The organism is Nocardioides albus (assembly GCF_014648255.1).
GTDB lineage: Bacteria > Actinomycetota > Actinomycetes > Propionibacteriales > Nocardioidaceae > Nocardioides > Nocardioides albus.
Genome location: NZ_BMQT01000012.1, coordinates 111,871 through 163,250, shown reverse-complemented (window position 1 = coordinate 163,250; position 51,380 = coordinate 111,871). Strand labels below are relative to the sequence as shown.

General features: G+C 69.1%; 50 protein-coding genes, 3 tRNA genes and 1 rRNA gene (1 of these 54 running past the window's edge). 39 read left to right on the top strand and 15 right to left on the bottom strand.

Going from position 1 to position 51,380, the window contains the following annotated elements; translation table 11 throughout:
• The first annotated feature begins 158 nt into the window (after positions 1-158).
• A 5S ribosomal RNA gene (gene rrf, locus IEY84_RS23170) occupies positions 159-275 on the top strand.
• Between the two features lie 308 nt (positions 276-583).
• Here rrf and IEY84_RS23165 read toward each other — a convergent pair.
• On the bottom strand, positions 584-1,876 hold the full coding sequence (locus tag IEY84_RS23165) for an MFS transporter (RefSeq protein WP_183549569.1): 1,293 nt from the start codon (positions 1,874-1,876) through the stop codon (positions 584-586).
• Positions 1,877-1,995: 119 nt separating this feature from the next.
• On the opposite strand from IEY84_RS23165, the gene IEY84_RS23160 reads away from it, so the two are divergent.
• Complete coding sequence (locus IEY84_RS23160; protein WP_183549572.1) at positions 1,996-2,796, top strand: siderophore-interacting protein; 801 nt, start codon at positions 1,996-1,998, stop codon at positions 2,794-2,796.
• A 71-nt stretch (positions 2,797-2,867) separates the two neighbouring features.
• Here IEY84_RS23160 and IEY84_RS23155 read toward each other — a convergent pair whose 3' ends face one another.
• From IEY84_RS23155 to IEY84_RS23145, 3 genes are read right to left on the bottom strand one after another with little or no spacing between them, the layout of a single operon-like run.
• A complete protein-coding gene (locus IEY84_RS23155) occupies positions 2,868-4,133 on the bottom strand; it encodes an Nramp family divalent metal transporter (RefSeq protein ID WP_183549575.1) in 1,266 nt (421 codons plus the stop codon).
• A gap of 21 nt (positions 4,134-4,154) precedes the next feature.
• A complete protein-coding gene (locus tag IEY84_RS23150; RefSeq protein ID WP_183549578.1) occupies positions 4,155-5,384 on the bottom strand; it encodes an RNA polymerase sigma factor in 1,230 nt (409 codons plus the stop codon).
• A 27-nt stretch (positions 5,385-5,411) separates the two neighbouring features.
• The gene (locus tag IEY84_RS23145) at positions 5,412-5,840 is read right to left on the bottom strand and encodes a YciI family protein (RefSeq protein ID WP_183549581.1); all 429 of its coding nucleotides are present in this window, start codon (positions 5,838-5,840) and stop codon (positions 5,412-5,414) included.
• Positions 5,841-5,972: 132 nt separating this feature from the next.
• Here IEY84_RS23145 and IEY84_RS23140 point away from each other — a divergent pair, with 132 nt between their 5' ends.
• A complete protein-coding gene (locus tag IEY84_RS23140; protein ID WP_183549584.1) occupies positions 5,973-6,857 on the top strand; it encodes an LLM class flavin-dependent oxidoreductase in 885 nt (294 codons plus the stop codon).
• Between the two features lie 151 nt (positions 6,858-7,008).
• Here IEY84_RS23140 and IEY84_RS23135 read toward each other — a convergent pair whose 3' ends face one another.
• Positions 7,009-7,830, bottom strand: coding sequence for a nicotianamine synthase family protein (locus IEY84_RS23135; RefSeq protein ID WP_183549587.1), 822 nt, complete (start codon positions 7,828-7,830; stop codon positions 7,009-7,011).
• Between the two features lie 165 nt (positions 7,831-7,995).
• Between IEY84_RS23135 and IEY84_RS23130 the strand changes: the two genes are divergently transcribed.
• From IEY84_RS23130 to IEY84_RS23085, 10 genes are all read left to right on the top strand, one after another.
• On the top strand, positions 7,996-8,373 hold the full coding sequence (locus tag IEY84_RS23130; RefSeq protein ID WP_183549589.1) for a YciI family protein: 378 nt from the start codon (positions 7,996-7,998) through the stop codon (positions 8,371-8,373).
• 1 nt (position 8,374) lies between these two features.
• The gene (locus tag IEY84_RS23125; protein WP_183549591.1) at positions 8,375-9,607 is read left to right on the top strand and encodes an RNA polymerase sigma factor; all 1,233 of its coding nucleotides are present in this window, start codon (positions 8,375-8,377) and stop codon (positions 9,605-9,607) included.
• A 76-nt stretch (positions 9,608-9,683) separates the two neighbouring features.
• Complete coding sequence (locus IEY84_RS23120) at positions 9,684-10,466, top strand: HAD family hydrolase (RefSeq protein WP_183549593.1); 783 nt, start codon at positions 9,684-9,686, stop codon at positions 10,464-10,466.
• A 467-nt stretch (positions 10,467-10,933) separates the two neighbouring features.
• Positions 10,934-11,788 carry an urea amidolyase associated protein UAAP1 gene (locus tag IEY84_RS23115; protein ID WP_229788945.1) on the top strand — a complete coding sequence of 285 codons (855 nt, stop codon included), beginning with the start codon at positions 10,934-10,936 and terminating at the stop codon, positions 11,786-11,788.
• Positions 11,785-12,582 (top strand): urea amidolyase associated protein UAAP2, encoded by a 798-nt coding sequence (locus tag IEY84_RS23110; protein WP_229788943.1) that lies wholly within the window; start codon positions 11,785-11,787, stop codon positions 12,580-12,582. The genes IEY84_RS23115 and IEY84_RS23110 overlap by 4 nt, the downstream gene beginning before the upstream one ends.
• Complete coding sequence (gene uca, locus IEY84_RS23105; RefSeq protein WP_183549597.1) at positions 12,579-16,277, top strand: urea carboxylase; 3,699 nt, start codon at positions 12,579-12,581, stop codon at positions 16,275-16,277. The genes IEY84_RS23110 and uca overlap by 4 nt, the downstream gene beginning before the upstream one ends.
• Entirely contained in the window at positions 16,274-17,956 is a 1,683-nt protein-coding gene (gene atzF, locus IEY84_RS23100; RefSeq protein WP_183549599.1) for an allophanate hydrolase, read from the top strand. Before uca ends, atzF begins: the two co-directional genes overlap by 4 nt.
• Before the next feature lie 218 nt (positions 17,957-18,174).
• Positions 18,175-18,897: a TetR/AcrR family transcriptional regulator gene (locus tag IEY84_RS23095; RefSeq protein WP_183549603.1), complete on the top strand. Its 723-nt coding sequence runs from the start codon at positions 18,175-18,177 to the stop codon at positions 18,895-18,897.
• Positions 18,898-19,056: 159 nt separating this feature from the next.
• Positions 19,057-20,304, top strand: coding sequence for a hypothetical protein (locus IEY84_RS23090; RefSeq protein ID WP_183549606.1), 1,248 nt, complete (start codon positions 19,057-19,059; stop codon positions 20,302-20,304).
• 96 nt (positions 20,305-20,400) lie between these two features.
• Entirely contained in the window at positions 20,401-21,819 is a 1,419-nt protein-coding gene (locus IEY84_RS23085) for a cytochrome P450 (RefSeq protein ID WP_183549609.1), read from the top strand.
• A gap of 95 nt (positions 21,820-21,914) precedes the next feature.
• Here IEY84_RS23085 and IEY84_RS23080 read toward each other — a convergent pair whose 3' ends face one another.
• On the bottom strand, positions 21,915-22,865 hold the full coding sequence (locus IEY84_RS23080) for a helix-turn-helix transcriptional regulator (protein ID WP_183549613.1): 951 nt from the start codon (positions 22,863-22,865) through the stop codon (positions 21,915-21,917).
• A gap of 129 nt (positions 22,866-22,994) precedes the next feature.
• Between IEY84_RS23080 and IEY84_RS23075 the strand changes: the two genes are divergently transcribed.
• The 3 genes from IEY84_RS23075 to IEY84_RS23065 are packed head-to-tail and all read left to right on the top strand — an operon-like array spanning position 22,995 to position 24,569.
• On the top strand, positions 22,995-23,630 hold the full coding sequence (locus IEY84_RS23075) for a histidine phosphatase family protein (protein WP_183549616.1): 636 nt from the start codon (positions 22,995-22,997) through the stop codon (positions 23,628-23,630).
• On the top strand, positions 23,627-23,956 hold the full coding sequence (locus tag IEY84_RS23070) for a YnfA family protein (protein ID WP_183549619.1): 330 nt from the start codon (positions 23,627-23,629) through the stop codon (positions 23,954-23,956). The genes IEY84_RS23075 and IEY84_RS23070 overlap by 4 nt, the downstream gene beginning before the upstream one ends.
• A gap of 25 nt (positions 23,957-23,981) precedes the next feature.
• Entirely contained in the window at positions 23,982-24,569 is a 588-nt protein-coding gene (locus IEY84_RS23065) for an NUDIX hydrolase (protein ID WP_183549622.1), read from the top strand.
• A gap of 280 nt (positions 24,570-24,849) precedes the next feature.
• On the opposite strand, the gene IEY84_RS23060 is transcribed toward IEY84_RS23065, so the two are convergent.
• Positions 24,850-25,065 carry a hypothetical protein gene (locus tag IEY84_RS23060; protein ID WP_183549625.1) on the bottom strand — a complete coding sequence of 72 codons (216 nt, stop codon included), beginning with the start codon at positions 25,063-25,065 and terminating at the stop codon, positions 24,850-24,852.
• Between the two features lie 164 nt (positions 25,066-25,229).
• On the opposite strand from IEY84_RS23060, the gene chrA reads away from it, so the two are divergent.
• Positions 25,230-26,366, top strand: coding sequence for a chromate efflux transporter (chrA, locus tag IEY84_RS23055; RefSeq protein ID WP_183549628.1), 1,137 nt, complete (start codon positions 25,230-25,232; stop codon positions 26,364-26,366).
• Positions 26,367-26,468: 102 nt separating this feature from the next.
• Here the strand turns inward: chrA and IEY84_RS23050 are convergent, their stop codons facing one another.
• The 3 genes from IEY84_RS23050 to mobA form a co-directional block, all read right to left on the bottom strand.
• Positions 26,469-27,062 (bottom strand): bacterial proteasome activator family protein, encoded by a 594-nt coding sequence (locus IEY84_RS23050; protein WP_183549631.1) that lies wholly within the window; start codon positions 27,060-27,062, stop codon positions 26,469-26,471.
• Between the two features lie 14 nt (positions 27,063-27,076).
• Positions 27,077-28,051, bottom strand: coding sequence for an NAD(P)H-quinone oxidoreductase (locus IEY84_RS23045; RefSeq protein ID WP_183549634.1), 975 nt, complete (start codon positions 28,049-28,051; stop codon positions 27,077-27,079).
• A 160-nt stretch (positions 28,052-28,211) separates the two neighbouring features.
• On the bottom strand, positions 28,212-28,781 hold the full coding sequence (gene mobA, locus IEY84_RS23040; RefSeq protein ID WP_183549637.1) for a molybdenum cofactor guanylyltransferase: 570 nt from the start codon (positions 28,779-28,781) through the stop codon (positions 28,212-28,214).
• 106 nt (positions 28,782-28,887) lie between these two features.
• Here mobA and IEY84_RS23035 point away from each other — a divergent pair, with 106 nt between their 5' ends.
• From IEY84_RS23035 to IEY84_RS23020, 4 genes are all read left to right on the top strand, one after another.
• Positions 28,888-29,664, top strand: coding sequence for a carbon-nitrogen hydrolase family protein (locus tag IEY84_RS23035; RefSeq protein ID WP_183549640.1), 777 nt, complete (start codon positions 28,888-28,890; stop codon positions 29,662-29,664).
• An 85-nt stretch (positions 29,665-29,749) separates the two neighbouring features.
• On the top strand, positions 29,750-31,471 hold the full coding sequence (locus IEY84_RS26835) for a hypothetical protein (RefSeq protein WP_229788942.1): 1,722 nt from the start codon (positions 29,750-29,752) through the stop codon (positions 31,469-31,471).
• Between the two features lie 49 nt (positions 31,472-31,520).
• The gene (locus tag IEY84_RS23025) at positions 31,521-31,751 is read left to right on the top strand and encodes a biotin/lipoyl-binding carrier protein (protein ID WP_183549643.1); all 231 of its coding nucleotides are present in this window, start codon (positions 31,521-31,523) and stop codon (positions 31,749-31,751) included.
• A gap of 43 nt (positions 31,752-31,794) precedes the next feature.
• A tRNA-Ser gene (locus tag IEY84_RS23020) sits at positions 31,795-31,882 on the top strand.
• A gap of 14 nt (positions 31,883-31,896) precedes the next feature.
• Here IEY84_RS23020 and IEY84_RS23015 read toward each other — a convergent pair.
• Positions 31,897-32,202: a hypothetical protein gene (locus tag IEY84_RS23015; protein WP_229788940.1), complete on the bottom strand. Its 306-nt coding sequence runs from the start codon at positions 32,200-32,202 to the stop codon at positions 31,897-31,899.
• Between the two features lie 98 nt (positions 32,203-32,300).
• On the opposite strand from IEY84_RS23015, the gene IEY84_RS23010 reads away from it, so the two are divergent.
• From IEY84_RS23010 to IEY84_RS23000, 3 genes are all read left to right on the top strand, one after another.
• Entirely contained in the window at positions 32,301-32,786 is a 486-nt protein-coding gene (locus IEY84_RS23010; RefSeq protein WP_183549649.1) for a hypothetical protein, read from the top strand.
• 44 nt (positions 32,787-32,830) lie between these two features.
• Positions 32,831-32,924, top strand: a tRNA-Ser gene (locus IEY84_RS23005).
• 179 nt (positions 32,925-33,103) lie between these two features.
• Positions 33,104-33,286: a hypothetical protein gene (locus IEY84_RS23000; RefSeq protein ID WP_183549652.1), complete on the top strand. Its 183-nt coding sequence runs from the start codon at positions 33,104-33,106 to the stop codon at positions 33,284-33,286.
• Between the two features lie 12 nt (positions 33,287-33,298).
• On the opposite strand, the gene IEY84_RS22995 is transcribed toward IEY84_RS23000, so the two are convergent.
• Positions 33,299-34,345, bottom strand: coding sequence for a TrmB family transcriptional regulator (locus IEY84_RS22995; RefSeq protein WP_229788939.1), 1,047 nt, complete (start codon positions 34,343-34,345; stop codon positions 33,299-33,301).
• A gap of 107 nt (positions 34,346-34,452) precedes the next feature.
• Here IEY84_RS22995 and IEY84_RS22990 point away from each other — a divergent pair.
• Positions 34,453-34,525, top strand: a tRNA-Arg gene (locus IEY84_RS22990).
• 61 nt (positions 34,526-34,586) lie between these two features.
• On the opposite strand, the gene IEY84_RS22985 is transcribed toward IEY84_RS22990, so the two are convergent.
• Complete coding sequence (locus IEY84_RS22985; protein WP_183549655.1) at positions 34,587-34,955, bottom strand: hypothetical protein; 369 nt, start codon at positions 34,953-34,955, stop codon at positions 34,587-34,589.
• 70 nt (positions 34,956-35,025) lie between these two features.
• On the opposite strand from IEY84_RS22985, the gene IEY84_RS22980 reads away from it, so the two are divergent.
• Positions 35,026-36,387 carry a serine/threonine-protein kinase gene (locus IEY84_RS22980; RefSeq protein ID WP_183549658.1) on the top strand — a complete coding sequence of 454 codons (1,362 nt, stop codon included), beginning with the start codon at positions 35,026-35,028 and terminating at the stop codon, positions 36,385-36,387.
• On the opposite strand, the gene IEY84_RS22975 is transcribed toward IEY84_RS22980, so the two are convergent.
• Together IEY84_RS22975 and IEY84_RS22970 are read right to left on the bottom strand one after the other, a co-directional pair.
• Positions 36,384-36,821 (bottom strand): anthrone oxygenase family protein, encoded by a 438-nt coding sequence (locus tag IEY84_RS22975; RefSeq protein WP_183549661.1) that lies wholly within the window; start codon positions 36,819-36,821, stop codon positions 36,384-36,386. The two genes, IEY84_RS22980 and IEY84_RS22975, sit on opposite strands and share 4 nt — an antisense overlap.
• Complete coding sequence (locus IEY84_RS22970) at positions 36,821-37,606, bottom strand: NAD(P)H-binding protein (RefSeq protein WP_183549665.1); 786 nt, start codon at positions 37,604-37,606, stop codon at positions 36,821-36,823. Before IEY84_RS22970 ends, IEY84_RS22975 begins: the two co-directional genes overlap by 1 nt.
• Positions 37,607-37,679: 73 nt before the next feature.
• Here IEY84_RS22970 and IEY84_RS22965 point away from each other — a divergent pair, with 73 nt between their 5' ends.
• The 13 genes from IEY84_RS22965 to IEY84_RS22905 form a co-directional block, all read left to right on the top strand.
• Entirely contained in the window at positions 37,680-38,591 is a 912-nt protein-coding gene (locus IEY84_RS22965) for an AraC family transcriptional regulator (protein WP_183549668.1), read from the top strand.
• 156 nt (positions 38,592-38,747) lie between these two features.
• Positions 38,748-40,388, top strand: coding sequence for a sigma-70 family RNA polymerase sigma factor (locus tag IEY84_RS22960; protein WP_308424462.1), 1,641 nt, complete (start codon positions 38,748-38,750; stop codon positions 40,386-40,388).
• Between the two features lie 146 nt (positions 40,389-40,534).
• On the top strand, positions 40,535-41,884 hold the full coding sequence (locus IEY84_RS22955) for an O-antigen ligase family protein (protein ID WP_183549674.1): 1,350 nt from the start codon (positions 40,535-40,537) through the stop codon (positions 41,882-41,884).
• Positions 41,881-43,461 (top strand): lipopolysaccharide biosynthesis protein, encoded by a 1,581-nt coding sequence (locus IEY84_RS22950; protein ID WP_183549677.1) that lies wholly within the window; start codon positions 41,881-41,883, stop codon positions 43,459-43,461. The genes IEY84_RS22955 and IEY84_RS22950 overlap by 4 nt, the downstream gene beginning before the upstream one ends.
• 205 nt (positions 43,462-43,666) lie before the next feature.
• Positions 43,667-44,866, top strand: coding sequence for a Wzz/FepE/Etk N-terminal domain-containing protein (locus IEY84_RS22945; RefSeq protein ID WP_183549680.1), 1,200 nt, complete (start codon positions 43,667-43,669; stop codon positions 44,864-44,866).
• Positions 44,866-45,315, top strand: a complete 450-nt coding sequence (pssD, locus tag IEY84_RS22940) for a PssD/Cps14F family polysaccharide biosynthesis glycosyltransferase (RefSeq protein ID WP_183549683.1) — start codon at positions 44,866-44,868, stop codon at positions 45,313-45,315. Before IEY84_RS22945 ends, pssD begins: the two co-directional genes overlap by 1 nt.
• Before the next feature lie 41 nt (positions 45,316-45,356).
• Entirely contained in the window at positions 45,357-45,935 is a 579-nt protein-coding gene (locus IEY84_RS22935; protein WP_183549686.1) for a glycosyltransferase, read from the top strand.
• Between the two features lie 41 nt (positions 45,936-45,976).
• A complete protein-coding gene (locus tag IEY84_RS22930; protein WP_183549689.1) occupies positions 45,977-46,399 on the top strand; it encodes an FAD synthase family protein in 423 nt (140 codons plus the stop codon).
• Positions 46,396-47,103, top strand: a complete 708-nt coding sequence (locus tag IEY84_RS22925; protein ID WP_183549692.1) for a sugar transferase — start codon at positions 46,396-46,398, stop codon at positions 47,101-47,103. The genes IEY84_RS22930 and IEY84_RS22925 overlap by 4 nt, the downstream gene beginning before the upstream one ends.
• On the top strand, positions 47,103-47,921 hold the full coding sequence (locus tag IEY84_RS22920; protein WP_183549695.1) for a CDP-alcohol phosphatidyltransferase family protein: 819 nt from the start codon (positions 47,103-47,105) through the stop codon (positions 47,919-47,921). Before IEY84_RS22925 ends, IEY84_RS22920 begins: the two co-directional genes overlap by 1 nt.
• Positions 47,918-48,835 carry a glycosyltransferase family 2 protein gene (locus IEY84_RS22915; protein ID WP_183549698.1) on the top strand — a complete coding sequence of 306 codons (918 nt, stop codon included), beginning with the start codon at positions 47,918-47,920 and terminating at the stop codon, positions 48,833-48,835. Before IEY84_RS22920 ends, IEY84_RS22915 begins: the two co-directional genes overlap by 4 nt.
• A gap of 3 nt (positions 48,836-48,838) precedes the next feature.
• Complete coding sequence (locus IEY84_RS22910) at positions 48,839-49,513, top strand: hypothetical protein (protein ID WP_183549700.1); 675 nt, start codon at positions 48,839-48,841, stop codon at positions 49,511-49,513.
• 71 nt (positions 49,514-49,584) lie between these two features.
• Positions 49,585-51,380, top strand: the 5' portion of a protein-coding gene (locus tag IEY84_RS22905; protein ID WP_183549704.1) for a fibrinogen-like YCDxxxxGGGW domain-containing protein. It continues 1,051 nt past the right edge of the window; 1,796 of the gene's 2,847 nt are visible here — the first part of the coding sequence; the start codon lies at positions 49,585-49,587; the stop codon falls past the right edge of the window.

Here is a 51,380-nt window from a genome sequence, read left to right as displayed (position 1 = left end):
GCCCAGCCGACCGGTACTAATAGGCCGAGGGCTTATCTTTCATAAACCCTCAACAAAAACAACAAACGAAGACCGTCAAGTCTCGCGTCCACAACCAACTGTTGTAACACAGGTTTGGTCATCTCCCCTAGAAGTAGGGTGAGCGTGATCTCAAGAGTTACGGCGGCCATAGCGAAGGGGAAATACCCGGTCCCATCCCGAACCCGGAAGTCAAGCCCTTCAGCGCCGATGGTACTGCAACCGAGAGGCTGTGGGAGAGTAGGACGCCGCCGGACATAACTTTGCGCAGGGCCACCTCTTCGGAGGTGGCCCTGCTGCTATTTGTAGCGATGTTTTCGAGCTGTCGAGGTGATTCTCGTGGACTCCTCGCGCCACGCCCGGTTGACGTGGGTATCGATGCAGGGTTCCAATGTCATAGTTGGAGTCCGTATCAACATCGTCGAACTAGGAGTCACCCATGGTCAAGAAGCTGATCATCGCCGCCGTCGTCGCCGCGGGTCTCGGTGTGGCCATCAAGCTGGTTGCCAGCCGCTGATCGCGAGCTTCGTCAGCTGCCCGGTGCCCTCGAGGTGCCGGGCAGCTGCTATTTGACGCTCTGCGGTGCGTGCTCGTCCGGGGTTCCCCCGGCTGGAGGTTCGGGGAGCTCCTTCGGAAGATCGACGGCGGCCAGAGAGCGGCGCGCGCCGGGGATGGCCAGGATGCCGGCCACCACGACGAAGAGCATCACGCCGGCGAGGACGAGCAGAGACTCGACCGAGAACTGATCGGCGAGCGGTCCGAAGACGACCATCGACAGCGGCATCGCAACCGACATGACGATGCCGACGATGCCGAAGACACGTCCCTGCATCTCGGGCTCGACGCGCTCCTGGAGGATCGTCATCGCAGGCGCGCTCAAGAACGAGAAGAGCACGCCGATCAGCAGGCCACAGGCGAAGAAGATCCACATGTTCGTCGAGACACCGAGCCCGACGACCAGCAGCCCGATGAGGATGACGGACCCGACCATCAGCCGGATTCTGTGAACGATCTTGGGCCCGAAGGTGGCCATGGCGGCGCCACCGGCCAGCATGCCGAAGCCCCAGAACAGCTCGTTCGCGGTGAGCTTCCAGACCTCGTCACCGAAGGTGCGCGTGACCATCAGCGGGGTCAGATAGGACGGAGCGCCGACCATGACCATGACCAGCGTGAACAGCACCAGGATCCAACGCACCTGCGCATGGGTGGAGGCGTACTTCAGGCCTGCCCGCAGATCACCGAAGTAGGAGACCTTGCCCTGGTCGGAACGTACGAGACGTGCGACCGGGACCAGGGCGAGGAGGCCCACGCCGATCAGCGCTGTGGCCGCGTCGATGAAGAAGACGGCGACGATGTCCATGCTGGCGTAGATGACCGCGGCGAGCGCCGGCGCCAGAAGCGCCATGGCGGACTGGATGGTCTGGAAGGCGCCGTTGATGCGGAGCAGCTGAGACTCGGGGGCGATCTGCGGGATCATCGCGGTGACTGCCGGCATCTGGATGCCGGCGAAGACCGAGCGGATCGCCAGGGCCAGATAGATGATCCAGAGATCGTCGATGCCGCTGGCCATCAAGCCGGCCAGGATCAGGGTGGCGACCGCGATCGTGGCGTCGGAGCCCATGATCAGGAACTTGCGGTGATGCCGGTCCGCCCAGACGCCGCCGAAGATCGACATGAAGGCTTGCGGCAACATCCCGAAGACGAGGCTCAGCATCAGGACCGAGCCGGAACGGGTCTCGATGGTGAGATGCCACATCACGGCGTACATCACCAGCATCGAACCGAGCAGGGAGACCGTCTGCCCGGCGAGGAAGATCGTTGCGTTGCGCTTCCAGCCGGGAAGCTCGTCGGCGGACATGCCGTCCAGCCTCAACCTGCACGACGGACGCGTCAACCGACTTTCGTCTCGTCGGCCGTGCGGTGCGCGCTACCCTGACCCAAGTCAGGTAAGCCTTACCTGAGTCAGAGGAGTTGATGATGGGATTCGAGGACGGCCGGAAGCTGAGAGGCACGTACGCCGCTGAGGTGCTCCACAACAAGCAGGTCACTCCGCACATGGTTCGGATCACCTTCGCGGGCGACGACCTGAAGCGGCTCCCGCAGCACGGGTTCGACCAGTGGTTCCGGCTCTTCCTGCCCAGGCCCGGCGGCGAGGCGACGAACTTCGACGTGGTCCCGGAGAAGCTCGGGATGGTCGACTATCTGAAGTATCTGACCCATGGGGACCGCCCGCCGTTGCGCAGCTACACCGTGCGCGAGCATCGGCCCGAGCTCGGCGAGATCGACGTCGACTTCGTCGTCCACGGAGATCTCGGGATCGCCGGCCCGTGGGCGCGCGGCGCTCAGCCCGGCGACCGGGTCGTGCTCCTGGACCAGGGCAAAGGCTTCGACCTCGCTCCGGACGCCTCGTTCCACCTGCTCGTCGGAGACGAATCGGCCCTGCCGGCGATCCTCGGTATTCTCCGTGACCTGCCCGAGGATGTCCGGGGACTGGCCGTCATCGAGGTCCCGGCACCCCAAGACGTACAGGAGGTCGCTGGGCCCGAGGGCGTCGAAGTGCGCTGGTTGCCGCGCGGCGACGCAGCCGACCGGGCCGGGACCCTGGCGCTGGCCGAGCTGAAGTCGTTCACACCTGAGGATCCGGCAACGCTCTCTGCCTACCTCGTCGGTGAGCGGACGATCCCGACCGAGGGGCGACGTCACCTGGTCGCGCTCGGCGTCCCCAAGTCGCGGATCACGTTCGTCGGCTACTGGCGGATCGGCAAGGCCCAGGCCTAGCCACTTGATGGCGAAGGCGGCGAGCAAGTGCTCGCCGCCTTCGTCATCGGGTTGTGATGGTCGAGCGGGCCCTATCCGAGAAGACTGGTGATGGAGGTCCGGATCTGGTCATAGGCGAGCCAGGCGAAGATCACGGCGCAGATGATCAGGCCGATGTTGGAGACCCACTTGCTGCGCCACTCCGTGGGGGTGTGGCGGGTGTTGAGGAGCCAGAGCAGGGTGATCGCCAGGAAGGGCATGAAGAAGGCGCCGAGCACGCCGTAGATGAGGATCAGCCAGGTGGGCTCGTCGGCCAGCAGGAGCCAGATCATCGGAGGGAAGGTGAGCCAGAGGATGTAGGCGCGGTACCAGAGGCCACCGCTCTTCGCCTCGGGCTCGTCCGCCTTCCCCCGGATGGTCCCCATGAAGTCGGCGAACATCAGGCTGACGCCGTTCCAGACGCCGACGAGGGACGACATCGCAGCGGCCCAGAAACCGATCAGGAAGAGCTTGCCGAACCAGTCGCCGTAACGGTCGGCGAGCACGTTGGACAGGTCGAGCATGCCCTGGTCGCCGGTGCCGATGGCGATCTGAGCCGAGTAGAGCAGCTCGGCGCCCACGATGAGGGTCGCGACCACGAAGATGCCGGTGACGACGTATGCGGTGGTGTTGTCGATCCGCATCACCCGCATGAACTTCGGGGTGTGCCAGCCTTTTTCCCGCAGCCAGTAGCCGTAGGCGGCCAGCGTGATCGTGCCGCCGACGCCGCCGGCGACCGAGAGCACGTTGACCAGGGCGCCGTCCGGGATGGTCGGGGCCAGGCCCTTGAGGAGCTCGGGGAGGTTGGGCACGGTGACGATCGCAGCGGCCACCATGGTGACGAACATGATCCCGACGAGGACCGCGAGGAACTTCTCGAACAGGCTGTAGCGACCGGCCCACACGATGGCGAGGCCGATCAGGCCGGAGACGATGCCCCAGACCTTCACCGAGGCGAAGGGGAACAGTGCGGTCAGGGCCAGGCCGGTGCCGGCCATCGCCGCGGCGCCGTAGATGAAGCCCCAGATCACGATGTAGGGACCGAAGTAGATCGTCGTCCAGATGCCCAGACGCCGCCAGCCCTGGAAGATCGTCTCGCCGGTCGCCAGGCTGTAACGCCCGGCGCCCTCGACGAGCACGACCTTCAGGACGCATCCGACGACCACGGCCCAGAGCAAGGCGTAGCCGTACTTGCTGCCCGCGATCAGGGTGGCGACCAGGTCGGCGGCGCCGACACCGGTCGCGGCGACCACGAGGCCGGGTCCCAGGATCCGCCAGCGCGGGGTTTCGGACGACTCGGTCCTCGCTGCATGTGACATGAGCGCAAGGTATACCCGGTTTTAGGGCAGATCAGCGACTTTTTGACGAAGTACGGCGCGCTCGCGGTCGTTGGTGCACATCTCGGCAGCCCGCTCCAGCTCCTGGCGGGCCTCGACGGTTCGGCCCAGCCGGCGCAGCAGCTCGCCGCGTACGGTCGGGAGGAGGTGGGTGTGGTCGAGCCGCCTGTCCTCGGCGATCTTGTCGACGATCTCCAGGGCGCGCAGCGGTCCATGGGCCATCGCGACCGCCACGGCCCGGTTGAGGTCGACGATCGGGTTGGGCGCGATCCGGCCCAGTGCCTCGTAGAGGACGATGATCCGCTCCCAGTCGGTGGTCTCGACGGAGTCGGCGACCGCGTGGGTGGCGGCGATCGCGGCCTGGAGCCCATAGGGACCGAGGCCCCGTGGGGTCGCCTGTTCGAGGGCGGCCAGGCCGCGGCGTACGGCACCTTGGTCCCATCTCGTGCGGTCCTGGTCCTCGAGGAGGACCGGGTCGCCGGCAGCATCGGTGCGCGCCGGGAAGCGGGAGGCGGTCAGCTCCATGAGCGCGAGCAGTCCGTACGCCTCCGGCTCGTCGGGCAGTACGCCGATCAGCACCCGGGTCAGTCTGCGTGCCTCGCGCGCGAGGTCGGTGCGGATCAGGTCTTCGCCGGACGTGGCGGTGGAGCCCTCGGTGAAGATCAGGTAGAGGACGTTGAGCACGCCGGCCAGACGCTGCCGGCGCTCGTCGGGCGACGGCACCTCGAAGGGGACCTTCGCGGCGGCGATCGTCTTCTTGGCCCGGGTGATCCGCGCCTGGATCGTCGGCACGGGCACCAGGAACGCCCGGGCGATCTCCTCGCTGCTCAGACCCCCGACGACCCTGAGCGTGAGCGCCACCCGGGCCTCCTTGGACAGCACCGGGTGGCAGGAGACGAACATCAGCGCGAGGACGTCGTCGTCGATCCGCTCGACGTCCAGGTCGTCGGCGTAGGCCTCGTCCTGGTCGTGGGCAATCGCCTCGTACTTCTCGCGCTGGACCCCGGCGCGGCGGATCGTGTCGATCGCCCGCCGCTTGGCCGTGGTCATCAGCCAGCCGACCGGGTTGGCCGGCTGGCCGTCACGCGGCCAGGCGACCAACGCCTCGGCGAGGGCCTCCTGCGCCGCGTCCTCGGCGAGGGCGAAGTCGCCGGTGTAGCGCGCGAGCGCGCCGACGATGCGGGCGGACTCGATTCGCCAGATCGCTTCGACGGCGCGCGTCGCGTCACTCATCGGTGGCTCCTCGGGCTGTCTCGACGGTCAGAGCTGCCCGGTCTTGGTGCGCCAGTCGAGCTCCTTCTGGATCCACGGGTTGTCCTGCGGAAACTCGTCGATCGTCGGCACCCGGCGGATCTCGACGGCGGAACCCGGGAAGTAGCTGAGGCGCTTGGCCCACTCGACCGCCTCCTCCTTCGAGCCGACCGAGATCAGGTAGAAGCCCCCGAAGAGCTCCTTGGTCTCGCCGTAGGGACCGTCGGTGACCACCGGCGGCTCGCCCGCGTCGGCGTAGGTGACGACCGTGTGCTCCTCGGGGTCGAGACCCTCCATGGCGAGCACGACGCCCGCCTTGATGAGCTCGTCGTTGAGCTTCCCCATCTTCTCGAGCATCTCCTCGAAGGGGATCTCGGCCATCGCGGCGTTCTGCTTGTCCTCGTCGACGGTGCGCCAGATCAGCATGTACTTCGGCATCTCGGTTTCTCCTGTGTCTGTCGGGCCGTCTTGCCGGCCCGTTCACCCCTTGGTCGAACGAGGTCTACACGGGATCGACAACGCTGCTCGAATCTTTTCGAGGTGAGTTTCGCTCGTGGGTAGGTTGGGGTTGTGAAGATCTCGCTGTGGCCCAGTCCCGCCGTTCCCACTGCCGACATCCTTGCCGAGGCGCAGGCGGCTGACCAGGCCGGTTGGTACGGCGTCTGGTTCGCCGACCACTACATGCCCAACACCGGCACCGAGGACGTGGAAGACGGGCCGACGCACGAGGTCTGGGGGATCCTGCCGGCGCTGGCCGCCACGACCCAGAACGTACGCATCGGGCCCCTGGTCTCCCCGACGACGATCCATCACCCGGCGCTGCTCGCGAACCGGTCCGCGACGATCGACCACATCGCCGGCGGGCGGTTCGTGCTCGGCATGGGTGCCGGTTGGCAGATCAACGAGCACAAGGCGTACGGCATCGACCTGCCGGGCGCGAAGGTGCTGGTCGACCGGTTCGAGGAGGCCATCCAGGTCACCCGGTCGCTGCTCGACAAGCCCCGCACGACCTTCGAGGGGACCCACTTCCAGCTCACCGACGCGCCGTGCGAGCCGAAGCCGGTGGCCTCGCCGCTGCCGATCCTGGTCGGCGCCAAGGGCCCGCGGATGCTGCGGGTCGTCGCCCGGCACGCCGACGAGTGGAACACCTGGGGCACTCCCGAGAGCGCCGGCGCGGTGCGGGCCAAGCTGCTGGAGGCGTGCGAGCAGGTGGGTCGCGATCCCGGGACGATCAAGACGACCACCAACCTCATGCTCGACCTCGACGGGAAGAACCCGGGCTTCGCCCGGACGCAGACCGGTTCGGCCGGCGAGCTGCAGGACCTGATCGGTCGCTACGTCGCGGCCGGGTTCGACGAGTTCATCCTGCCGACGTGGAACCTGGGTGACACCGGTGCCGAGCGGATCGAGCGGGCGGCACAGCTCAAGGCCGAGGTGCTCGACCCCGCGCTCTAGATGATTGATGCACGGGCTGACCTGCTACGCGACGCCCGGCAACCGCGCTGCCGGCGTTGCCGCCCTTCATAAGACGCCCGGTATTGCATCAGGGCGGCGCCTTGGCAGCGCGGCGCCGAGCGCCGCTCGCGACGGCCACCCCGTGCATCAATCATCTAGGCCGGGCGAGGATCGCACTGTTGATCACGTCGGTCCCGGGGGCGTCGACCTCCGGGTTGGCCTCGGCCACCACGGTCAGGCCGGCGAGCGCCTGCGGGCCGACCGGCGGGTAGAGCAGCGTACGCAGCCCGCGGGCACTCCGCGCCAGCACGAGGCCCCGCGGAGCGAGGTGGGTGACCGCCTGGTCGAGGACAGCGGCTTTCGCCGCATCGTCGGCTCCGACCAGGCCGGCGAGGAGCACGACGTCGACGGGGCCCGGTGGCGTGGCGGCCGCGGCGTCGGCGTGCTCGAACGTCACCCCGACCGTGCCGACGCGACCGGCAACGGCGGAGGACAGCCGGATCGCCTCGGCATCGTGGTCGACGCAGTGCACCGCGATCCCCTGCTCGGCCAGGCAGAGCGCGGTGAGGGGAAGCGGCCCCGAGCCGAGGAGCAGGACGTGCCGGGGGACGGCGCCCTGCCGACGTACGGCCTCCAGCTCCATCTCCACGAGGAGCCGGTAGTTCTCGAGGTAGGGGAAGCGGGTGAACGCCTCGGTCGGGTCGGAGGAGCGGGCGATCCGGTCGGCCCAGGCCTGCTCGAGCGCCTGCTCACCCGCGGACGCCACCGCTCGGAAGACCGCCGGTGACCGTGTCGGCGGCAAGGCGGCCAGCACCGGTCCGGCGGCCGGCTCCGGCACGCTCAGCACCGCGGTCACCAACCGGTTGAAGAGTGCGTCGACGACGATGCCGGGCGCCAGCGACTGCTGGTCGAGGAGGTCGTCGAGGGTGGAGACCAGACGTTCGTCGATGGCTTCGAACGCTCCCGGATTCACAACCGGCCACGATTCCACATCGGCGACGGCCGCCGCAGAGCGTTCCGCCGGGTAGACCCGCTCCGCGGCACGGAAGTTTCTGGGACGATGTAGAACTACGCCGAACGGCTACGACGTAACCCCGTGAGCACGCCCACGGAAGGCGCGCCCAGAAAGGGTAGAACCATGAAGTACGTCATTCTCATCCACTCGAACCCACAGCCCTGGGGCCACCCGACGGGCGACTTCATCCCGGAGCTCCAGTCGCTGCCGCGGGAGACGAGGGAGAAGCTCAACGGCGCCTTCGAGTCGGTCCTGGAGGAGCTCTCGGCCAACGGGGAGCTTCTCGGCGGGCAGGCACTCGCGGACCCGGCCTCGGCCAGGCTCTATCGCTGGGAAGCCGGCGAGCCGATCGTCACCGACGGTCCCTACTCGGAGGCGAAGGAGCATCTGGCGGGGTTCTTCCTGATCGATGTCGAGTCCCAGGAGCGGGCCGAAGAGGTCGTACGCAGCTTCAGCGGGCCCGGTGAGACGGTCGAGCTGCGGCCGGTGGCAACCTATTGACATGACGGTGACGGGAGTCGAGGACGTGTGGCGGCAGGAGTCCGCTCACGTCCTCGGCGCCCTGCTCCGGGTCCACCCCGATCTTCCCGACTGTGAGGACGCCGCGCAGGAGGCGCTGATCGCGGCCAGCCGACAATGGCCGGGCGACGGCCTGCCGGCCGATCCGCGCGGCTGGTTGATCCGGGTGGCCCACCGGCGGCTGATCGACCAGCTGCGCACCGACACCGCCAGGAGGCGGCGGGAGGTCGCCGACGGGATGGCCCGGCGGCTCGACGAGCCGGACCCGGCGGCCGTGGAGGTCGGCTCGGCCTACGACGACTCGTTGCGGCTGCTGATGATGTGTGCCCATCCCGCGTTGCGCCGCCCCTCCCAGGTGGCGATCACGCTGCGGTGCGTGGGCGGTCTGACGACGGCGGAGATCGCGGCTGCGTACCTGGTTCCGGAGGCGACGATGGGGCAGCGGCTCAGCCGGGCGCGGGCGACGCTGAAGAACGAGGAGTTCTGCTCGCCGATGCCCGACGAGCTGCCGGAGCGGATCGCCTGCGTGCTCGACGTCTGTCACCTGATCTTCAACGAGGGTCATACCCGCACCAGCGGACCGGACCTGCAGGGTGTCGAGCTCACCGACGAGGCGATCCGGTTGACTCGGATCGTGCGCGGCGTGCTTCCGGAGCACGACGAGGCCACCGGTCTGCTCGCTCTCATGCTGTTGACCCGGGCGCGCTCGTGCGGGCGTGTCGACCATCTCGGCGACCTCGTCCCCCTCAAGGACCAAGACCGCTCGCAGTGGGACCGAGCGCTCATCCGTGAAGGGGTGGAGCTGCTCGAGGCCGCACTTCCCCAGGGACCGGTGGGCCGCTACCAGCTGCAGGCGGCGATCGCGGCGGTCCATGCTGAGGCGGAGTCTTACGAAGCCACGGACTGGCTCCAGATCAACCTGCTCTACGGGATGCTCGCCCATGTGGCGCCCTCGCCGGCGGTCACTCTCAACCGGGCCGTCGCCGTGGCGATGAGCCTCGGACCGGAGTACGGGATCGAGATCGTCCGGGACCTGCTGCAGCACCCGGCGATGCAGCGCCACCACCGGGCCCATGCCGTGCTGGCGCACCTGCTCGAGCAGTCCGGTGACCTCGCGGTCGCCCGGGAGCACTACGTGCTGGCGGCGAGACTGACCCACAGCGTCCCCGAGCAGCGCTACCTGAACCGGCGGGTCGAAGCCCTCGACCGTTCGTAGTTGAACAATCACGCAGATGTGCCGGGCAGCGGGAGAAGTGGCTCAGCAACGATCGGAACTTGGTTAGGGTGAGTCCATGGACGAGGGTGGCGTGCGCGCAGTCCTCTTCGGTCTTCACGACACGCTGATCCCGGGCGGCTCCAGAGCCGAGCGAGCAGCGATGGCTCGCGGGATGGGAGCGGACCTCGGGGTCGACCCTGCGGCATTTGCGGCGGCAACGGCTGAGACGCTGGACGAGCGGACCCGTGGCCTGATGGCCAGCGTGCATCACACGGTGCGCTACCTGTCCCGGCGGCTGGGGGCGGTCCCCACCGAGAGCCAGGTCGAAGCAGCCATCCGGCGCCGCCTCGATTTCACGCTCTCCCTGCACGCCGCGACCTGGGCGCTTCCGGCCCTGCGTGCGTTGCGTGAGCGTGGCTTCGGCCTCGGTCTGGTCACCGACTCGTGCTGCGCGACGACCGAGGTCTGGCCGGACAGCCCGCTCAGCGAGCATTTCGGCGCGGTCTCGTTCTCGTGCCAGACCGGCGTACGCAAGCCTGACGCCGGCGCCTACATGGTCGCCGCGGCCGCGCTCGAGGTGCCGACCACCGAGTGCGTCTACGTCGGTGACGGCGGCGATGGCGAGCTGTACGGTGCCGAGGCCCTGGGCATGAGAGCCGTACGTTTCCTGCCCGAGGACCCGGCTCGACGGCCGGACAGCGTGCCCGACCTCGATCCCGAGTGGAACGGGCCGACGATCGGTGACCTGAGTGAGCTCGTCGCGATGGTCGGGGTGCCGGAGCCACGGAACGGGTCCGAATCGCGGACTTTTGTCTCCGGAAATGTCGTGCCGTGGGGCTCGAAGCAGTCGGGGCGCTGAACCCCGGCTGATCGCCCGAGACCGAGCATCGGCGTCTCGGGGCTTCCCTCGGATCTGGGTCAGGATCCCACTCGCGGAGACTGATGTCAGTGGAATCGGAGAATCGTCCGATGATCTGGTCCGCTCCTCGGCACGGTGTCGTGCCACTGCCGGATCGGTGTCCCAAACCATTCAGCCGCTGTTAACTGTCCATCGATAGTTACTAGGAGGTCTCTCGGCCCTCTGCTCGGGTGAGATCGCTCCATCAGGCGGCACCATGAGCGTGAATTCGGCAGGAAATGGTCAGTGACCCCTAGCCAGTCCTCGGGGAAAACGATAAGAATCGATCGACCGACAGGGAAGATATTCGCCGACTCCGGCCCCACATTTCGGAGTCAGGTTCCCAACAGTCATGGTTTGCCCCCGATGCCCTTGACGTACGTGCTTACCTGTCAGTCGACAGGTTCAACATGCTCAAGGAGGACTGGGTGGCGCTAGCTGCAGACCACAGCACGGACACGGTGCTGAACGCACGGGCAGATGCTCGCGCGCAAGGGGGGCAGGTCAGCGACTGGATGCCGTACCTACCGGCTTCGTCGAGCCCGTTCTGTCCAGATGACGTCGCGCCCGACAGCCTCACATGGGCCGAGACGGTCGCGCCCGGCGGCTACACCCACAAGGTCCTGGCCCGCGGCACGCGGCTCCGGCTCGAGGACCCGACCGGCGAGGCCTGCGCCCACACCCTCGTCTACAACGCGCTCGAACCGACCGAGCGTCTCAACGTCGCCGACACCCAGAAGATCCCGTGGCAGGCCTACCTCGGCGCCGGCCACCCGCTGCTCTCCGGGGACGGCCGGGTGCTCGCCACGATCCTCACCGACACATCGGGTCGGCACGACGCGTTCTGCGGCACGAGCACCGCCGCCTGGAACGCGCTGCGCTACGGCACCGCGCTTCCCGAGGGCCCCGCGCCTGCCGGCCGTGATCTCTTCGTGAAGGCGGCCGCCAAGCACGGGCTGGGACCGGCCGACGTACCTCCTTCGGTGTCGTTCTTCCAAGGAGTCCGGGTCGCCTCGGACGGGAGCTTCGAATGGTTCGGCTCCTCGGGGGCCGGGACGGCGGTCGAGCTGGTCGCGGAGCTCCCGCTGATCGTGCTGATCGCCAACGTCCCGCACCCGCGGGACCCGCGTCCGGAGTACGTCGTCGGACCGCTGCGCGTCCACGCGTGGCGTACGCCGGAGACCTTCCCGACCACCCCCGCGGACGAGCGCTTCGACGCCTCTCCCGAGGTCCGCCGGGCGTATCTGAACACACTCGACTATGCGGAGGCTCGGGGCCTGTGACAACCACGATCGACAACCCGGTGATGATGCCTGTGACAACCGTTCCGGTTCCGACGACCACCTACCTGACGCCCGACGGGCAGCTGATCTCGAGCGTCCCGGTCGGGGCGTCGTACGCCGACAACACTCACCTGGAGTGGGGTGACCCGCTGGTGCCGGGTGCCGTCGTGCTGGATGAGCAGGTGGCTCCGCGGGCCTCGTGGTCGGGTGTCGTACGTGCCGGGCAGGTGTTGACGATCGTCGATGTCGGCGGCAACCAGTCGGGTGACTGCCTGCTCTACAACGCGCACCACACCGACGAGCGCTACAGCGCTCAGGACACGCTCGCGTGGCAGGACAACGCCTACATCCGCACCGGGACCGTGCTGCGCAGCAATCTCGGTCGTGCCCTGATGACCGTCGTCGAGAACGAGATCGACCGCCAGGACACCATCGGCGGCGCGTGCTCGCGCGAGTCCAACACGCTGCGCTATGGCCACCACGTGATGTATCACCACGGCTGCCGGGAGAACTTCCTGACCGAGGGTGCCAAGCACGGGCTCGGCATGCGCGACATCGTCTCCAACATCAACTGGTTCATGAACGTGCCCGTCGAGGAGGACGGTGCCCTCGGCATCGTCGACGGCATGTCGGCGCCCGGCAAGCGGGTCGCCCTGCGTGCGGAGATCGACACGCTCGTGCTGATCTCCAACTGCCCGCAGATGAACAACCCCTGCAACGACTTCAACCCGACACCCCTGCGGATGATCGTCTCGGAGCCGGACACCGACCTCGAGTACGAGGCCGATTCATGACATCTGGTCCATCCTTCGACACCGTCCTCGTCGCGAACCGGGGAGAGATCGCCCGCCGAGTGATGCGCACGGCGCGAGAGCTCGGCCTGCGTACGGTCGCGGTCTTCTCCGAGGCAGACCGAGCGGCACCGCACGTGCGGGAGGCGGACGAGGCGGTCTGTCTGGGCTCCGCGCCCGCACGGGACTCCTACCTCCGTGGCGACCTGATCATCGCGGCAGCCCTGCGCACCGGCGCGGGGCTGCTCCATCCCGGTTACGGCTTCCTCTCCGAGAGCGCGGCCTTCGCCCGGGAGGTCGAGGCGGCGGGGCTTCGGTTCGTCGGTCCGACGCCCGAGCAGATCAGCGCCTTCGGTGAGAAGCACTCGGCCCGCCGGCTCGCCGAGAACGCCGGCATGCCGATGCTGGCCGGATCGGGGCTGCTCTCGGGTCCCGACGAGGCGGTCGAGGAGGCTGCCCGGATCGGGCTGCCGGTGATGGTCAAGGCGACCGGCGGCGGTGGCGGTATCGGGATGACCGCGTGCAGCTCGGAGGAGGACGTCCGGGTCGCCTTCGAGCGGGTCGCGCGGCTCGCTCAGACCAGCTTCGGGACCGCCGGGGTGTTCCTGGAGCACCTGGTGCGCCCGGCCCGCCATGTCGAGGTCCAGATCTTCGGTGACGGGGAGGGGCAGGTCGCCGTGCTCGGCGACCGCGACTGCTCGCTGCAGCGCCGCAACCAGAAGGTGATCGAGGAGGCGCCGGCGCCGGCGCTCCCCGAGCACGTCCGGACCGTCCTGCACGACTCCGCGCGCCAGCTCGCCAAGTCGGTCTCCTACCGCTCGGCCGGGACCGTCGAGTTCGTCTACGACCCGGTCCGCGAACGGGTCTCCTTCCTGGAGATGAACACGCGTCTCCAGGTCGAGCACGCCGTCACCGAGCAGGTGGTGTCGACGAGCTCGACCACGCGTCTGGACATCGTCGCGCTCATGCTGCGGCTGGCCCGCGACGGCGTCACGGCCCTGCCCGACGAGCTCTTCCGCAAGTGCCCTGCACCCCAGGCGTACGCCGTCGAAGCACGCGTCTACGCCGAGGATCCGGCCAAGGACTCGATGCCGTCGTCCGGTCTGGTCACGCGGGCGGTCCTGCCGGAGCCGACCGACACCGTCCGAGTGGACTCGTGGATCGAGAGCGGGCTCGAGGTCTCACCCCACTACGACCCGCTGCTCGCCAAGGTGATCGCCACCGGCTCGACCCGCGACGAGGCGCTGGACACGCTGGGCTCCGCGCTCGCGCAGACCCGGATCGACGGGATCGTCACCAACCTCTCGGCGCTGCGCGCGATGACGACCTTCGCCGAGCTCCGTTCGGCCACTCACTCGACCTCGACCCTGGCCGAACGCGCCAAGCAGGGCCGGGGCGGCGACCCTGACCCGCGGATCGACGTCCTCGACCCGGGAGTGCTCACCACCGTCCAGGACCTCCCCGGCCGGGTGGGCTACTGGCAGGTCGGTGTGCCGCCATCGGGTCCGTTCGACTCGGTCTCCTTCGCCGAGGCCAATCTGGCGGTCGGCAACCACCGGGGCGCTCCGGGGCTCGAGGTCACGGTGCCGCTGGCCACCGGCCGGACCACGTCCGGTGGACCGACGCTGCTCTTCTCCGATCCTGCGGTCGTCTGCGTGACCGGGGCGCCCATGCCGGTCAGCGTCGACGGCGTCCCGGCCCCGCAGTGGGAGCCGCTCGAGCTCCCGGCGGGGTCCACCTTGACGCTGGGCCGCACCGACGGGCCGGGTCTGCGGGCCTACATCGCGGTCCGGGGCGGCCTGGACGTCCCTGAGTATCTGGGCAGTGCCTCGACGTTCACGCTCGGCGGGTTCGGCGGGCACGCCGGACGTACGCTCCAACGTGGCGACGTGCTCCGTCCGGGGACGGCGATCGACCCGGAGGCGCAGCCCGCGGCGACGCCGGCGTCGCGGCGGCCGGCTCTGACCAACAGCTGGGAGATCGGTGTCACCGAGGGGCCGCACGGCGCCCCGGAGTTCTTCACCCGATCGGACCTGGACCAGCTCTACTCGGCCAGCTACCGGGTGCACCACAACTCGGCTCGCACCGGCGTACGCCTGATCGGGCCGAAGCCGACCTGGGCGCGCGCCGACGGCGGCGAGGCCGGGCTGCATCCCTCGAACATCCACGACACCCCCTACACGGTGGGGTCGCTCGACTTCACCGGCGACACCCCGATCATCCTCGGCCCCGACGGGCCGTCGCTGGGCGGCTTCGTCTGTCCGGCGGTGGTCGCCAGCGGTGAGCTGTGGAAGATCGGGCAGCTGCGGCCCGGAGACGCGGTGCGGTTCGTGCCGGTGCGTGAGGACAGGGCCGCGGGCCTGGTCGATCACCGTGCCTCCTTGACGGTGCTGGACGGCGCGGCCGGCGACGGCGACGACGGCGTCCTCGGCGGGTTGCCCGGGACTCCGGAGCGACCGGAGGTCACCTACCGGCGCAGCGGGGACAACTCCGTGCTGGTCGAGTACGGGCCGATGACTCTCGACCTGGGTCTCCGGATGCGGGTGCACGCGCTGCAGTCGGCGCTCGCCGAGCATGCGCCTGCGGGCATCATCGACGTCACGCCGGGGATCCGCTCCCTGCAGGTCCACACCGACTCCACGGTCCTGCGCGCCGGTCAGGTCGCGGGGCTGCTGCGCGAGCTGGAGGAGGATCTGCCGGCCACCTCGGAGCTGACCGTGCCCTCGCGACGGGTGCGGCTGCCGCTCTCCTGGGACGACCCCGCGACCCGGGAGGCCATCGAGCGCTACACCGCCGGCGTACGCGACGATGCGCCGTGGGCGCCGTGGAACATCGAGTTCATCCGCCGGATCAACGGGCTCGCCTCGGTCGAGGAGGTCTACCGGACGGTCTTCGACGCGTCGTACCTGGTTCTCGGGCTCGGGGACGTCTATCTGGGTGCGCCGGTGGCGACGCCGCTGGACCCGCGGCACCGGCTGGTGACCACGAAGTACAACCCGGCACGGACGTGGACGGCGGAGAACTCGGTCGGAATCGGCGGCGCGTACCTGTGCATCTACGGGATGGAGGGGCCGGGCGGGTATCAGCTCGTCGGGCGCACCACGCAGGTCTTCAACCGTTTTCGGCGGTCGACGACCGCGGGCGGGCTCTTCCACGACGACCCGTGGGCGCTGCGGTTCTTCGACCGGATCGAGTGGTATCCGGTCTCCGCCGACGAGCTCCTGGAGCTGCGGGCGGAGGTCGACGCCGGCCGCGGTGAGTTCGAGACCGAGGAGGGCACCTTCTCGATCAAGGAGTACGACCGCTTCCTGACCGCCAACGCGGACTCGATCGGGGCCTTCCGCGACCAGCAGTCGGCCGCCTTCGAGGAGGAGCGCGAGCGCTGGAAGGAGGCGGGGGAGTTCGACATCTGCGACCGCATCGATGCGCGCGGCGAACCGTCGGAGGTCGAGGTGCCGGACGGCTGCGTGCAGGTGACCGCTCCGTTCACCTCGACCGTCTGGAAGATGGTCGCGAGCCGCGGGGAGAGGCTGACGCAGGATGCCCCGTTGATGGTCGTCGAGGCGATGAAGATGGAGGCGAGCGTCCCGATACCGGTCGCGGGCGAGGTGGTCGAGCTCTACGTGAGGCCGGGCGAGCAGATCGCCCCGGGGCAGGTCATCGCCGCGGTGCGGCCGGTCGAGGGGGCCAGGCCTTGATCCACTCGCTCCCGGGTGGCGCGGTCGCCCGCGCCACCGCGGCCCTCGACCGGATCGAGACATCGGACCGCCCGGAGATCTGGATCTCGCTGCGTACGCGGGACGAGCTGCTCGAGGAGGCCGCCGCGATCGACGCGAAGGTGGCCGGCGGCGAGGTCTTGCCGTTGGCCGGCCGCCTGCTGGCGGTCAAGGACAACATCGATGTGTGCGGCCTGCCGACGACCGCAGGCGCACCCTCGTTCGCGTATCGGCCCACGGCTGACGCCACCGCGGTCGCCCGGCTGCGGGCGGCCGGGGCGCTGGTCGTGGGGAAGACCAACCTGGACCAGTTCGCGACCGGGCTGGTCGGCACCCGCAGCCCGTACGGAGCGGTCCGCAACGCCTGGGACCCGAACCGGATCTCGGGCGGGTCCTCGTCGGGGTCGGCGGTCGCGGTCGCCCTCGGGCTGGTCGACCTCGCGCTGGGGACCGACACCGCGGGCTCCGGCCGCGTGCCGGCGGCGCTCAACGGCATCGTCGGTGTGAAGCCGTCGCGCGGGCTGGTTCCGGTCACCGGCGTCGTACCCGCCTGCTACACGCTCGACTGCGTCACCGTCTTCGCCCGCGATCTCGGGTCTGCGCGGGCGGCGGCGGAGCTGATGGCTGGTCCCGATCCTGCGGACCCGTTGTCTCGTACGCTGCCGCCGGGCGCCGGACCGCCGCCGGTGCCGAGGGTGGCCGTGCCGACCGGCGAGCATCTCGACGGGCTCGCCCCGGGGTGGGCAGCCGCCTTCCAGGGGACGGTCGCGCGGCTGGCCTCTGCCGGGGTCGAGGTCGTCGAGGTCGACATCTCTCCGTTGCTCGAGGCCGCCAGGCTGCTCTACGAGGGCGCCTTCGTCGCCGAGAGGTACGCCGCGGTCGGCTCCCACCTCGAAGCCAACCGCGACCTCGTGGGGACCGGCCTGGACCCGACGGTCACGGAGATCGTCCTCGCCGGGGCATCGGCCACTGCAGCCGTCTGGGCGCGCGACGTGGCCGTCCTGGCGCGCCTCGGGGCCGAGGGGAGAGCGGCGCTCGCCGGCTGCTCGGCGCTGCTGACGCCGACGACGACCTGGCATCCGACCCTGTTGGAAGTGGCGGACGATCCGGTCGGCGCCAACGCCCGCCTCGGCCGCTACACGAACTTCGCGAACCTGCTCGACATGGCCTCGCTCGCGGTCCCGGCCGGCCAGGTCGACGGGCTGCCGTTCGGGGTGATGCTGACCGGGGCCGCTGGAAGCGACCGCACCCTGGCGGCGCTCGGCCACGCGCTGCTCAGCCCGAGTGTCGATCTCTTCGTGGTGGGCGCCCATCTGTCGGGGATGCCGCTCAACCACCAGCTGGTGGAGGCCGGCGCGACGCTGCTGCGCCCGGCCGCGACCTCGGCCGACTACCGGCTGTTCGCGTTGGACACGGTGCCGCCCAAGCCCGGCCTCGTCCGGGTGGGCCCTCGCGGGGCCGGGGTGCGGATCGAGGGCGAGCTCTGGCGCGTCCCGGCCGCGAGCTTCGGGGCGTTCGTGGGCGGCGTACCTGCTCCGATGGCCATCGGAAAGGTCGGGTTGGCCGATGGCTCGGAGGTCTCCGGCTTTCTGGTCGAGCCGTTCGCTGTCGAGGGGGCCGCCGATATCTCGTCGTACGGAGGATGGCGCCGCTATCGCTGATCGGAAAGGGCCATTCCCTCTGATGGAACACGATCCTGTGCAGATCTATGACTTGCGGTCACACTGGACGGGATGCTGTCGGAATTCATCGTCCGGGAGGTTGCTGTGCCATACCGTTTGTTACCAGCGATATCAACCTTCCGGCGGGACTTTCGGCTCTATTCTCTAGGGGAAGAAGACTCTTTCGAATCTTCCCCGAAACTCGGGAGGGCGCTTAGATGACGTACATGACAACTAGGCGTTCTCGGCCCGGCCGCCCCAGGCATGTGCCCGATTCGGGCACCGCCTCACCACGTGAGCAGATCCTCGAAGCCGCTGCGAAACTCTTCGTGTCCCAGGGCTTTGCGGCGACCTCCACCCGCGAGATCGCCGACCATGTCGGCATCCGCCAGGCCTCTCTCTACTACCACTTCGCCGGCAAGGACGAGATCCTCGTCGAGCTGCTCCGCACCACGGTCCGGCCGACCACGGACAAGGTCGAGAAGATCCTCAACCAGGTGCCGCCGCTGAGCTTCGAGACAGCTCTTTATCTGCTCGTTCTCGTCGATGTACGCACTCTTGCGGACGTGCCGCACAACGTCGGCATGCTCTATCTGTTGCCGGACGTGACCAACGAAGACGTCTATGTCGACTTCCGCAAGGAGCACGACACGCTTGTGGCTGCCTACGCCGATCTGGCCAGCAGGGTGGCCACCGAGACCGTGCTGTCGGCGGTCAGCCTGAAGCAGCTGGGCAACATGCTCATCCAGCAGGTCGAAGGCGTCATCAACATGCGCACCGAGGACCCGGTCCGGCGGATCTCGTGCCCGGAGGCGTGGGCGATCGCGGCCTCGTGCCTGCGGATCTGCGGTGTCGGCGAGGACGAGATCCGTGCTGCGAACGAGATCGCCGTGGAGATGCTCGACGATTTCCGAGAGGACAGGGTCCGAGAGGTCGCCTGACACGATCCGACCAGTCTGACGACACAGTAAATGGTGCGCGCGGGCGGCGCGTGTGAGTTGCCCCGATGAGGCTTGACCGACACACTTTCCGAGCCCTTGTCCGCTTCCCCCACCACGAGGACCCCCACACGTGTGCAATGACCCTTCCGGAGGCCGCTGATGGCCCGGAAGCAGACAGCCATCCTCTCCGTCAATCGCGGGGTGACGACGCTCAACGGCTTGGTGGTGGATCGTCCATGGGGAGAGGACCCGCACCAGGCAGGCATACGTGCCGTGCGAGATCAGCTCGCCGGCCCGAGCCGCAAGCCCGTCCAGGTCGTCGCCACCGACGACGAGGCCCGGGTCCGGATGCTCGTCCATCCCGACGGTCAGGTCACCGACGTCGAGACGCTCGAGGTCTTCGGGGGCTATCTCTCGCCCGACGTGGTCCCCGGCGCAGCCTGGCTCCCCGCCGCAGCGGCGCCGACGGTCGTCCAGGCTGTCGACGAGCCGGTGGCAGAGCCCGAGCCGTACGTGCCGCCCGTCCTGGCGGTGCCGGCGCCTGTTGCCGAGCCGGCTGAACCGGAACGTGAACCGGAGCCTGAGCCGGAGCCCGATCCTGCGCCGCCCACGGTGCCGCCGCCGGCTCCCGTGCTGATTCCCGAGCTGATCACTGAGCCGGAGTCAGACCCGGAGCCGGACCAGGCTCCAGACCAGGCTCCAGACCAGGCTCCAGACCGGGCTCCAGACCGGGAAGACGTGCTTGTCGCAGAGCCCGTCTCCGAGAGATCGCCCGGGCCGTTGGTGCCGCTGCACCACACCGAACCGGGTCCGTACCGGCGCTCCCGGATGACGCGTCGCGGTCGGGTGGTGCTGGTCGTGGCCGGCGTACTCCTGCTGATCCTGGTCTACGAGGTCGTACGCGGCGTCGTGACCGGTTCCGACGCGGACTCCGCCGACAAGAAGGAGCCGCAGAGCGAGCAGTCTGCGCCCAGCGCCGGGGCTAGCGACGAGGTCATCGAGGCACCGTCCGAGGCGACCTCGCCGAGTGCGCCGCCGTCCTCGGTCGCTGTCGAACCGACGCCGACCCCGACCCCGACGCCGACGCCCAAGGCGACCAAGAAGCCCGAGGCCGAGACCGCGCCCACCAGGAAGTTGTCGGTGAAGGCGATTGCGATGACCGAGGCCATCGGTCTGCGGATCGACGCCAGCAGGCTTCCGGTGACCGCCGACATCGCGATGGACCCGTGGGGCGCGCCGGAACGGTTCACGCGTACGGTCACGATCACCGAGCCCAACCAGCTCGTCGTGGTCAAGCCGGTCGCCTCGGGGCACGCCGAGTGGAGCGTCCGGGTCGAGGGCGCCACGAAGGTCACCGGCTACACGCACTCCTGGCCCCGGGGCGATCGGGAGTTCATCCGGCGCTGACCTGCCGGGGCTGAATTGCTACCACGGTCGGATGTGGCGGCCTCCGGTGCGGCGTACGCTGCATGAGAACGTGTTCCTGCGCCTCGGAGGTCTCGCATGCCGCTCAAGATCACGCCGCCCGTCGGCGCTCGTACGCTTGCCGGACGGACGCTGGGCCGGACGCTGGGGACGGCGGAGCGCACCGCCAAGCAGGGGGTGCGCTGGGCGCTGGGGCATGGGTTGCCGCGTACTGCCATCGTCCGGTCCGCCCGGAAGGGAGACCTGCAGGGGGACCTGATCCTGAGCGGGCCCGGGTCGCACACCTTCGACCTGGTCGACTTGTTCGAGGAGTTCCGCGCGCGTGGGCCGCTCTATCAGGGCGGATTCAGCCATCTCGCGGTCGATCACGAGGTCATCAAGGAGGTGCTGACCAGCAACGACTTCGTCACCGGGTTTTTCGCCCCCGACGAGTCGGGCACCGGTCTGCTGGCGCGGGCGGCGACCTGGTCGGCCAGCGACGTGTTCGCTCCGCTCCAGCCGCCGTCGCTGCTCGCGACCGAACCGCCGGAGCACACCCGTTATCGCAAGCTGGTCACCCGCGTCTTCACCGTGCGGGCGGTCGAGAAACTCCGCGACCGCACCGCGCAGATCGCCGCGGATCTGCTCGACGACATCGAGGAGGAAGCCGCCGCCTCGAGGATGAGCGTCGACCTGGTCACCCGTTACTGCGGGCTGCTGCCGATCACGGTGATCTCCGAGGTGCTGGGAGTCCCTGTCGAGCTGCGCGAACGGATGCTCGAGCTCGGCAAGGGCGCGGCGCTGAGCCTCGACATCGGGCTGGACTGGCGGACGTTCCGGGAGATGGAAGCCTCGCTGGAGGAGTTCGACACCTGGTTGCGCGGCCACCTGGCCTATCTCGCGGAGCACCCCGGCGACGACCTGCTCAGCCAGCTCGTCGCGCTCCGCGACGACGGCGATCGGCTCAGCGACAAGGAGCTGCGGGCCATCGCCGGTCTGGTTTTCGCAGCGGGCTTCGAGACCACCGTGAACCTGATCGGCAACGGCATCGCGCTGCTCAACGACAACCCCGACCAGCTCGAGATCCTTCGGGCACGGCCCGAGCTGTGGTCGAACGCGGCGGACGAGATCCTGCGGCTCGACCCGCCCGTGCTGCTCACCGGCCGGGTCGCGCGCCGGAACTCGACCATCGCCGGTCAGGAGATCCCGCGCGGCACGATCATCAACACCGTGCTGGCCGCCGCCAACCGCGATCCGAAGGTCTTCGCCGACCCGCACACCTTCGACGTCACCCGGGAGAACGCCCGCGAGCATCTCTCGTTCTCCGGCGGCCGTCACTTCTGCCTCGGCGCCGCGCTGGCCCGGATGGAGGGCGAGCTCGGCCTCCGTCTCCTCTTCGAGCGCTTCCCCGACCTGGAGCTCGTCGGTGATCGCGAGCGCCATCCCACGCGCATCCTTCGCGGCTACTCGCACCTTCCCGCCCGGTTGCTCTGGCCACTCGAGACGTCACACCCGTAGGCCGAGACGTCACACCCGTAGGCCGAGACGTCACGCCCGTCGGCCGAGACGTCACCCCGGTGCCATCTCGGCCGACGCGGGTGACGTCTCGGCGGTCAGCGCTGGGCGGCGTCGAGGAGTCGCTGACCGAGGATGGCGACGCAGCGGCGTACCTCGTCGCCCTTGACCACGCGGAAGGGAACGGCGCGACGGGCCAGCTCTTGGGCGTACCAGTCCGGGCTGTTGGTGCTTCCGACGAGACGGCAGCGACCGTCGTCCGTGGGCTCGAGGCGGCCGAGGACGCGGGGGAGATAGCGGTCGACCTGCGCGAACGGAGCGTCGAAGACGACCTCGACCGCGTAGGCCCAGCCCTCACCGAGATGCGCCTCGACCTCGGTGACGGGATCGATCTCGGGACGTACGAAGTCTGTCTCCTCGATGTCGACCGCACTCATCCGGTCGACCCGGAGCACCCGGCGCGCGTCTGCGGTGTGCGACCAGCAGAGCAGATACCAGCGCGCGTGACGGACGACGACCGCCCACGGGTCGACGACCATCTTCCGCTCGTTGCCGTTCTCGGTCGTGTAGGTGATGGTGGTCCGCCGCTGCGAGTCGCAGGCCTGGACCAGGCTGGTGGTGATGTCCGGGTCGGGGGTCGCGGCGCTGGGGTCCGGGACCGCCGAGATCGTACGCCGCACCGCAGCCACCGTCTGCGACAGCGACTCCGGGAGAACTCTGCCGATCTTGCCGACGGCGCTGCCGACCGGGCCAGTGGCGTCGGCGATGTCGTGATGCCCGTCGAGCAGGGCCATCACCAGCCCGAGAGCCTCTGCGGTGGTGAAGATGAGCGGCGTACGCATCCCCCGGCCGAGGCGGTAGCCGCCATAGGGGCCGCGCTCGGACTCGACCGGGATCCCGGCCTCCCGCAGGATGGCGACGTAGCGCCGGGCGGCGCGCTCGGTGACCCGCAGTCGCTCGCCCAGCCGTTCGGCGGTGATGCCGGGGGAGGACTGCAGCAGCTCGAGGGTGAGCAGCGCCCGAGCGGTCGGGCTCTCGTCATGTCCCATCGCGGTGGCTCCCGGAAGTAGTTCGTCCGGATTCAGCGTAGTCGCTGACACCTCGACCGACGTGAGTGACGTCTCGGCCGTCCAAAGTGACTTCTCGGCGGGGCTGAGGGCCCGTACCCTTACCGGCATATGAGACTTCTGCTGATCAGACACGGCCAGACCCCGAGCAACGTCTCGGGGGCGCTCGACACCGCCTTCCCGGGCGCCGGATTGACCGAGCTCGGGCACTCGCAGGCTGCGGCTGTGCCCGATGCGCTGGCCGGGGAGAGGATCGCGGGGCTGTACGCCTCCCGCCTGATCCGTACGCAGCTGACCGCTGAGCCGCTCGCCGCCCGCGTCGGGCTGCCGGTCGTGGTGCAGGAGGGCTTCGAGGAGATCAACGCCGGCCACCTGGAGATGGCCACCGACATGGAGTCGGTGACGGCTTATCTCGAGGCGCTCGGCGACTGGATCCGCGGGACCCTCGAGACCCCGGTCCCCGGCGGCGAGGCGGGCCACGACTTCCTGGCGCGCTACGACGCCGCGGTGCAGACCGTGGCCAAGCAGCACGAGCCGGACGACACGGTCGCGATCGTCTCGCACGGCGCGGCGATCCGGATGTGGACGGGGCTGCGCACGACGCAGTCGCCCGCCTTCGGCGAGGACAACCGGATCCGCAACACCGGCATGGCGGTCATCGAGGGCAGTCCCGAGGAGGGCTGGACGACGATCTCCTGGAACAACGACCCGCTGGGCGGAGCCCACCTGATCGGCGACGGCTTTTGATCGTCCGCTCGCTCCTGCTCTTCGCGCTGGCCGCGGTCGCCGAGATCGGTGGCGCCTGGCTGGTCTGGCAGGGGCTGCGGGAGCACCGTGGCTGGCTCTGGGTGGGGGCAGGGTTCATCGCGCTCGGTCTCTACGGCGTCGTCGCCACGCTGCAGCCCGACGCTCACTTCGGGCGGATCCTGGCGGCGTACGGCGGGGTCTTCGTGGTTGGTTCGATCGCGTGGGGGATGGCGATGGACGGCTTCCGGCCGGACCGCTGGGACATCGCCGGTGCCGCGCTGTGCCTGGCCGGGATGGGCGTGATCATGTATGCGCCCCGCGGGTGAGGGGCGCGTGGGTCAGGATGGAGCCATGGCTTCCGAGGAAGACTCCCCGCGCACCTTCGTCCCCGTCGCTCCGGAGGAGCGGCCGCGCCGCACCCGCAGGACTGCCCGCGTACTCCTGATCGACGACCGCGACCGGATCCTGCTCTTCGCCGACTCCGACCCGGGAGTCCCGGGAGCACGTTGGTGGATCACGCCGGGCGGCGGGATCGACCCGGGGGAGAGCGACGTGGTGGCCGCGGTGCGCGAGGTCGAGGAAGAGACCGGCCTCCGGATCACCGAGGCAGACCTGGTCGGACCGACGATGCGGCGCCGCGTGGTGCACGGCTACAGCGACGTGGTCATCGACCAAGAGGACATGTTCTACGCGTGCTGGGTGCGTCAGTTCGAGGTCTCCACCGCCGGCCACACCGAGGAGGAGCTCCTGACCATGGCCGATCACCGCTGGTGGACCCGGGAGGAGCTGGCCGCCACCGACGAGGAGATCTGGCCGGCGGTGCTCCTCGACCTCTGGAAGGACGCGGAGGTACGCCGCGCCGAGGCCGCTTCAGGTGTGGCCGGTCCTGCCGAGGTGGCTGACGGTGGGCACGTGGAGGAGTCGACGGTCCCGGCCTGACGGACGATCCCGGGCCGTGCTGAGAAGCACCGCAGCCGACCATCCCCCATGAATGGTCGGCTGCGGTTTCTTGCGAGATCTGGTCCATATCCCCCGGTATGACGAGATCTCTGGTGTGTGTCGTCGCTTCGAGCGCGAATCCCCCGATCGGCTACGTGCGACGACACTCAGTCCGTGGAGCGGCCCCCCGGCCGTGCCCTGTGCCGCCCCCTCGGTCGGCGCAGGGAGTCCAGCCACAGCCTCAGGCTGTGGGCGACGGACCGACGATGAGGACGCATGGTCAGCGGACGATCCCGAGCGCGACGATGCCGATGGCGGCGACGGCTGCGACGCCGAACATCGTGGTGCCGACGGCCGGCGGCATCCCGCCGCGGTGCTTGTGCTCGGAGGTGTCGTTCTTGCTGATGCTGCGGACCGCGTCGAGGACGTTGTTGCGGATCGACTCGACGGCGGTCAGGTCACTGCGGTGACGTGCGGTGATCGTGGTGGTTGCCATGGTTCTTCCTCTTCTCGGCGAACGGCGCTGGCCGTCCGGGTCCGGCGGCCTTCACGTGAGAGAAACGGGGCCACAGCGAGGTCATGACGCGACTTCTTGCCACTTTGAAGTTACGAAACATCCACATCTGAGAAACATCGGGTCGTGCCCGTACGCTGCGCGTCATGAGCACGTCGTTGGCCGAGATCACTCGGGAGTGGGGCCGGATCGGCGTCATCGGGTTCGGCGGGCCGCCTGCCCACATCCGGCTGCTGCGGGAGACCGTCGTCGAGCGCCGTGGATGGGTGGAGCCGGAGGAGTTCGAGGACGCGATCGCGACCTGCAACCTGCTTCCCGGGCCGTCCTCGACGCAGCTGGCGATCTTCACGGCTTGGCGAGTCGGTGGCGCGCCCGGTGCGGTGGTCGGTGGCCTCGCCTTCATCCTCCCGGGACTGGTGCTGATCCTCGCGCTGGCGGCCCTCTTCCTCGGTGACCCGCCCGCGTGGGTGCTGGGTGCGGGCGCGGGGGCCGGTGCGGCCGTCGCTGCCGTGGCGGTCCAGGCAGGCTGGGCGCTGGTGCCGTCCTCCTACGAGCGGACCCCGTCGCGTCCGCGGTGGCTGGTCTACGCCGTCATCGGGACAATCGCCGCCGCGACGACGGGAGCGTGGGTCGTCCTCGTCCTCGTCGGTGCGGGACTCGTCGAGGTGGCGATGCGGCGGCCGTGGCGTACGAACTCGTTCCAGTCCGTCCTCACCCTGCCGTTCCTGGTCCAAGGTGGACTCACCGCCGCGGTCACCGCGCCGTTGGCGTGGACGGCCTTCAAGGTCGGTGCGCTGTCGTACGGCGGCGGTTTCGTGATCATCCCGCTGATGCAGTCCGACGCGGTCGAGCGTTACGGCTGGATGAGCGACGCCGAGTTCCTCAACGCGGTCGCGCTCGGGCAGATCACCCCGGGCCCGGTCGTCCACACGGTCGCCGTCGTCGGATTCGCGGCGGCAGGGCTCCTCGGCGCGCTGGTCGCCTCGGTGATCGCGTTCGGGCCGTCGTTCGTGATGGTCATCGCCGGCGGTCGGCACTTCGATGCGCTGCGTTCCTCACCGCTCACCCGCGCGTTCCTCGACGGTGCCGGACCGGCCGCGATCGGCGCGATCCTCGGCTCCGCGGTCCCGCTGGCACTGGCGACGAGCGAGTGGTGGCAGTGGGTGGTGCTCGCAGCGGCCGGCGTACTCCTGCTGCTGCTGAAGCGCGGCGTGGTGCTCACGCTGCTGCTCGCTGCGGGGGTCGGGATGGTTGTTGCGCTGGCCGGTGGGCCGCTGCCGTAAATGCTGACCGAGGTAACTCGGTCAGCGTTCACTTCCCTCGTGGAACTCCACGAAGGAGGTTGGCGTTCACCGAGTTACCTCGGTGAACATCCGGGCCCTCGCCTAGAGGTAGAGCCCGCCAGAGGAGTCGCCGTGCTCGTGCTGGGCGCCCGGCTGCTGGGGTCCACCGTGGCCGGGGGCGGGGTGGCCCTCGGCGGAGAGGCTCACGCCCGGCGGCAGGCCCTTGCGGATCTGCTCGAACTGGGCGCGCGCGGCGACCTGCTGGGCGTAGATCGCGGTCTGGATGCCGTGGAAGAGGCCCTCGAGCCAGCCGACCAGCTGCGCCTGCGCGATCCGGAGCTCACCGTCGGAGGGGATCTGCTCCTCCGTGAACGGCAGCGAGAGCCGCTCCAGCTCCTCGACCAGCTCCGGCGCGAGCCCGGACTCGAGCTCCTTTATCGACGCCTGGTGGATCTCGCGGAGCCGGTTACGGGAGGCCTCGTCGAGCGGGGCGGCCTTCACCTCCTCGAGCAGCTGGCGGATCATCGATCCGATCCGCATCACCTTCGCGGGCTGCTCCACGAGGTCGGTCACGTCGCGCTCTTCGTCCTCGGTGGCCTCCTGTGCGGTGGCGTCCTTGAGTACGTCGGCGGGCACCGAGATCGGCTGCCCGTCCGGGCCGATGACCACGACTTCCCCGGTCTGCTCCTGCGTCATGGGCTCAACCCTACCTAGCGTGCGGTGGTCAGCAGGATCTTGCCGGTGTGCGTGCCGGACTCCATGAGCCGGTGGGCCTCGGCGGCGTCCTCCAGCGGGAGTACGTCCTGCACGACCGCCTTCACGTCGCCGGCCTCGACCATCGGCCAGATGTGCTCGACGACCTCGGCGCAGATCGCCGTCTTCTGCTCGACCGGGCGCCCGCGAAGGTTGGTGGCGATCACCGCGGCCCGCTTGCGGAGCAGGGAGTTGATGTCGAGCTCCGCCTTGCTGCCGCCCTGCATGCCGATGATGACCAGCCGGCCCTCGGGGTTGAGGGCGTCGATGTTCCGGGCGAGATATTTGGCGCCCATGTTGTCGAGGATGACGTCGGCGCCGCCGTAGACCTTGGCGACCTCGACGAAGTCCTGGTCCTTGTAGTTGATGACCGCCTCGGCACCGAGCGACTTGACGAGCTCGGCCTTCTCCGCCGAGCCGACCGTGGTGATCACGCGTGCGCCGAGCCGGCTGGCCAGCTGGATCGCCATCGTGCCGATCCCGCCGGCGCCGCCATGGACCAGGAACGTCTCGTCCGGGGTGAGGCCGCCGACCATGAACACGTTGGACCACACGGTGGTGGCGACCTCGGGCAGCGCTGCTGCGGTGACCAGGTCGACGCCCTCGGGCACCGGCATCACCTGGCCCGCGGGGACGGCCACCTTCGTCGCATAACCGCCACCGGCCAAGAGAGCGCACACCTCGTCGCCTTCCTGCCATTCCTCGACGCCGTCACCGACCGCCGAGATGACGCCGCTGCACTCCATCCCGATGATGTCGCTCGCGCCCTTCGGGGGTGGGTAGAACCCCTGGCGCTGCAGCAGGTCTGCCCGGTTGAGCCCTGCGGCGGCGACGTCGATGACGACCTCGCCAGGTGCGGGCTCCGGGTCAGGGCGGTCGGTGACGGTGAGGACCTCCGGCCCTCCGGGCTGCTCGGCTACGACGGCTCGCATGGTTCCCACACTAGGGGTCGATGGTGGCGGGGAGCTGGGCGCTGGCGGGTCCATGCGGCGTGTAACACGTCGTTCGTAGCACTATCCGGTCGTTCTGAACGACCGGATAGTGGGTGTAACAGCGTGTTACAGCTCGCGCGCCAGCCGCCGGCGGCGATTCTCAGAGCGACCTCAGGTCGGTCCAGGTGTCGATGTCGCGGTGCTCGTCGCCCTCCGAGGGGACCTCGACGAGATCGAGGTCTGCCACGAGCTTGCGCAGCGGCATCCCGTGCTGACCCTCGTGATCGGGGCGGACCTCGGCGAGCCGAGCCATCGACAGCACCAGCGCCAGCTGTCGGCGCTCGTCCGGCCCGACGAGCACGGCGCCGTCGTGACCGAAGGCCGCCTCGCGGAGCCGTGACAGCGTCCGCGGGCGCAGGAACGGCATGTCGACGGCGAGCACCCCGACGTACGCACGGGGGGTGAGGAGCGCGTCGACACCGGTCAGCAGCGCGGCGACCGGGCCGCCGAACCGGGGATCCTCGCGGACGAAGGTCACCGGGCGCTCGGTGTGCACCGGATCGCCTACGACGACGACCTCCATCGCGTCGACGACGGCATCCAGCGTCCACGCCAGCATCGTGCGTCCGCCGAGCTCGATCCCCGACTTGTCGACTCCGTCGAGGCGCGAGCTGCGTCCTCCGGCGAGCAGCACGGCTGCGTACGGCTCCCATTCGTCCCAGGCAGTCACGCCGCCACCTCCGTTGCGCAAGCGCCAGAATACGGACGCGGCGGCGCGATGATTCGACGGCTCACTCGCTGGCGCTCGTTCACGCGGCCGACTCTAGTCTGGACATATGACCACCTGGAACAGCCTCCGGATCAGTCTTGTGCAGCACGCCTCGGGCCTCGAGCCCGACGCCAACCGGGCGCTCCTCGCGGAGCTCGCCCCGGAAGACAGTGACCTGGTCGTCTTCCCGGAGGTCTTCGCACGCGACTTCGGCAAGCCCGGGTCCGACCTGAGCTCCTTCGCCGAGAGCCAGGACGGTCCCTTCGGGACCGAGCTGGCCCGGGTGGCCCGGGAGCGGCGCACGACAGCGGTGGCCGGGATGCTCGAGACCAGCGGAGACCCCGACGGACGCCCGTTCAACACCCTGCTCGTACGAGGCGGGGTGGAGGCGGCGTACCGGAAGATCCATCTCTACGACTCCTTCGGCTACAAGGAGTCCGATGCGCTCGTCGCCGGTGCGACCGAACCGGTGGTGGTCGACATCGGCGGAGTGCCGACGGGCCTGATGACCTGCTACGACCTGCGTTTCCCCGAGCTCGCCAGGCGGCTGGTCGAGCAGGGCGCCGAGCTGATCGTGCTGCCGGCGGCGTGGGTGGCCGGGCCACGCAAGGTCGATCACTGGCGCACCCTCGTACGCGCACGCGCGATCGAGAACACCGTCTTCATCGCGGCCGCCGCTCAGTCGGCGCCGCGCTACTGCGGTCACTCGATGGTCGTCGACCCGCTCGGGGACGTGCTGGCGGAGGCCGGAGACGGTGACGAGATCGTCTCCGCGACGATCGACCGGGCCGTTCTCGTGGAGGCTCGACGGACCAACCCGTCCCTGGTCAACCGCAGAATGTGACCCTGGTCAACAACTCCCCGTCACAGCGGTAAACGGATATCGATGACTCGTTAGGTTCACCCCTTCCCCGGTATCCTCGCCTGTTATGGACCGAGCCCCCCGTCGTCGCGCTGACAAGAGCAAGCGTGGCCGTCGTGCAGCCGGTCGCAGCGAGCCCACACCGGCATATGTCGAGCCCACCTCGAGCGAGGCGCTGGCCTACGGCCAGTGGCCGGAAGAGGACTGGTCCGGCTACCAGGAACCGAGCCAGGAGACCGGCCCGCCCTTCGGTGCGCAGGGCAACGGTCAAGGCTGGAACGGGACCGGTTGGACCGACGAGACGTGGTACGACGAGCGTCAGCCCGCCTCGGAGGATCCGCCCACCGGCGGTGGCCGCCGGATCGCCGGGCGCGCCGAGGTGGAGCAGCCGGACGAGCCGAACGGCTACACCGGCAAGCGCGCCGCGCGGACGGCGCCGGAGGAGGCGCCTTACGGCGACTACCCGACGTCCGGATTCCGCGTCGAGCCCGCGCCCGCGCTGAGCGGGCCGACCGCGCCCCCTCCGAGCGCGCGGCAGATGCCGGCGTACTCCACCACGGGGACCTACGTCGGCATGACCGGGCTGGCGCAGGCGCCCCAGACGCCGTCCCATCTGCAACAGCCCGTCTATCAGGCTGACCCTTACCAGTCCGGCCACCTCGAGCCGGTCCGTGCTCCGACTGCTCCCTACCAGCCGGAGCCGACCGATCGCCCCGCCACCGCGGCCAAGGTGACCTCGTTCCTCGCTCAGCCTCGAGTCCCCGGTGCCGGCGCTGCCCGTGCCGGCCTCGGCATCATCGAGAGCCTGACCGCCGGCACCATCCGGGCGATCTGGCTGGCCGCGCTCGCCGTCGGTCTCCTCGGTCTCGCGGTCAGCGCCTTCGATCTGGGCCCGCAGATCCTCGGCGGACTCGGCGCTGCCGTCGTCGGCACCGCCTACACCTTCGCGCTGGCCCACCGCACCGGCGGCAGGCCGCTCATCTTCGGCTCCCTGGCCGGTGTCGCCGGGATCGTCGTGGTGCTCGTGGACAACGAGGCGCTGCGTACGGGCGCAGCGGTTCTGGTCGCATCGGTGGCAGCGGTCCTCGCGGTGATGAGCACGGTTCCGTCGCGTCGTTTCCCGAAGACGATCCGGGAGGCATTCATCGCCGTCGGTATCGCTGCGGTCGGAAGCTTCGCCGCGCTCGGCTTCGAGCCGGTCGTGATGGTCTCGCGGTTCGAGTACGCCACGCTCGCCTGCTCGCTCGCGATCGCCTTCTTCGCGGTCTACCGCCTCGGTGCCGGCCTGCACGGCCTCGGCCGACGCGGTGCGATCGTGGTCGGTATCGGCGGCCTGATGCTCGCGCTCACCTTGATCTACGCCGAGATGTTGCGCCGCTACGGCAGCACCGACCTGATCGACTCGATCGACGACATGCAGCGCTGGTGCCGCATCCACCTCGGTGGCTACCCGCACCCGATCCAGGCGCTCTTCGGGGTTCCTGCGCTGGTCTGGGGCACTCACATGCGCGCTCGGCGCCGTCAGGGCTGGTGGGTCTGCCTCTTCGGTGTCACGCTCACCGCACCGGTCGCCAGCACGTTCCTCAATCCCGATGTCGGGCTCGCCGAGGCCGCGCTCTCGATCATCTACAGCATCGCCATCGGTCTGGTGATCGCCTTCATCATCATTCGCATCGACCTCGCCCTCACCGGCTCGACGGCCGCCGGCGGTGGCCGTAGGGCGGTGCGTGAGGCCGACGAGGCCAGCGCCGTCCGGCCTGAGCCCGGCCGCACCCACGCGCTGCTCTGAGACGCCATCAGGCTAGGGCTACCATCGGGTAACCCATAGGTTCTGGGGTATGAACCGCAGAACCCCCACCACGATCGCGGCCGAGATGGTCGCGAACGTCATGAGCGTAGGCGTGCAGCCTGGAGACCAGGTCGCCGTCGGGGACACCGTCATGCTGCTGGAGTCGATGAAGATGGAGATCCCGGTCCTCGCCGAGGCGCCGGGCACCGTGGTAGCGATCAAGGTTGCCGCTGGAGATGTCGTCCAGGAGGGTGACGTTCTGGTCGAGTTGAGCGCCTGACCCTCAGGCGCACTAGACTCAGGTTCCGCGCCCACGGGCGCATGGAGGGGTGCCGGAGTGGCCGATCGGAACCGCCTTGAAAGCGGTCGTAGGGAGACCTACCGCGGGTTCGAATCCCGCCCCCTCTGCCAGTTGCCTGCGAGACCTAGACCTCTTGCAGGTGTCGATCCACGTCGATCATCAACCGCCGCAGCTCGAGGAGAAGATCCTCGATGTCGGTGCGGTCGAGCACGTCGTCGGCGAGAACCGCGAGCCGGCTCAGCAGCGTGCCTCGATCCCGCAGCGCGGTGACATCGCTGAGGGCATGCCACTCCTGCCCGGTGTCGAGGATCATCAGCGCCTCGCGTACGCCGGCGAGGCGCTGACGCACCGACCAGCGCCAGAGGCCGACGTTGGCCCCAGGGCGGGGAGCGGCGATGGCGGTATCCAGGGCCCGAAGAGCATCCGACATATTGGGAAGCACACCTGTCATGAACAAAGTGTGACCTAGGTCACGTAAAGGAGCAAGCCGATGCGGCTCAGGGGCTTCGTGTCGGCCACAATGGGGACGTGTCATCTGCTGAGCTCACCTATTACCGCCTGGCCCCGACCGTGCAGGCCCGCCTCCTCGGCGCCTCCGTGGTCGGCCTGGCACTACTGGTCTTCGCCGGCACGGCCGTCGTGATCGCGGCCCGGATCGACTTCGCGTGGCTCTTCGTCCCGCTGGTCCTCGGCATCGTCGCGGTGATCGGGTTCGGCTGGTGGCTCCGCAACAAGGCGTACGTCCTGCGCGCCAGCGCTCAGGGCTACCGGGTCGCGTTCGTGCGGGGTGCCGGCGTGCGTGAGGCCCGCTGGGCCGACATCCAGGAGGCGGTGACCACGATGCCCGCCGGATCGCCGTGCTTGGAGCTCCGGCTCAAGAAGGGCGGCGCGACCACGATCCCCGTGACCATCATCGGCATCGACCGGGAGCAGTTCGTACGCGAGCTCCAGGGCTATCTGAAGGCCACGATCAAGCCCCTCGACACCAGCTCTGGGTCTCCCGAAGCCTCCTGATTGGTCCCAGGCGCACAGGTGTTGCTAGCCTGATCGCGCGGTATGGAGGCGTCGCCTAGTCCGGTCTATGGCGCTCGACTGCTAATCGAGTTTGGGGCTTAAACCCCATCGAGGGTTCAAATCCCTCCGCCTCCGCCAGTTTCAACGAGTTTGGCCCCCTTCATGAGGGGGCCAAACGCCTTTCTGACCTGCAAGTTTGCGCAGTGCGAAAGTCCGTACGCCGGAACTTGGGTTACCCGAAACCCACCAACCTGCACAATAATCATTCCGTAGGCCTCTCGGCACCGGTTCGGCCTCGAGATCAGGAAGGGAAGAACATGAAGCTCGTACGCACTGCTGCAGCTATCGCGCTGGCCTCGGCGGCGACGGTTGCGGTCACGCTGTTCCCCGCAGGGCCGGCTCAGGCAGACATCACCTGGGGCTTCGGCGCCCAGCCGGAGACGGTTCAGACTCTCGACATCACTTGGGGCCTTCAGGCCAAGGACATCACCTGGGGCTGACCGCCCCAGGCATCACTCGTCGATGGCGCTCGACCCGCTTCGTCCGATCTCGTAGCCGAGCTGGAAGCGGGTATCGACGCTGTACTCCTCTTTGAGATCGGCGACATAGCCGGCATAGGTTCTCGGGCTGACCCCGAGCCGCTTCGACGCGGCCGGGTCAGAATGCCCTTCGATGAGCATCCTGAGGGTCATCGACCGTTGCTCGCTGGCGATGTCCTTCAACGTGGACGGGTCGCCGTGTCCGAACGGCCGCCCTCGTTCCCAGGCACGCTCGAAGACATCGACCAGGTAGGCAACGACAGACGGTTCCCGAACAGCTACCGCGACATCGACGCCGTCAGGGCTGGGAATGACTGCGATCCGGCGGTCGAAGATCAACATCCGGTTGAAGAACTCATCGAGCGTACGGACCTCGCCGCCCGCCGCGACGACCGCGGAGACGTACTCCCTCGTTTCGCTGCTGCGCCTCGCGGCGTGTTGATAGAGCGTGCGCATCGTGACGCCACGTTTGATCATCGCCTGCTCCTTGGCGATCGCTTCTGCAAGCGCGTCCCCGCCGGCCCTCCTGTTCTGAGGCTGCGCGGTGAGCGCCTCGAACTCGCACTCTGCGGCGAGCGAGTCGACGAACGGTTGGATCGCGGGGCGATGCACGTAGGTGAACGGGCCGCGCTCGTCATCGGGGGCCGAACGTCGCCACGCGCTGCGCAAGGTGGTGAAGTGAGTGGCCCACTCGGCCGATTCCTGAAGCAGGCGGATGCCCTCCTGCGTCATCGGCGCGACGATTTGGGCCTGGACGGTTGCCGGGTCGACAGCAACCCAGCTGGAATCGCCGTCCCCGGCCTTGCGGACCAATCCGAGCTCGATCAATGAAGCTAGTGCGTCGGCGAACTCCCCGCCTTGGCTGATCCGCGCGTCGGATGCGGGGAGCTCACCTCTGTCCGCGATGAGCTCGAACAGCTCGATGCCCTTGGCCTCGAGCAGTGCACGCGTTCTCGGCGTGTTTCCCCCGTCGGTCACGTTCTTCTCCTCGCCGGATGGCGTGGGTTGACGCTTGCTCACGCTCCACCTCCCCGATGCTGTGGCTGGCGCCAGATCCTCTCACACGTGGCGATTTCTGGTCACGGACCATCATCCGCTAATCTTCTACACGTTGCTTCGGTAACACTGCGCCTGTAGCTCAACGGATAGAGCATCTGACTACGGATCAGAAGGTTTGGGGTTCGAATCCCTACAGGCGCGCAGAACACGAAGGCCCATGTCGCTGACATGGGCCTTCTCCTTTCCCCACTCGTTTCTGGTCTCAGAGCGAGGCCAGGCGGCTGCGGAGCAGCTGCTCGAAGCGCTGCACGTCGCCGGCTAGGTGCTCGAGGTCGGCGGCGTCGAGCAAGGTGGTCAGATCAGCCTCGGTACGGACCAGGACGGCCGGCGCGCCTGCCGTGCGGATCACGGCGGCGACATCGGCGGGCATCTCGTTGAGGTGGAGCAGTGTGAACGGAACCGGGAGCCTGGCGACGAGATCGTCCCAGCTGGGCTTTCGCCGCAGGGGCGAGTGGGTGATGTCGCAGAGGGAGCAGTGTCGGGTGCCGCGCAGCCGGCCCCACACGTAGGCCGCTTCGCCGAGCAGCCCGCCATCGGCGTCGTAGACCCCCACCAGCTCCTTCGCCTTCATCCGACGATGATAGGGGCGCGGCCCAGGAGGTCGCTGGCAGGCGCCACGGTCGCGGTCTCATAATGTCCCGGTGACCCTTCCCCAGATCCTCGGGCGCCTGCGCCAGGTCAAGCCACTCGGCTCCGGCGGCTTCGCCGAGGTGTGGCTCTACCACGACCCGGTCCTCGACTCGCCCGTCGCGGTGAAGGTGCTCAGCGCCCAATGGACTCAGGCGGACGACATCCGGGAGCGGTTCCTGCAGGAGGCGCGTTTCCTCAGGTCGGTCGACTCGCCTCATGTCGTGTCGGTCCACGACATCGGCGAGACCCCGACGGGGGCGCCCTACTTCGTGATGGCGTACGCCGATGCGGGCAGCGTCGCGGAGCTGATCGCCCAGCACCCGCAAGGCATGCCGGCCCCGCTGGTCGCCGACCTGGTGACGCAGGCCGCGTCCGGCCTCGACGCGCTGCACGCGCGTTCCGTCATCCACCGAGACGTGAAGCCGGCCAACATCCTGCTCACAGGTGGGTCCGACGGTCGGCTGCGCGCGATGGTTGCCGACCTCGGCGTCGCCCGCGCGCTCGACCAGCACTCGGAGGTGACCCGACAGATCGGGACCCCCGCCTACATGGCGCCCGAGCAGTTCGACGAGTCACTGCCGATCGACCATCGGGCCGACGTACGCAGCCTGGGTGCGGTCGCGTGGGCGATGTTCGCGGGCCGCTCGCCCGCACCGGCGTTGACGGTCGTGTCCCGGGTTCCCGACCTCGGCACGGTCGCGGCGGTGCCGGCGACCGTGTCCGCGGTGATCATGCGCGCCCTGGAGCCGAGGGCCGAGGACCGCTGGCCGGACGCGGGGAGCTTCGCCTCAGCGCTCACCGCCGCCGCCGAGGGCCGGGCCGTCGCCGTACCTCCTCCGTCGGAGGCGTCGACCGTGCTTCGTTCGCCGGGGCCGGCGCAGTCGACACCCATGCCGCCGCCTCCGCCCCAGCCCCAGCAGCGGCCGGCAAGTCGTCGGCGTGGTGCCGTCCTCGTCGCCGCGGCCGTCGGAATCGCCCTGGTGCTCGGCGGTGCCGCGACCTGGTTCGTCACGCGTGGCGGTCCTGCCGAGGATCCGGCCAACGGCGAGGAGACCGCCGGTGCGAAGCCGGTCAGCGGAGCGGAGACGGCGGCCGTCCGGTTCGTCGACGCGTTGCAGGCAGGTGACTGCGAGGCCGCGGGTCTCTACATCCCCGACCTCGACGACCCGGCCGCCTGGGACTGCACCGATGATGCCAACGGCGGCGACGGCTTCTACTACCACATCCTCGACGACCTCGACGCCGACGGCGAGCGTCGGGTCGAGGACCTCGGGGACGGGCTCTTTCGGGTGGTCTGGGTGGACCAGGGCTACGTCAACATGCAGCGCCAGGAAGACACTCTGTTCAAGGTGCAGCAGGTCGTCTGCTGCTAGCCCGGCATCCGGGTGACCACCCCGGGCAGGCTGAGGAGGACGAAGGCACCGGTCGCGGCGAGGGTTCGTAGCGTGTGAAAGATCAGCCACGGCCTCTCGAACGAGGACACGGCGCCACCGTTCGCCAGGGCGTCGTTCAGCGGCAGGTTCGCCGCGACGGTGATGACGACGGCGGCGATGGCCAGGCAGGCGGCAGTGATGGAGAGCGGGCCCCGGTGCCATCCGAGGAGGACCAGGGCCAGGAGCGGGGCGCCCAGGAAGAAGGCCAGGAACACCGGGTTGACGATGACCACGTTGAGCCGGTTCATGACCCGCGCGTAGACCTCGTCGGGCTGGCCGTGCAGCGCTGACATGAAGGCGACCAGGAAGGCGATGTAGATGCCGGCGGTGACGCCGTTGAGCAGCCTCGCGCCGGTGAGGACGACCTCGCTCATCACCGCTCACCCCGGTCCAGATCATCGATGCTTCGAGCAGCGCGGCCCAGGACCGACTCGACGTCGCTGCTCACGTAGGCATTGCGGCCGTCGAGAACCTCCTCGAAGAGGTACGCCAGCCCGGCAGCGTCGGGCGCCGGCAACCCGGCCGCGGTCAGGACCGCGACGTAGTCCTCGGTCGGCATGGAGCGGTACGTCACGGTGGGCCCGCCGATGGCGTGCGCTGCCTCCTCGAAGGTGAGCAGCTGCGGCCCGGTGAGCTCGAGGACCCGACCGACGTACGCCTCGTCGAGGAGGGTCGCGACGGCGACGTCCGCGATGTCGTCGGCGTCGACGAACGGCTCCGCGACGGTGTGCTCGACCATGGTGAGCGACCCGGCCGCGAGCTCGTCCGCGAACGTACCTTCGGTGAAGTTCTGCAGGAAGAAGGCCGAACGCAGGATCGTCCACTCGGCGCCGGAGGCCATCATCGCCTGCTCGGCTCGCTGGGCACCGTCCTCGCCGCGGCCGGAGAGCAGCACGAGCCGGCTGCAGCCCGCGGCGACCGCCTGCGCGGCGAACGCGCCGATGATCTCGTCGGCACCCGGCAGGCCGAGGTCGGGCTGGAAGGTCAGGTAGGCCGACGCGCAACCGTCGACGGCCTCGGACCAGGTGGCCTGGTCGTGCCAGTCGAACCGGGGTGTCGAGTGGCGGGTGACGGCACGTACGTCGTGGTCGAGGGTCTGGAGGCGGTGGGCGACGCGCTGGCCGGTCTTGCCGGTGGCGCCGGTGATGAGTGTTGTCATGCCTCTAATCTGGCCCGTCGAGAGCGACGACGGAATACGTCCGGCTCCATCGAGCATGCGTTATCGTCTCACCATGTCGTCACTCGATCTGCTCATGGACGGCCCGCGGGCCCAAGCCGCCTTCCTGTTGAAGGCGGTGTTCGCCGGGGAGTGGTCGATCACTGCCGAGGACGAGGTGCCGCTCACGGTCATCGCGATCGCACGCGGCGAGGCGGTCTTCACCGGCTGCGACGGGCCTCAGGAGGTGGCGGCGGGCGACGTGATCGTGTGCCGCGGGCCGGCGACCTATGTCATCGCCGACTCGGCCGATCGCGCCGCCGACATTCGGATCCTGCCCGGCCAGGTCTGTGTCGACCCGAACGGGGCTCTGCTGGCCGAGGAGCTGGCGCTGGGCGTACGCACCTGGGGGAACAGCCGCTCGCCGGAGGCGACAGTGATGCTCATCGGGACCTATGAGCGCGAGACATCCGTGGGCTCGCTGCTGCTGTCCCGGCTGCCGACCAGCGTGGTGCTGCGCGGCTTCGACAACGCGGTCCTCGACCTGCTGTCGGCAGAGCTGGTGCGTGAGGAGGCCGGCCAGGCGGCGCTGCTCGACCGGCTGCTCGACGTGCTCGTGGTCAAAGCCGTGCGGGAGGTGCTCGCGGACTCGCCTGCCCTTCCCGCCGACGACGCGGTGGCCGCGGTGCTGCGTGCCATGGAGCAGCACCCCGAGCTGCCCTGGACCGTCGCCGGCCTCGGTGAGCAGGTCGGTCTCTCGCGAGCCGCACTGGCTCGACGCTTCACCGAGCAGGTCGGGGAGCCACCACTTGCGTACCTGACAAGGTGGCGGCTCGCTCTGGCCGCAGACCTGCTGGTCGGCACGGACCTGACCCTCTCGGCGATCGCCGGACGCGTCGGCTACGCCAACCCGTTCGCCCTGAGCGCGGCCTTCAAGCGTCACCACGGCACCTCGCCGACCACCTACCGGAGCCGTCACGCCGCCTGAGGCCCTGGCTAGTGCGCCTCACACCGATCTCACCCCTGGTTCACCCTCGATTCACCCCGTTTGCGATTGGTTGCCGCTGAACGCTGTGCCACGGTGAGTGGCTGGTTGTGATACCGGTTCCGCAGATCGGGCAGTGCCACGCACTGTGCGGACCTCATGGTCCTTGCCCCTGGACCTCTCCGGGGCCGAAAGCAGAGAGATGTGATGTTCGAAGTCAAACCATCCGATCAGGATGTCTCTGATCTAGTGCTCGTCGACCGCGTTCGTGAGGGTGATGAAGCCGCGTACGGTGGCTTGTGGGCTCGGCACTCCGATGCGGGCATGCGCGCTGCGCGGCAGATCTCTCACCGCTACGACCCAGAGGACCTTGTGCAGGAGGCGTTCACGCGGGTGTTGTCCGCGATCCGTGGGGGGAAGGGGCCGCGCGACGCGTTTCGCCCGTACCTGTACGCCTCCATCCGTGCGGTGTCGATGAACTGGGCGCGGGATCGGGCCAAGGAACACACCATCGAGGATCTGTCGTCGGAGGTGGACGTCGATGCGATGTTCGAGGACGTGCTGCTGGAGCAGACCGTCACCGGTCAGGCGTTCAAGAGCCTGCGCCCGGAGTGGCGCACGATCCTGTGGTACACCGCAGTCGAGGGGATGTCCGCCCGTGAAGCGGGTCCGTTGCTCGGATTGAGCGCCAACGCCGCGGCCGCACTGGCCTACCGGGCTCGTGAAGGGCTGCGGATCGGGTGGCTGCAGGCGCACGTGAGCTCTGAGGACGTGGACCCGGCGTGCGCCTGGAACGTCGACCGGATCGGGGCGTACCAGCGCGGTGGTCTACGTCGCAAGGACGCTGCCATCTTCGAGGAGCACCTGTCGACCTGTGTGAAGTGCACGGTCCTCGTCAGGGAGACCTCCGACCTCGACACGAGCCTCAAGGGCGTCCTGCTGCCGATCATTCTGGGATCCGGGATCGTCTCTCTCGATGTTGCGAAAGGCGGGTTGCTGGCCGGCTTCTTCGTCGGCAGCGGGACCGCGAGCGGTGGGGCCTCCGGTGGTGCAGCGTCGGGCGGTTCGGCCGCGGGCGCCGCAGTGGGTGGAACGGCAGCGGGCGGCTTCGTGGGTGGAACGATCGCCTCCGTGGCTACGGTGATGCTCGTCGCCGCGGCAGCGGTCACCATCGGTATCGGTGCGACGGGTAGTCGAACCCCGGCCCCCGGCGCCGAACAGAGCGTGCCGGTGGCAGACGCCGAGGCTTGGCCCAGGCCGGAGTCGCACGGTGCCACCACCGAGCCCGACCACAGCGGGTCTGCCGCGGATCCGGCTCCGACGGATCTCCCCGTCGTTCCTTCCGCGCCGATCTCCGATGGCAACCAGTCACAGCCGGGTACAGCCCCGACCCAAGATCCGCGGAACGAAGAATCCGCGTCTCCGGCGGAGCCGGGCGCACCCGTCGAGACGCCGGCCTCGCGTCCGGCACTCACGACCCCGGAGCCGACGGCCTCGGCTCCCGTCGAGCCGACCCCGACCGGCAAGCCGCTCTCGTCATCGCCACAGCCAGAGACCACTGGTCCGGAGCCGACGAAGCCGACGAAGCCCACGGAGCCCGAGCACCCCGGGCCCGGCACCAGACCGGGGTCGGGCATCACGATCGTCGTGCCTGGTGGCGCGGCGATCACGCTCAGCCTGTCTGACAAGGGGCGCGGTCGCGGTCACAAGTACGGTCACCAGAACGATCACAAGGACGGTCACCAGGGCGGGCCGAAGCAGAAGCAGCAAGCAGGCGACCCGAACCACGGGGATCAATAGAGCAGGAGCGACCAGGACCCGTGGCGAGTGTGTGATGCACACCGCACGATTGGGGGCAGTGGTGCCGTCATCGGCGTGCCGGAGTCGTGTCCTGGAAGGTGTTCGGGCGAATGCCCGCCCCTAGTGCCGATGAAGGACCCGACCACGTGACCTCGACGCCTGAAACCGCGCCGCCCCTCCGGGCGGGCACGCTCACCACGCCCGCGCCCCGTCGTGGCGGGCAGCCGAGCGTGCCGGTCTGGCCGGTCATCGTGCTGGTCGCCGGATATCCGGTGGCTTGGGCGCTCGGCCTGGCAGTGGTGTTCCCGGTCGTGATGGCCCTGGTCCAGGTCGCTTTCCTGATTCAGCGCGGGACCTTCCGGGTCGACGTCGTGCTCGGACTGTACGTCGCGTTCGCGCTCTGGGCGCTGACCAGCCTCGTACTGATCGACAGCCCCGGCCAGGCCGTCGGCTATGTCCAGAAGTACTCCGAGCTCGTCGTCGCCGGCGTCGTGCTGGCCTATGCGCGCGCCCTGCCTGGCCGATCGCTGCGCTACGTCGTCGACGCCATGGTGGCGTTCTGGGTCGCGGTCGTGCTTCTCGGCGAGCTGGCGACCTGGATTCCTGACGTACGTCTGCAGGCGCCGTTCGGAGTCCTGCTCACCAGCGTGCTGCCCGGCGCGATCTCGGGAAACGAGCTGGTGCGGGATCTGCTGTTGCCGTCGATGGCGGAGGTCCAGCAGATCTGGGGGGCGAGCGAACCGTTCAACCGCCCGGCGGCGCCGTTCCCCTACGCCAACAGCTGGGGGAGTGCGGTCGCTCTGCTCACTCCTGTGGTCCTGGCCCGCCTCACCTGGTCGAGCCGGCGAACCAAGATCCTCCTTCTCGCGGTGCTCGTCCTCTCGATCCATCCGATCCTGGCGTCGGGCAATCGGTCGATGGCTCTCGCACTGGCAGTCTGCGGGGCGTACGTCACGATTCGGCTCATCGCCCGGGGCAGGCTCCGCTCCGGAGCACGTCTTCTCACGCTCGGGGCTCTCGCCGTGGTCGCGTTGATCGCGAGCGGTGCCGTGGGCTCGTTCTTCGAGCGGCAGGTGGTCAGTGGCGGGGCGAGCGCGGACACCCGCGTCGCGGTCTATGTCGAGACCGTCCGGGCGACGCTCCAGTCACCCCTGGTCGGGTGGGCGAACCCACGGACCGACTCGACGATCGGCATCGCCCTGGGTACGCAAGGCCAGATCTGGTCGGTGATGTACAGCTACGGGTTCGTCGGCCTCGCTCTGTTCTGCGCCTTCCTTGCAGCCCTCGTGTGGCGTGCGCGGAGAGCCCCCGGGACCGCGGGGCTCTGGCTGCACGGCGTCCTGATCGCGTCCGTCGTCATGCTCCCGTTCTACCGGCTCGGTGTGATGCAGATGGTGGTGCTCGTCTGCGTAGGTGCGGTGCTCACCCATCCGAGGGTGCGTGAGCTGCTGCCGGATCCGCGCGGCGGAGCGGCACCGCGGGCTTGGAAGGCATGAGCGCCGCCGGAGCGTCACCCGGTAGGAGCCGCGCCGTCGTCGTGATGGCCTCGACGATGGTCGGCGTGGTGGCGACCTTCGGTCTCTCCGCCGCAGTGGGCAACCTGCTCGGCGCGGCAGGGGCCGGAGAGTTCTTCCAGGTCACCGCCCTGTTCACCATCGTGTCGAGCATCAGCGTTCTCGGTGCCGAGACCACGATGGTCCGGATGACGTCCAGGTCGCTGGCTCTCGACAACGAGCTCGAGCTGCGGGCACTCGCGTACGTCGGTGTGGTGCCGCCCGTCGCCGTCGCGCTGCTGGCCGGCGGCGCGCTGTGGGTGTGGCCGGAGGCCGTGCAGCCGCTGGTGACCGTCCCCGGCGAGGACGGGGCCCGGCTCGTCCGCGCGGTCGGCCTGGCGCTGCCGTTCGCCGTCCTGCTGGCCGTCTGCTCCGGTGGCGTACGCGGTCTGGGGAAGCCGGTGGCGGCGACGTCGCTGCAGTCCCTCGCCGTTCCCGGTCTACGGCTGGCCGCGGTGGTCGGGGCGCTGGTCGTCACGGCCTCGACGAGCGATGCGTTCCTCGCCTGGCTGTCACCGCTGCCGGTGCTCGGCCTGATCGCGTTGGCGCTGCTCGTCAGGGCGGTGAGCCGCAGGACCAGATCCGTCGAGAGCGGCGCGCTCGCCGGCGCCGCGTCGGTTCGGTCTGTCGCCCCCGAGTTCTGGCGATTCTCCCTCCCACGGGGAGTCTCGATCGCCGTCGAGCGGAGCCTGGACTGGGTTGACGTGCTGCTGGTCATCCAGATCGCCGGGCCGGCCGCCGGCGGGATCTACGCGATCGTCTCCCGGCTCGCCGTCGCCGGCACCGTCCTCGACACCGCGGCGCGGGTCACCTGGGGACCCCAGGTCTCCGCGGCGCTCGCGCGAGGCGAGTCGGACCGTGCCAGGCGGCTCTTCGACATGGTCACGATGATTCTCATCGGGCTCGGCTGGCCGGCGTACGCGACCCTCGCCGTCTTCGCGCCGACGGTCCTGGCGCTCTTCGGGCCCGAGTTCCCGGCGGGCGCGACCGCGCTGCGAGTGATGTGCGGCGCGATGATGATCCTGCAGGCGGCTGGGATGCTCCAGACCTTCCTCCTCATGGGAGGACGGAGCCACTGGCAGATGTCGAACCGTCTGGTGCAGCTCGTTCTGCTGTGCGGTGGGTGTCTGATCCTGGTTCCGAGGATGGGTTTCCTGGGCGCCGCCGTCGCGTGGTCCGTCGCCATCATCGTCGACGCCGTGCTGGCCTCGATCCAGGTGCGGCGTATCGCTCCGATCGGGTCGTCGTGGCGCAGAGCCGTGAAGATCGGTCTCCCCGCCGTCGCCCTGTTCGGTGGCGGAGGTGCGGTCCTGGTGGCCGTGCTCGGGCAGAACTTGCTCGCCCTGGCGGTCGCCGTCGTGGTGCTCGGTGTCCCTTACGTGGTGTTCGTCATTCTGCTGGCACGCCGTCGCGGTCTGCTGGACCGAAGAGGTTCCGGCCAGCACAGCCGGCCGACGGACGCCGACGTGGTGGACGCCCCGGACCCGCGGTCGGCGCCCGAGGTCGTGCGTCGGCCCTGACCGGAGCGGAGTCCAGGCCTTTCTGACGGACGCGATGAGGTCCGACCTGGCGATGTGAGTCACCTCACGCTGTCGCGCCGTCATCTGTGCGTCATACCTCCGGGGGTGTCGTGTCCTGACGAATCAAAGGCATGAGCCAAGACGCCGTCGACCGGCGTCGTCCGGGTGGCCTGCGCGTCCGACACCGAACGATCTCTGAAGGAAAATGACAACAAGAACCCTCCCCGCCGCCGGGCAGCAGGCGACGAGCGATGCCGTGATGCCCGAGGCGTCCTCTCACGAGCTCACCCTGAACGAGGTGGGTCGCGTGCTCGCCCGCCGTTGGCCGACGATCGTCGCAACGACGGTTGTCTGCGCCGCCGCCGCGCTCGCCGCCTTCGTCCTCGTTCCGACCACCTACACGGCTACGTCGACGGTGCAGGTGACCACGCCGACCTCGTTCGTGCGCGAGACGTCTGCCGGATCGATGGCAGCCGAGACCGCGACCGACGTCGCGCTGCTGAGCGCCGAGGGCGGCGCCAGCGTGCTCCCGGCGTCAGGGGCCAGCCAGGAGATCGACGACGCGATCGCGGCCGGCCTCGACGTGGGCAACCCGCAAGGGACGGCTCTCATGGAGCTGTCGGTGTCGGCGAGCTCGCCGGAACTGGCTGCAGAGGCCGCGAACGTGGCCGCTGAGCGATACCTGACGCTGCGGACCCAGCGGGCGACCGAGGCACGCAAGGCGTACCTGGCGGCTCTCGATGAGACGGACGCGAGGGCGTCGGCCGACGTCGGCGAGCGCAAGGTCGACGCGACGGTCTACGGCAGCGAGGTCGGCAAGGTCGTTCGCCCCGCGAAGGCGGGCACCGAGCCGTCCTCGGTCGGTGTCGCCGCCTACCTCGTGGCGGGTGTTCTGGCCGGGCTGCTCCTCGGGGCGTTCGTCGCGCTTCTCCGCGAGCGGCGTGACCCGAAGGTTCGGACGGTGGAGCGACTGACGCAGGCGCTGGGGGCCCGTGCTCTGCGCGGCGACGTGCGCGCGGCCGAGATCGGTCGCGCGGTCGGTTCCCTGGCCCGCACGGTCTCGGGAGACGGCCCTGTACGTGTGGGCGTCGTCGTCCCGGGTGGAACGGCGAGCGTGGCGACCCTTCGCATCGTCGACGGGCTGAAGGCTGCCGGTGTGGCCGCAGTGGGCTCCAGCCACGGACCGCACGTCCAGCTGGTGCCCCTGCCGGACCCGTCGGCCGCGACCGACCCTCACGGATCCTGGTGGTCCGTCAGCGCGGTCGTCGTGGTCTGCATGAAGTCAACGTCGCTGACACAGGTCGCCCGTTGCGCGCAGGCTGCAGAAGGCACGGGAGTCACGACCCTCGGCGTGCTGAACGACCACCGCATCGAGGCGCGTCCCGTGGAAGCGGAGATCAGCTGATGCGCGTGATGCTCGTTGCGACGACCGGCGGCCACCTGGCCCAGCTCGTCTCCCTGGACGCCTGGTGGTCCCGACACGACCGGCACTGGGTCACGTTCGACGAACCCCACGCTCGTGGTGCGCTCAAGGGAGAGCAGGTGACCTGGGCGTACAGCCCGACCAACCGCAACCTCCCGAACGCGTTCCGCAACGTCGCCCTCGCGTTCCGTCTGCTCCGCTCGGAGCGGCCCGACGTCGTGGTGTCCACCGGGGCCGGCGTGGCAGCACCGTTCTTCCTGGCAGCCCGGCTGCTCGGCATCCGGACCGTGTACCTCGAGGTCTTCGACCGCGTCGACTCGCCGACTTTGACCGGGAAGCTCTGCTACCCGCTGGCCGACGTGTTCTGTACGCAGTGGGAGGCGCAGGAGCGCATCTATCCCGGTGCGGTCACGATCGGGCCGGCGCTGTGAGCGCCTGGGAGAGACCGACAACTCAGGAGCCGTTGCGGGTCGTGGTGTCGGTCGGAACCGACTCGCACCCGTTCGACCGCCTGGTCCGTGCGGTCGAGGACTGGATCGACACCTGGAACGACCGTCGTCAGCCACGTTCTATCGACCTCTGGGTCCAGCACGGCCACAGCGCAGCACCGACGAGGGGCACCGCGGTCTCCACCGTCGACCGTCAGGAGCTCTTCGCCAGGTTCGCCACGGCCGACGTGCTGGTCACGCAGGTCGGCCCCGGCACGATCCTCGACGCCAACGCTCTCGGCCGCAGGCCGATCGTGGTCCCGCGACGCCACCACCTCGGTGAGCACGTGGACGATCACCAGGTCACGTTCGGCCGGTTCATGAACGACAACGGTGGCGCCTGGCTCGCGATGGAGACGGACGACATCCACGCGCTCATGACGCGCATGGCTGACGAACCGGCCATCGGAACGATGCCTCCACGCGCTCGTGCGACTGACGAGACAGCGCTTCGCCTCGAGCGTGAGATCGCCGCCGTGGTCGCCGCTGAGCGCCCACCCGGCACCACCTTGCGCCGGTTCGCCGCGTACTTCGGCAACAGCCGGGGGTCAGGCCGGACATGAACACCTCGAATTTCCGCACCACTCTCCATCGAAAGGAAACGATGATCGTCGGATACGCACCCGGAGCCTGGGACATGTTCCACATCGGACACCTCGCCCTGCTCCAGAATGCGCGTGAACTGTGTGACTACCTCGTCGTGGGCGTGGTACCGGACCATCTGATCGAGATAGCCAAGGGCAAGACCCCGATCGTCGAGACGCAGGATCGGGCCGCCATCGTGGCATCGATCGGCATCGTCGACGAGGTGTTCGTGGAACAGCGCCCGGACAAGCTCATCACCTGGTCACAGCGGCCCTTCGACGTGTTTCTCAAGGGTGACGACTGGAAGGGCACCGCCAAGGGGACGATGCTCGAGCAGAGGTTCGCCGAGGTGGGCGTCCGCGTCGAGTACCTGCCCTACACCCGGCGTACGTCGAGCACGATGCTGCGTGCCCAGCTGCAGGAGCGGGAGGCCGCGCGATGACGACACCCACCTTGTCGCCGCGGACCGTCAGCCCCGAGCTGATCCTCCGCGAGAACGAGTTTCCGCAGGCGGTGGCGATCGTCCCCGCTCACCCGCCGGTCGGGCAGCGCAGTGCCGTCAAGGCGGTCGCAGATCGCCTGGCGGCCATGACCCTGCTGCTGCTGGCGCTGCCGATCCTGGTCGCCATCGGATTGATGGTCTTCCTGACGGACAGGGGGCCGGTCTTCTACGTCCAGGAGCGGGTCGGCCGGCTCGGCCGACGGTTTCCGATGGTGAAGTTCCGGAGCATGCGGGTGGGTGCCCACTCCGAGGTCGTTCGTATGGTCGAGGAGAACGACGGCGCGGGACTGCTGTTCAAGATGCGCCGCGACCCGCGGGTGACGGCTGTCGGCCGGGTCCTGCGTCGCTACTCGCTCGACGAGCTGCCGCAGCTTTTCAACGTGCTCGCGGGGCACATGAGCCTGGTCGGCCCCCGACCGGCCCTGCCGGCCGAGGTCGATGCCTACACCGAACGCGAGCGCGGGAGGCTCGCGGTTCGGCCAGGCATCACCGGTCTGTGGCAGGTCAGCGGTCGCAGCGACCTCGACTGGGAGACGAGCATCAGCCTCGACCTCCACTACGTACGCTGCTGGAGCCTGCTGGGCGACCTCAAGATCCTCGCGCGGACGTTCGGTGCCGTCTTCGGCGGCAGGGGGGCCTACTGATGAGCGGCTCGAGGGCCACGCTCGCGGCGGTCGAGAGCACCACCGCTGACACGTCGATGACCTTCGCTGAGGCATGGGCCACCATCGGCGCGGCGCAGAAGCCGGGCGACGGCGTGCCTGCATATACCCGCTGGGTCAACCGGCGGGCGGCGCGTGTCGTCGCCTCTGCCGCCGTCGCCACCGGGGTCGGGCCGAACGCGGTGTCGTTCATCAGCTTCGGGCTCTCACTGGCGGGACTGGGGGCGCTCCTGGCGTTGCACTCGCAGACCGTGATCGCGGGTGCTCTCGCCGCGGTGCTGCTCGCTCTCGGCTATGTGCTCGACTCGGCTGACGGCCAGGTCGCGCGCCTGACCGGCCGCTCGTCGAAGCAGGGCGAGTGGCTCGACCATCTGCTCGACGCCGCGCGCGTCCCGGCCATCCACGTGACGGTGCTCCTGGTCGCAATGTGGTCCGGATCGACGCTCGGCATGGTCACGGCGGCACTGTTCGTGCCCCTGGCCGCCGCCCAGTTCATGTCCCAGATCCTCGCTGAGCAGCTGCGCAAGGACTTGCGCCGCACGGCGGTGCGCCGCTGGACGCCGACGGAAGCGCCGGCACGGGTCGCCCAGGGGTCGCCACGGCGAGGAACGTTGCAGTCGATCTTCTTGCTGCCCACAGACACGGGAGCCTTGTGCTGGCTGTTCCTGGCCTGGGCCTGGCCGCCTCTGTTCTTCGCGCTCTATGCGCTTCTGTTCGCCACCAACGCCGTCCACGCCGCGGTGTCGATGCGCCGGCGTGCCCTCGAGCTCGCCGGCCCCACCCGTAAGGATGTTCGATGAGCCAGCCGACCGTCACCTGCGTGATCGCCACCCGCGGCGGGCGGGAAGACCTGCTCCGCCGTGCGATCCGCTCTGTCATGGCCCAGGACTATCAAGGGACGATCGAGACGGTCGTCGTCTTCGATCGGGTCGAGGTGGACCCGCTCGACGACGTGATCGTCCTCCCCGGGCGAAGCCTGCGCACGATCACCAACGACCGTACGCCCGGTCTTGCGGGTGGCCGCAACACCGGGATCCTCGCGGCGACCGGTGATCTGGTCGCGTTCTGCGACGACGACGACGAGTGGCGTCCGACCAAGACCCGCCGTCAGCTCCATCTCCTTGCCGACAACCCCGACGCCGTCCTGGTCGCGGCCAGCATCGAGGTCATCACCGGTGGGCAGTCGATCGTGCGTACGGCACCCGCGCGCGCCGAGCACGCCGACTTCCTCACCTCGCGCATCACCGAGTACCACCCCTCGGGATTCATGCTGCGACGCGAGGACCTGCTGGGGCCGGTCGGTCTCGTTGACGAGCTCGTGCCGGGCTCGTTCGGCGAGGACTACGAGCTGCTGCTCCGGGCGACGAACCACGGTCCGGTGGTCGCTTGCGACGGGCCGCTGGTGGTCGTGCACTGGGACCGGCCCTCGTTCTTCACGAGCAAGTGGCAGACCAACGCGGACGGCCTGGCCTACATCGTCGGCAAGTATCCCGAGATTCGTGACGACCGCACCGGCCTGGCACGTATCGCCGGCCAGATCGCCTTCGCCTGCGCCTTGGCCGGAAACCACAAGGTGGCCCGTCGCTGGGCGGCGACGTCCCTGCGCGCCAAGGCCAGCAGTCTGCGGGCGTGGGGTGCGCTGGCCGTGTCGTCGCGGGTGGTCTCCGGACCCTGGCTGGTGCGCACCGTCAACGCCCATGGAAAGGGTCTGTGAGCGATGGCGACCACTGCTCGCCAGCGCGTCGTCCTCGGAGGGACGGCGGCGCTGCTCGTGACCGGGGTCGGCGTCGCCGTCGCCGCCGCGGAGTCGGGCGGGCCGCCGAAGCTCCCGGACCGGGTCACGGAGGCGTCGAAACCCGACGATGACGCGGGCGAAGAGCGCGGCCGGAAGGCCGAGACGTCGATGTCTCACGTCCCGCGACAACCGACGGGTACGGGGCTGAGCGCTGCCGAGCTGGCGGCCGCGGGCAAGAAGGTCCGTGTCGATCCCGAGGTGGTGACCGAGGCGGTGGCGAGCGTCGACACCTCGCTCGACGCTCTCTTCGCACCCCTCCCTCAGGGTGAGGAGCTCGATCTCCCCGAGGTCGTCGGCAAGTACATGGCTGAGGAGATCTCCAACACCCAGCTCGAACGGCAAGACCTCGGGTGGACGATCGAAGGCGCCGCGAAGCTCGATGGCCTCGCGGTGGTCAAGGTCGACGATCCGACGAAACCGGCTGCGCTGACACTCCGTACGTGTGTGGACACCTCTGACGTGGTCGTCCGCAACTCTGCAGGGAGGGACATGACCTCGGGCACTGTCACTCGCTCCCGCTCACTCTTTGACCTGGCTCTTGTCGAGGGCGACTGGAAGGTGCTGTCCCGCACCTTCGCGAAGAACCCCGACTGCTGAGCCTGAACATCTCCGAAGGACCCAAAGTGCCTGCTTCATCTCGACCTCTACGGCGCGCTCAGCGAGCGGCTGTGCCCGTCCTCGCCGTCACACTCGTGGCCGGTCTCGGAATCGGCCTCCAGACGGTCGCCGCTCCTGCGCGGGCGACGACCACGACGACCACGACGACCACGACGACGACGTCAGCGACGTCAGCGACGGAACCCCTAGGCCCCGTCGGATCCGAGTCGAACCCGGCGGCGTCCTGCTGGGAGATCAAGCAGGAGCGTACCGACGCTCCTTCCGGGAACTACTGGCTGTGGACGCCGGACCTGGTGGTCGCGGACCAGTTCTACTGCGACCAGGAGACCGACGGCGGAGGTTGGGTGCTGATCGGTCGTGGCCGCGACGGGTGGAGCCACGCCGCGACAGGCCAAGGTACGAGCGCAGACGTCCGGGACGTCGTCGACGGACCGGAGGCATTCGCCCCGCGTACGCTGCCGGTCGAGACGATCACCGGCCTGCTGGGCGGGAAGCGGGTGGACGAGCAGACCGTCCGGTTGCGGCGCGCGGTCAGCGCGGACGGCAGCAAGCGCCAGGAGGTGCGGTTCCGTTACGCCCAGGCCCGACCGGAGTGGTCGTGGCAGCTGGAGACCGACCTGCCTGTCGCAGACGTGTCGTTCGACGGCACCGTGATCGGGAGCGGCACCGCGGCCTCGTTCGGAAAGACGAGCGCGAGCGTGCTCTACGACGTGCACACCGTCATCAGCTCGACGTCGGGCTGGCGGACGGGGTGGGGGATCCGCGACTGGAACAACGGACTCGGCGGCTCGAAGTCGAGCTCGAACCATCTGTACAAGGACGGCGGGCAGGCGACGCGACCGTTCACGCAGGTGTTCCTGCGACCAGAGCTGAACAGCAAGGACTTCCCGGCGCCGCCGCCGGAAGGCACTCCCGAGGTCACCGGGCCGGAGGTCGCCTCCAGTCTCTCGCGGTGGAACCCTTGGGGTGTCACCGGACTGGCGCCGGAGTCCAACAGCTTCTACGACGTCGAGGTCCAGGCATTCGCCGAGGGCGACGGCGTGATGTACGTCGGTGGCAACTTCACCACGATCCAGCGCAACGCATCGGGTGCTGACGCCGTCAACCAGCCGTATCTGGCGGCGTTCGACGTCAACTCGGGTGAGTGGATCCAGACCTTCCGGCCGCAGCTGAACGGGCAGGTGCAGTCGCTGGCGGTCCTCGACGACAACCGCCTCGCCGTCGGGGGCGAATTCACCCAGGCATCCGGCGTGGATCACCAGGGTCTCGTCGTGCTCGACACCAAGGTGGGCCAGGTCGACCCGTACTTCACGACTTCGCTCGTCAACCGGGTCGGTGGACTGCTGCCGGCGGTCCGCACGATGGACCTGGAGGACGGTTGGCTCTACATCGGCGGCCGGTTCACGCATGCGACCAACGAGAAGCTTCCCGACGAGGTCTACGGGCGCAACCTCCTGCGCCTGAGCGCGGCCGACCTGACCCCGGACCGGGCGATGAAGGTCGAGCTCAACGGCTCGGTGTGGTCGCTCGATGCCAGCGCCGCCGGGGACCGGCTCTATGCCGCCGGCATGTTCAGCCTCAACGGCTCGGCGCCCGCCTACCGCGGCCTCGCAGTCGATCTCGGTGACCAGAGCCAGGTTCCGTGGACGCTCGTGTTCTCGGACCAGCGCGACAGCAACACGCGTCAGCAGGCCGTCGTCGCGGCCGGGAACTCGGTGTGGATCACCGGCGCCGAGCACCTCCTGACCTCCTATGACACCGCCACTATGCAGGTGCGTCAGACCTGGATCCAGCAAGCAGGCGGGGACGGGCAGACCCTGACCGCTGCCGGCGACACCGTGTATGC

What these genes read in the sequence shown, in the direction of transcription:
- IEY84_RS23165 (WP_183549569.1), bottom strand. Translation starts at nt 1,876, where the DNA reads ATGTCCGCCGACGAGCTTCCCGGCTGGAAGCGCAACGCAACGATCTTC.
- IEY84_RS23160 (WP_183549572.1), top strand. Translation starts at nt 1,996, where the DNA reads ATGGGATTCGAGGACGGCCGGAAGCTGAGAGGCACGTACGCCGCTGAG.
- IEY84_RS23155 (WP_183549575.1), bottom strand. Translation starts at nt 4,133, where the DNA reads ATGTCACATGCAGCGAGGACCGAGTCGTCCGAAACCCCGCGCTGGCGG.
- IEY84_RS23150 (WP_183549578.1), bottom strand. Translation starts at nt 5,384, where the DNA reads ATGAGTGACGCGACGCGCGCCGTCGAAGCGATCTGGCGAATCGAGTCC.
- IEY84_RS23145 (WP_183549581.1), bottom strand. Translation starts at nt 5,840, where the DNA reads ATGCCGAAGTACATGCTGATCTGGCGCACCGTCGACGAGGACAAGCAG.
- IEY84_RS23130 (WP_183549589.1), top strand. Translation starts at nt 7,996, where the DNA reads ATGAAGTACGTCATTCTCATCCACTCGAACCCACAGCCCTGGGGCCAC.
- IEY84_RS23125 (WP_183549591.1), top strand. Translation starts at nt 8,375, where the DNA reads ATGACGGTGACGGGAGTCGAGGACGTGTGGCGGCAGGAGTCCGCTCAC.
- IEY84_RS23120 (WP_183549593.1), top strand. Translation starts at nt 9,684, where the DNA reads ATGGACGAGGGTGGCGTGCGCGCAGTCCTCTTCGGTCTTCACGACACG.
- uca (WP_183549597.1), top strand. Translation starts at nt 12,579, where the DNA reads ATGACATCTGGTCCATCCTTCGACACCGTCCTCGTCGCGAACCGGGGA.
- IEY84_RS23095 (WP_183549603.1), top strand. Translation starts at nt 18,175, where the DNA reads ATGACGTACATGACAACTAGGCGTTCTCGGCCCGGCCGCCCCAGGCAT.
- IEY84_RS23090 (WP_183549606.1), top strand. Translation starts at nt 19,057, where the DNA reads ATGGCCCGGAAGCAGACAGCCATCCTCTCCGTCAATCGCGGGGTGACG.
- IEY84_RS23085 (WP_183549609.1), top strand. Translation starts at nt 20,401, where the DNA reads ATGCCGCTCAAGATCACGCCGCCCGTCGGCGCTCGTACGCTTGCCGGA.
- IEY84_RS23080 (WP_183549613.1), bottom strand. Translation starts at nt 22,865, where the DNA reads ATGGGACATGACGAGAGCCCGACCGCTCGGGCGCTGCTCACCCTCGAG.
- IEY84_RS23075 (WP_183549616.1), top strand. Translation starts at nt 22,995, where the DNA reads ATGAGACTTCTGCTGATCAGACACGGCCAGACCCCGAGCAACGTCTCG.
- IEY84_RS23065 (WP_183549622.1), top strand. Translation starts at nt 23,982, where the DNA reads ATGGCTTCCGAGGAAGACTCCCCGCGCACCTTCGTCCCCGTCGCTCCG.
- IEY84_RS23060 (WP_183549625.1), bottom strand. Translation starts at nt 25,065, where the DNA reads ATGGCAACCACCACGATCACCGCACGTCACCGCAGTGACCTGACCGCC.
- chrA (WP_183549628.1), top strand. Translation starts at nt 25,230, where the DNA reads ATGAGCACGTCGTTGGCCGAGATCACTCGGGAGTGGGGCCGGATCGGC.
- IEY84_RS23050 (WP_183549631.1), bottom strand. Translation starts at nt 27,062, where the DNA reads ATGACGCAGGAGCAGACCGGGGAAGTCGTGGTCATCGGCCCGGACGGG.
- IEY84_RS23045 (WP_183549634.1), bottom strand. Translation starts at nt 28,051, where the DNA reads ATGCGAGCCGTCGTAGCCGAGCAGCCCGGAGGGCCGGAGGTCCTCACC.
- IEY84_RS23035 (WP_183549640.1), top strand. Translation starts at nt 28,888, where the DNA reads ATGACCACCTGGAACAGCCTCCGGATCAGTCTTGTGCAGCACGCCTCG.
- IEY84_RS26835 (WP_229788942.1), top strand. Translation starts at nt 29,750, where the DNA reads ATGGACCGAGCCCCCCGTCGTCGCGCTGACAAGAGCAAGCGTGGCCGT.
- IEY84_RS23025 (WP_183549643.1), top strand. Translation starts at nt 31,521, where the DNA reads ATGAACCGCAGAACCCCCACCACGATCGCGGCCGAGATGGTCGCGAAC.
- IEY84_RS23015 (WP_229788940.1), bottom strand. Translation starts at nt 32,202, where the DNA reads ATGTCGGATGCTCTTCGGGCCCTGGATACCGCCATCGCCGCTCCCCGC.
- IEY84_RS23000 (WP_183549652.1), top strand. Translation starts at nt 33,104, where the DNA reads ATGAAGCTCGTACGCACTGCTGCAGCTATCGCGCTGGCCTCGGCGGCG.
- IEY84_RS22985 (WP_183549655.1), bottom strand. Translation starts at nt 34,955, where the DNA reads ATGAAGGCGAAGGAGCTGGTGGGGGTCTACGACGCCGATGGCGGGCTG.
- IEY84_RS22975 (WP_183549661.1), bottom strand. Translation starts at nt 36,821, where the DNA reads ATGAGCGAGGTCGTCCTCACCGGCGCGAGGCTGCTCAACGGCGTCACC.
- IEY84_RS22970 (WP_183549665.1), bottom strand. Translation starts at nt 37,606, where the DNA reads ATGACAACACTCATCACCGGCGCCACCGGCAAGACCGGCCAGCGCGTC.
- IEY84_RS22965 (WP_183549668.1), top strand. Translation starts at nt 37,680, where the DNA reads ATGTCGTCACTCGATCTGCTCATGGACGGCCCGCGGGCCCAAGCCGCC.
- IEY84_RS22960 (WP_308424462.1), top strand. Translation starts at nt 38,748, where the DNA reads ATGGTCCTTGCCCCTGGACCTCTCCGGGGCCGAAAGCAGAGAGATGTG.
- IEY84_RS22950 (WP_183549677.1), top strand. Translation starts at nt 41,881, where the DNA reads ATGAGCGCCGCCGGAGCGTCACCCGGTAGGAGCCGCGCCGTCGTCGTG.
- IEY84_RS22945 (WP_183549680.1), top strand. Translation starts at nt 43,667, where the DNA reads ATGACAACAAGAACCCTCCCCGCCGCCGGGCAGCAGGCGACGAGCGAT.
- pssD (WP_183549683.1), top strand. Translation starts at nt 44,866, where the DNA reads ATGCGCGTGATGCTCGTTGCGACGACCGGCGGCCACCTGGCCCAGCTC.
- IEY84_RS22930 (WP_183549689.1), top strand. Translation starts at nt 45,977, where the DNA reads ATGATCGTCGGATACGCACCCGGAGCCTGGGACATGTTCCACATCGGA.
- IEY84_RS22925 (WP_183549692.1), top strand. Translation starts at nt 46,396, where the DNA reads ATGACGACACCCACCTTGTCGCCGCGGACCGTCAGCCCCGAGCTGATC.
- IEY84_RS22920 (WP_183549695.1), top strand. Translation starts at nt 47,103, where the DNA reads ATGAGCGGCTCGAGGGCCACGCTCGCGGCGGTCGAGAGCACCACCGCT.
- IEY84_RS22915 (WP_183549698.1), top strand. Translation starts at nt 47,918, where the DNA reads ATGAGCCAGCCGACCGTCACCTGCGTGATCGCCACCCGCGGCGGGCGG.
- IEY84_RS22910 (WP_183549700.1), top strand. Translation starts at nt 48,839, where the DNA reads ATGGCGACCACTGCTCGCCAGCGCGTCGTCCTCGGAGGGACGGCGGCG.